Annotated in this window: 39 protein-coding genes (1 of these 39 running past the window's edge); 16 read left to right on the top strand and 23 right to left on the bottom strand. The window is 56.8% G+C overall.

The window, feature by feature from the left end:
* Both JWR17_RS11525 and JWR17_RS11520 read right to left on the bottom strand, forming a co-directional pair.
* A protein-coding gene (locus JWR17_RS11525) for an NAD-glutamate dehydrogenase (RefSeq protein ID WP_299831390.1) crosses the window boundary here: on the bottom strand, positions 1 to 2,115 show its beginning. It extends 2,748 nt beyond the left edge of the window; 2,115 of the gene's 4,863 nt are visible here — the first part of the coding sequence; it begins with the start codon at positions 2,113 to 2,115; its stop codon lies off the left edge, out of view.
* 417 nt (positions 2,116 to 2,532) lie between these two features.
* Positions 2,533 to 2,751, bottom strand: a complete 219-nt coding sequence (locus JWR17_RS11520; protein WP_299831387.1) for an alkylphosphonate utilization protein — start codon at positions 2,749 to 2,751, stop codon at positions 2,533 to 2,535.
* Between the two features lie 134 nt (positions 2,752 to 2,885).
* Here JWR17_RS11520 and JWR17_RS11515 point away from each other — a divergent pair, with 134 nt between their 5' ends.
* The gene (locus JWR17_RS11515) at positions 2,886 to 3,245 is read left to right on the top strand and encodes a hypothetical protein (RefSeq protein ID WP_299831385.1); all 360 of its coding nucleotides are present in this window, start codon (positions 2,886 to 2,888) and stop codon (positions 3,243 to 3,245) included.
* On the opposite strand, the gene JWR17_RS11510 is transcribed toward JWR17_RS11515, so the two are convergent.
* From JWR17_RS11510 to JWR17_RS11495, 4 genes are all read right to left on the bottom strand, one after another.
* Positions 3,242 to 7,813 (bottom strand): neuraminidase-like domain-containing protein, encoded by a 4,572-nt coding sequence (locus tag JWR17_RS11510; RefSeq protein WP_299831383.1) that lies wholly within the window; start codon positions 7,811 to 7,813, stop codon positions 3,242 to 3,244. The two genes, JWR17_RS11515 and JWR17_RS11510, sit on opposite strands and share 4 nt — an antisense overlap.
* A gap of 43 nt (positions 7,814 to 7,856) precedes the next feature.
* A complete protein-coding gene (locus JWR17_RS11505) occupies positions 7,857 to 12,068 on the bottom strand; it encodes a neuraminidase-like domain-containing protein (protein WP_299831380.1) in 4,212 nt (1,403 codons plus the stop codon).
* 63 nt (positions 12,069 to 12,131) lie between these two features.
* Entirely contained in the window at positions 12,132 to 12,884 is a 753-nt protein-coding gene (locus JWR17_RS11500; protein ID WP_299831377.1) for a hypothetical protein, read from the bottom strand.
* 252 nt (positions 12,885 to 13,136) lie between these two features.
* Complete coding sequence (locus JWR17_RS11495) at positions 13,137 to 18,038, bottom strand: Tc toxin subunit A (RefSeq protein WP_299831374.1); 4,902 nt, start codon at positions 18,036 to 18,038, stop codon at positions 13,137 to 13,139.
* Positions 18,039 to 18,337: 299 nt separating this feature from the next.
* Between JWR17_RS11495 and JWR17_RS11490 the strand changes: the two genes are divergently transcribed.
* The 13 genes from JWR17_RS11490 (at position 18,338) to JWR17_RS11430 (ending at position 36,948) form a co-directional block, all read left to right on the top strand.
* Positions 18,338 to 19,297 (top strand): MoxR family ATPase, encoded by a 960-nt coding sequence (locus JWR17_RS11490; protein WP_219061506.1) that lies wholly within the window; start codon positions 18,338 to 18,340, stop codon positions 19,295 to 19,297.
* Positions 19,278 to 20,243 (top strand): DUF58 domain-containing protein, encoded by a 966-nt coding sequence (locus tag JWR17_RS11485; protein ID WP_299831365.1) that lies wholly within the window; start codon positions 19,278 to 19,280, stop codon positions 20,241 to 20,243. The genes JWR17_RS11490 and JWR17_RS11485 overlap by 20 nt, the downstream gene beginning before the upstream one ends.
* Positions 20,240 to 20,734 (top strand): DUF4381 domain-containing protein, encoded by a 495-nt coding sequence (locus JWR17_RS11480; RefSeq protein ID WP_299831362.1) that lies wholly within the window; start codon positions 20,240 to 20,242, stop codon positions 20,732 to 20,734. The genes JWR17_RS11485 and JWR17_RS11480 overlap by 4 nt, the downstream gene beginning before the upstream one ends.
* Entirely contained in the window at positions 20,727 to 21,797 is a 1,071-nt protein-coding gene (locus JWR17_RS11475) for a VWA domain-containing protein (protein ID WP_299831360.1), read from the top strand. The genes JWR17_RS11480 and JWR17_RS11475 overlap by 8 nt, the downstream gene beginning before the upstream one ends.
* Positions 21,794 to 23,530 (top strand): VWA domain-containing protein, encoded by a 1,737-nt coding sequence (locus JWR17_RS11470; RefSeq protein ID WP_299831357.1) that lies wholly within the window; start codon positions 21,794 to 21,796, stop codon positions 23,528 to 23,530. Before JWR17_RS11475 ends, JWR17_RS11470 begins: the two co-directional genes overlap by 4 nt.
* A complete protein-coding gene (locus JWR17_RS11465) occupies positions 23,527 to 25,188 on the top strand; it encodes a BatD family protein (protein WP_299831354.1) in 1,662 nt (553 codons plus the stop codon). The genes JWR17_RS11470 and JWR17_RS11465 overlap by 4 nt, the downstream gene beginning before the upstream one ends.
* Positions 25,189 to 25,253: 65 nt before the next feature.
* Positions 25,254 to 26,498, top strand: a complete 1,245-nt coding sequence (locus JWR17_RS11460; RefSeq protein ID WP_299831351.1) for an exonuclease SbcCD subunit D C-terminal domain-containing protein — start codon at positions 25,254 to 25,256, stop codon at positions 26,496 to 26,498.
* Positions 26,495 to 30,139: an AAA family ATPase gene (locus tag JWR17_RS11455; protein WP_299831348.1), complete on the top strand. Its 3,645-nt coding sequence runs from the start codon at positions 26,495 to 26,497 to the stop codon at positions 30,137 to 30,139. Before JWR17_RS11460 ends, JWR17_RS11455 begins: the two co-directional genes overlap by 4 nt.
* Positions 30,140 to 30,269: 130 nt before the next feature.
* Positions 30,270 to 30,782 carry a peptidylprolyl isomerase gene (locus JWR17_RS11450; protein WP_299831346.1) on the top strand — a complete coding sequence of 171 codons (513 nt, stop codon included), beginning with the start codon at positions 30,270 to 30,272 and terminating at the stop codon, positions 30,780 to 30,782.
* Entirely contained in the window at positions 30,783 to 31,415 is a 633-nt protein-coding gene (locus JWR17_RS11445; RefSeq protein ID WP_299831343.1) for a glutathione S-transferase, read from the top strand.
* Between the two features lie 277 nt (positions 31,416 to 31,692).
* Positions 31,693 to 33,618 carry an IucA/IucC family protein gene (locus tag JWR17_RS11440; protein ID WP_299831340.1) on the top strand — a complete coding sequence of 642 codons (1,926 nt, stop codon included), beginning with the start codon at positions 31,693 to 31,695 and terminating at the stop codon, positions 33,616 to 33,618.
* Positions 33,608 to 34,837 (top strand): MFS transporter, encoded by a 1,230-nt coding sequence (locus JWR17_RS11435; RefSeq protein WP_299831337.1) that lies wholly within the window; start codon positions 33,608 to 33,610, stop codon positions 34,835 to 34,837. Before JWR17_RS11440 ends, JWR17_RS11435 begins: the two co-directional genes overlap by 11 nt.
* A complete protein-coding gene (locus JWR17_RS11430) occupies positions 34,834 to 36,948 on the top strand; it encodes a TonB-dependent receptor (RefSeq protein WP_299831334.1) in 2,115 nt (704 codons plus the stop codon). Before JWR17_RS11435 ends, JWR17_RS11430 begins: the two co-directional genes overlap by 4 nt.
* Positions 36,949 to 36,962: 14 nt before the next feature.
* Here JWR17_RS11430 and JWR17_RS11425 read toward each other — a convergent pair whose 3' ends face one another.
* From JWR17_RS11425 to JWR17_RS11385, 9 genes are all read right to left on the bottom strand, one after another.
* Entirely contained in the window at positions 36,963 to 37,190 is a 228-nt protein-coding gene (locus JWR17_RS11425) for a hypothetical protein (protein ID WP_299831331.1), read from the bottom strand.
* Positions 37,187 to 37,378 (bottom strand): hypothetical protein, encoded by a 192-nt coding sequence (locus tag JWR17_RS11420; RefSeq protein ID WP_299831328.1) that lies wholly within the window; start codon positions 37,376 to 37,378, stop codon positions 37,187 to 37,189. The genes JWR17_RS11425 and JWR17_RS11420 overlap by 4 nt, the downstream gene beginning before the upstream one ends.
* 272 nt (positions 37,379 to 37,650) lie before the next feature.
* Positions 37,651 to 37,833, bottom strand: a complete 183-nt coding sequence (locus JWR17_RS11415) for a hypothetical protein (protein ID WP_299831325.1) — start codon at positions 37,831 to 37,833, stop codon at positions 37,651 to 37,653.
* 170 nt (positions 37,834 to 38,003) lie between these two features.
* Positions 38,004 to 39,170 (bottom strand): lactonase family protein, encoded by a 1,167-nt coding sequence (locus JWR17_RS11410; RefSeq protein WP_299831321.1) that lies wholly within the window; start codon positions 39,168 to 39,170, stop codon positions 38,004 to 38,006.
* Between the two features lie 169 nt (positions 39,171 to 39,339).
* Positions 39,340 to 39,636: a DUF5629 family protein gene (locus JWR17_RS11405; protein WP_299831318.1), complete on the bottom strand. Its 297-nt coding sequence runs from the start codon at positions 39,634 to 39,636 to the stop codon at positions 39,340 to 39,342.
* 252 nt (positions 39,637 to 39,888) lie between these two features.
* On the bottom strand, positions 39,889 to 42,273 hold the full coding sequence (locus tag JWR17_RS11400) for an RND family transporter (RefSeq protein ID WP_299831315.1): 2,385 nt from the start codon (positions 42,271 to 42,273) through the stop codon (positions 39,889 to 39,891).
* Between the two features lie 25 nt (positions 42,274 to 42,298).
* Positions 42,299 to 43,327, bottom strand: a complete 1,029-nt coding sequence (locus tag JWR17_RS11395) for a YCF48-related protein (RefSeq protein WP_299831312.1) — start codon at positions 43,325 to 43,327, stop codon at positions 42,299 to 42,301.
* 273 nt (positions 43,328 to 43,600) lie between these two features.
* Positions 43,601 to 44,932: an ATP-binding protein gene (locus tag JWR17_RS11390; RefSeq protein WP_299831309.1), complete on the bottom strand. Its 1,332-nt coding sequence runs from the start codon at positions 44,930 to 44,932 to the stop codon at positions 43,601 to 43,603.
* The gene (locus JWR17_RS11385) at positions 44,929 to 45,639 is read right to left on the bottom strand and encodes a response regulator (protein ID WP_299831306.1); all 711 of its coding nucleotides are present in this window, start codon (positions 45,637 to 45,639) and stop codon (positions 44,929 to 44,931) included. Before JWR17_RS11385 ends, JWR17_RS11390 begins: the two co-directional genes overlap by 4 nt.
* 166 nt (positions 45,640 to 45,805) lie before the next feature.
* Here JWR17_RS11385 and JWR17_RS11380 point away from each other — a divergent pair, with 166 nt between their 5' ends.
* The gene (locus JWR17_RS11380) at positions 45,806 to 46,648 is read left to right on the top strand and encodes a VacJ family lipoprotein (protein WP_299831303.1); all 843 of its coding nucleotides are present in this window, start codon (positions 45,806 to 45,808) and stop codon (positions 46,646 to 46,648) included.
* Between the two features lie 125 nt (positions 46,649 to 46,773).
* On the opposite strand, the gene pepN is transcribed toward JWR17_RS11380, so the two are convergent.
* The 6 genes from pepN to JWR17_RS11350 are packed head-to-tail and all read right to left on the bottom strand — an operon-like array spanning position 46,774 to position 53,331.
* On the bottom strand, positions 46,774 to 49,431 hold the full coding sequence (gene pepN / locus JWR17_RS11375; protein WP_299831301.1) for an aminopeptidase N: 2,658 nt from the start codon (positions 49,429 to 49,431) through the stop codon (positions 46,774 to 46,776).
* A gap of 56 nt (positions 49,432 to 49,487) precedes the next feature.
* The gene (locus tag JWR17_RS11370; RefSeq protein WP_299831396.1) at positions 49,488 to 50,318 is read right to left on the bottom strand and encodes a DUF2797 domain-containing protein; all 831 of its coding nucleotides are present in this window, start codon (positions 50,316 to 50,318) and stop codon (positions 49,488 to 49,490) included.
* Entirely contained in the window at positions 50,315 to 50,575 is a 261-nt protein-coding gene (locus JWR17_RS11365; RefSeq protein WP_297844301.1) for a DUF1315 family protein, read from the bottom strand. Before JWR17_RS11365 ends, JWR17_RS11370 begins: the two co-directional genes overlap by 4 nt.
* Before the next feature lie 28 nt (positions 50,576 to 50,603).
* A complete protein-coding gene (locus JWR17_RS11360) occupies positions 50,604 to 51,473 on the bottom strand; it encodes a rhomboid family intramembrane serine protease (RefSeq protein ID WP_299831298.1) in 870 nt (289 codons plus the stop codon).
* A complete protein-coding gene (locus JWR17_RS11355; RefSeq protein WP_299831296.1) occupies positions 51,470 to 52,441 on the bottom strand; it encodes a metallophosphoesterase in 972 nt (323 codons plus the stop codon). Before JWR17_RS11355 ends, JWR17_RS11360 begins: the two co-directional genes overlap by 4 nt.
* Positions 52,441 to 53,331 carry an NAD(+) kinase gene (locus tag JWR17_RS11350; protein WP_299831293.1) on the bottom strand — a complete coding sequence of 297 codons (891 nt, stop codon included), beginning with the start codon at positions 53,329 to 53,331 and terminating at the stop codon, positions 52,441 to 52,443. The genes JWR17_RS11355 and JWR17_RS11350 overlap by 1 nt, the downstream gene beginning before the upstream one ends.
* Before the next feature lie 202 nt (positions 53,332 to 53,533).
* Between JWR17_RS11350 and JWR17_RS11345 the strand changes: the two genes are divergently transcribed.
* On the top strand, positions 53,534 to 54,514 hold the full coding sequence (locus tag JWR17_RS11345; RefSeq protein ID WP_299831290.1) for a DUF1853 family protein: 981 nt from the start codon (positions 53,534 to 53,536) through the stop codon (positions 54,512 to 54,514).
* 131 nt (positions 54,515 to 54,645) lie between these two features.
* On the opposite strand, the gene JWR17_RS11340 is transcribed toward JWR17_RS11345, so the two are convergent.
* A complete protein-coding gene (locus JWR17_RS11340; RefSeq protein ID WP_299831287.1) occupies positions 54,646 to 55,863 on the bottom strand; it encodes an MFS transporter in 1,218 nt (405 codons plus the stop codon).
* A 75-nt stretch (positions 55,864 to 55,938) separates the two neighbouring features.
* A complete protein-coding gene (locus JWR17_RS11335; protein ID WP_299831284.1) occupies positions 55,939 to 57,285 on the bottom strand; it encodes an MFS transporter in 1,347 nt (448 codons plus the stop codon).
* Between the last annotated feature and the right edge of the window lie 386 nt (positions 57,286 to 57,671).

The raw sequence follows: 57,671 nt of genomic DNA, 5'->3' as shown, positions 1-57,671 counted from the left end.
CAAACGGGTCAGCTCGCGGGCGATTTCCGTGTGGTTGTTCAAGGTGCTGGCGATGTAGCCCAGGTCGAAGCCCAGACGGATCTGCTTCATGTAACGCGCATAAGCACGCAACAACGCCACGTCACGCCACGGCAAACCAGCGGTCAGCACCAGACGGTTGAACGCATCGTTCTCGGCATCGCCGCTGACAATGTGTACAAACGCGTCTTGCAGGGTGTCGTTGAGCTGCTGGATGTCCAGGTTGATGCCTTCGCCAGCGGTAAAGGCAAAATCATGAATCCAGAATTCCCGGCCATTATTGCGGCGCAGGCGATACGGGAATTCACCCAGCACTCGCAGGCCGAGGTTTTCCAGGATAGGCAGCACGTCCGACAAGGCCAGCGGTGTATCAGCGTGATACAGCTTGCAGTGCAGTTGTTGTTTGCCCGCCTGTGCCAGCGGCTGATAAAAACTCATCACCAACGGGTTGGCTTCGGTCAGGCTCAGCAAATGCTGCATGTCTACGACGGCCGAGTGCGCGGCAAAGCGCTCGCGGTAGCCCGCCGGGAAACCTTTCGGAAAGTCCGCCAGCACGCTGGTGCCGTGGGCTTCGCCGAAGCTTTCAACCACCAGGCTCGAGTAGTCGTCCTGCCACGAACGGCAAGCCTGAATCACTTCGTTTTCCAGCTGCTGCGGATCGATGTCGAGACGGCTTTTCGGGTCCACCCGCAGGATCAACTGCACGCGGGCCAATACCGACTCGGAGAAAAAGGTCCAGAACTCGCAATCACTGGCGCCCAGGCGATCCATCAGCACTTGCTGGATCTTCTGGCGAACTTCAGTCGAGTAAACGTCACGCGGCACGTAGGCCAGGCAGTAGCAGAAGCGGCCGTACGGGTCTTTGCGCAGGAACACGCGAATCTTGTTGCGCTCCTGAATTTGCACGATGGACATTACGGTGCTGAACAGCTCATCCACCGGCGTCTGGAACAGGTCGTCACGTGGCAGCACTTCCACGACCTGGGCCAGCTCCTTACCCAGGTGCGCCTTGGCGTCGAAACCGGAGCGACGTTCTACTTCGGCGACCTTGCGGCGAATGTACGGAATTTGACGAACGCTTTCGCCGTACACCGACGACGTGTACAAGCCCATGAAACGGCACTCTTTGGTGACGTTGCCGGCAGCATCGATCTGACGAATCGACACGTAGTCCGGGTATGCCGGGCGATGCACACGGCTTGGGTGCGCGGCCTTGGCGAACGACAACAGCATCGGCTCATGCAGGTAATTCACTGCATAGTCTTCGATATGCAGGTCGGCTTTTGTCAGCCCGGCGCGCAGCAGCTTGGTCAGTCCAAGGAACGACGACTCGTCGTACACCAGATAGCCGCCGGTTTCGTCACGAACGACCTCAAATTCTTCGTAGCCGAGGAACGTGAAGTGGTTGTCCGTCAGCCATTGCAGGAACACCTTGACCTCGGATTTCTCGCCTTCTTCGACGACAAATTCCATGGCGTCGATGCCAGCCAGCAAGTCGCCGATCTTGGCTTTCATCGGCTCGAAATCAGCGACTGCGACCCGTACTTCGTCCAGTACCTGTTCCAACTCCCGCGCCAGCGCATTCATTTCAGCGGAGTTGGCGCAGCGATCGATTTCCAGGTACATCAGCGATTCGTGGTGAATGTCTTCGCCGGTCGTGCCTTTGGGCAGTAGCTCCAGCAGTTCACCGTCGGCGCCGCGGCGTGCGCTGAGTACGGTGGTCTGCAGGGTATGGATGCTGTAACCACGGCGGTTCAGTTCGGTGCGGACGGAGTCCACCAGAAACGGCAAATCATCGTGCAACACTTCGACGGCGGTATGCGTCGACTGCCAGCCATGGCGCTCGTAATCAGGGTTGTAGACCCGCACTTGCGGATGAATACTTTCAAAACGTTCAAGCAGACGCCAGGCAGACAAGGTGCAACCGGCCAGGTCGGATAGCCGCCGCTGGGTCAGTTCATCAAGGGAGATAATGCCGAAGAATTGCTCAGCGAACAGCGCCACTTGTGGCAGTGCCTGTTCACTGATGTGCTGCGCCAGTGCTGCTTGCAGTTGATGCTGAAAGTCAGACTTGCTGGCTGCGGTGAAGAACGCCATCTGTGGTACTCCGCTTGGGCTTTTATTGATGGAAACGTCGCATCCCGGTCTAGGGGATCGCCATCACGCGTGCTGGAAACAAAACAAAAGCAGCACAGCATGACAGGGTAGTGAAGCTATAGAACAAACGCTTGTCACAAACGGCTAGTCACATCTGTTTTTTTGGCTGAATCGTGGTGTGTAGATGCCCGTATCAAGAAAAACACCGCCCAGGCAGGCTGTGATTTTTACCGGTGTACATCTGCTGCGCAGCTTAACGACAGTGGGTCCGACTGTGCTTGCGGTGCGGCGACATATTCGGTCATCGGCACGTAAAAGGTGCATAGCGGCGTCATGGAGGGGGGGAGAAACGGGGATTGACGAAAAACGTCACAGGGTGCGACAAACGCACCCTTGAACAAACAACCAATAAATGAATCAGGCTTTCTTCAAAAACTCGACGCGCAACACCAGGCCTTTGACTTTCTCCACCTTGCACTCGACTTCTTCTTCGTTGTCCGTCAGGCGAATGCCTTTGACCATGGTCCCGCGCTTGAGGGTGACGGACGTGCCTTTGACTTTAAGGTCCTTGATCAGCGTCACGTTGTCGCCATCGGCCAGTTGGGTGCCGTTGCTGTCTCTAACAATCAGGGTCATATCGATTAAACGTTCTTGGGCATTACGAAAATGTAATGCGAGAGAGTATAGCGGCTGCGGCAGCCGATAAAAACTGAGCGGCCCACTGAGGTATGATCACGCCCTGTCCGCTTTTGATAGCCCCGGAGCCAACCATGCTGATCAACACCACAAGCATCATCGTCAACCCATGCGACGACGAATATGACGACATGGCCCTGCTGTGCTGCCACGGCGAAACCGGCGACCTGTTTTCGCTGACCCGTTTCCCTGACGAAAATCAGGTAGAGATCACGGTTGGCGATGACAAGACCTTTGAGCTTAAAAGCTTGAAAGCCACGTTAAGCGCCGAACGCCTGCTGATCGAAATCGATCCGGCGGATGCCCAGCAACTGGAAGGCCACAGCCAGTATGAAATCCGTCACGGCATGTCGGCAGCCGACCTTCGGGAGGTTGCAGAAACCTTGCAGCTAATTCTTGATGATGTGGGGACGTACGTCAGCGAAATAGATTAAGCATTGTCTGCCGGCGGCAACAGCAGCGGTCGCTGCTTGACTGACTCAGTCGACTCCAGCGCAGCGACCAGCGTCTCGACCTGGTCACTGAAGACCTTGCCGCCATCCACCGCCAGATAACGCACATGAAGAATGACGTCAGTGAGGGATCCCAGCATCGCCTGCTGCTCATCGGACTCATGGTTGGGGAAACTCAGGGTCCAGCTGGAAATAGCCCCGGTGCCTTCGAACGGAAAGTAACGCTCGTCATTGAAATCAAGGGTGAACAGGCCGTGATCATCGACACCCGTGGAGATACCTATCTGCTGATTGGTCCGCGGGTTGAAGACGATCTGGTCTTGGCGAATATCGTCGTCGTTACCCTCAGACAACTCACCGGCTTGTTGGTAAAGATGTTTCACATTGCCGATCTGCGGCTTCAACAGGTAACTGCTGGACTGCTGGCTCAATGTCGCATGGATGTCTTGGTACGGCTCAAGCACCACCGGTAGCGAGACCGATACCCTTGTCAATTGGCGCAAGTAATGTCCCGGATAGTCCCGGTCGAAAGCGGAGGATTTAAACGCGAACTGGATTTCGCCATTTGTGCGCAGCGTCTCGATCGCAGCTGCCCATCCGGTGGCCAGCGTACCGGCAACCTGTGCGCCATTGGGATCGTAGTCGGCGAGCAGGCCCTTGAGGGAAACCGTTTTGGTCAATTCCAGACGATGCTCATGACGCGCCAGAAATGCAGATTCCATCTGTAACAAACCCAACTTAAGGGTTTCGCCTGCGGTTAATCCGAAACGGTTATCCGCCCACGCAGTGGTAGAAATAAACCGCGTGTCTCGGTCACCGATTTCGTACTGCCAGCACGCCTCGACGCCCAGACACAGGGCAAGCACCGCATCGTAGGCCTGAAAGTACAAGGTCGACATCTGACTCAACAGCCATTGATACAGTCCGGCTCCGGTAGCACGGTTCTTGATGAACGCATACAGCGCTGCGGCCTGTTCGCGAGCCTTGATGGCTTGCTCCAGGCTGGTGGTGGCCGCACGCAATTCAACATTCTGTGCTTCGATCTGCCGGTCGACAATGTCCAGTTCAAGCTCCGCCTGCTTCGCCATGTGCTGCCATTCGGCGCGGCGACGGTTTTGCATGTCATGGGTCAATTGTTGTTGAGCCAGTTCGTTAAGCACTGCCGCACTGGCTTCAAGACCTTCTGCTGCTGCAAATAAAGCCCCACCCCAGTTCATCCCTCCGGATGTCAAGCCAAACTGATTAGGAACCATGGTCGCGATATGCCCTGCGGCCGTCAGCACCCGGGCGGTCCCCATGCTGGCCATTGCTGCCGTACGTTCGGTATGAGCGGTTTTTTCCTGCTGGCTGACGTCGCTGTGAATCAGTTCATCGTAATACTGCTTGCGCGCAGACACAGCCTGACGGTTGGCTTGCAGCACCTCACGCCCTTTACTCGCCTGGTCGATGGCATCCTGCTGGAGCTGCTCGGCAAACGTGACGAGATCATCCAGTACGTGGTTTTGCTGCAGTTCCTCCTGTTGCGCCCGGTCTCGCAGTTCCATGTGGCCCAGCACCTGTTGCGAGAAACGAATGAGGGTGTCCACGGCGTTCTGCGCCCGGGGCAACATGGCGCGAAAACGATAGGGCGGGATGATTGCCAACGAGCCCAGACGACGCTGGCTAAGGCTGCTGCCATTGAGTTGTGCACGCAACAGATCGAGCGGGTTGGCGGGGGGGTCATACAGCGCCAATTGCAGGGGCTTGCCGTCCAGCGTGAGGTTGTGGCGAAGGTTATGCAGGCGCAGGTCCAGACGGTCCCACAGGTCAAGCAACTGGCTGTTGACGGGCAAGCGGAAGACCGACGTATCCAGTAGGCGCAGCCAGGGCGCTTCGCCCATGGCTACAGGCGTCAACTCTTTCAACGCCTGGACATTTGACGACTCAACAGCTGCGAACCCCTGGCCACCCTCTTCACCAGCCTGTTCCAGAGTCACCGGTGTCCAGTGACTGATGCTGCGCCCTTTGGACAGCGGCCCAAGCAAGGATAAGGCACGGACGTAATGAAGCTTGGCTTCATTCAGCGTATCGCGGGTGACTTGGCGATACAGCATGTCGCCCCACGCGATCAGATTATTCAGGTACAGCATAAAGATGGCCTTGCGGTAGTGCGAAGGCGCACCCCTGGCAATGGCATCCGGGTTGGTCAAGCCCTCCAGTTCCAGCGCGAAATTGTCCGCCATACCCAACGGTCGGCAGGTCCAGTAGGGTCGCCAGTCAGTGTCACTGGGTGGTGGGTACAGCGGTGCAACGCGTACTTGTGGGTTGAACAAACGGTGGAGCCAGTTCTGCGCGCCTGAATAGTCAAACTCTTGCTGTAGACGCCAGGCCACCAGATGGGAGGCATGAAAGAACAGCTCCCAGAAGTACAGGCCGTTGGCACCGATAAAGTCGACATACACCGGCGCCGTTTGCCCAGGCAATGGCGGTTCTTCAGTGTGTTGAGTTTCCCAGGACAAGGCGCTCCCCAGAGACAGGCTCGCCTTATGTGTAAGCTCTTTGGCGAACAGGGTATTGAGGCGGATCGAGGCGCTGCTGGCTTCTATACCAATCTTGTCCAGAGCCAAATATTGCGCGCCGGATTCGGTGGTGGCTATATGTGGGGCCGGGTCGGTCATGGGCTCCCGGGTGACAATGAAGCCGTTCAGTCCAAAACCTTTGGGGTTCTCAACATATTCCCCCCATTGGAAGGTTCTCTGGTTGTCGTCTGTGGCTGGCCAACCGTGATAAATAACCGGAGTCTTCGCTGCTCCATTTAATAGAACAGTATTATATCTCGCGAGCCATTGGCGTTCATAGTGCGCAATACCCCATTCCATTTCCGCAGTTACATATCCGGGTTGGACGTAATTATTGGGCCCATCAAGAAAGATATTATCGCGAGAATTTATTTTCACGAAAAAACCACCGGCATATCCTTCGAGCCGAAAAAAATTTGGATCAAGATCAATATTAATTACAGCTACCCAATAGCTAAAGTACTTCTCATCCCGTACATGCACAAAACATTCAGGAGTGGCTTCTGCAACACTTCCGGTGTGAAACAGCGAATAGGTAAAAGGAATTAGATGATCCTCAGAGGGTGCACGCTTAAGAACTCTAAAAAACATAGAATTTTCCGTCGCGCTGACTGAAAACTCAATCCCTGAATTTACAGTGTAGTTGATGTCCTTGTGATAGTAAAAAGCTTTGCGGACAGGCAAGCCAACAGGCTTACTGCAAAACCCTTGCAAAGCCAATGTCCCGTTTTGCCATTCAGCGCGCAACTCGAGGCTGTCATTCACCGAAAGTTCGGAATTCGAAATGGTTGTGGCAGGACCTGTCAAATCGGGCACTACTGATTTTATTCTCCAACTAAGCCCCTCACCACCAAGCAACTGATCACTGCAAAACTGAACACGCCGATTGTCCGTCCCCAATAAATATTGCAGGGCGTTCTGCACGTTCTCGGCATCGCTAATTTGAAGCGGATTCAACAGGTCATCACGAACCACCAGATCATTGACTTCAGGTGGATGGCCAACCGACCTGAAGCCCACCAATAGCCGGGACTTCCCGCCGTGGCCATGATCCGTGGAAACCGCGAGCCTATAGCCCTTGCTGATAACTCCGTCCGCGCCCACTGTACTGGCCAATGCTTCGTCGTTGGTTTCACCTTCAAACAACAGGATGGGCACACTCCAGCTTTCATCCAAACGTCGAAAAGCCAGCTTCATGCGATATTCAAAGCGTCCCGTTTTAGCCCCGTTTGCATCAAGCACGGCCTTACTACTTTCTACCCATACCGCATACAGGCGACCGTCCATGACCACGGGGCGGCAGTATTTGATATGCGCGCCCGTGATCGATTCGATCGCTTTCCACTCGGTCCAACCGGCCATATATGCTTTATTGGCAGACGCGCCCTGGTACAGACGCGCCTTGCGCCAATAGAAGGCAAACGGCTCAATGCTCTGCCGACCAATGAAGTAATAATCGGCGTTGATGAAGTTGGAGCTGTTGATATAACAACCGGTGATCTGCAAGTTACTGATGGTTTCGAAGGCCTGCAAATAGTTACCCAAAGCCGATTGCACCGTGTCTGCCGACAGCCGTGCCTGGGCCAGCTCCGACTCGAACGTTTTGAACGGAATAGTTTTGTCCAACCTCAGGGTTGGGTCCAGGTAGTTTTCCGGATAATCCTCCAGCATCTGATAACCGGACCACAAACTGTATTGCGACATGCCCTCTCGCCACAGCGTGAGCGTTTCGTCACTCACACCTGTGTAGCCGGGCTCCATACCGTTGTAGATGGCGTGAATGTGCTGCTGCACACTGGCAATACCTTGGGCGACGCGGCTGGTATCAACCTGTGCCGTCACCTGGTTATCGATCAGCAGGTATTCGTACAGATCGTTTTCAGTGGCAATGCGGTGCGGCGTATTATCCAGCCCCACCAAATTCCCGAGGTAATAGGCAACCAGTGCGTCCCTGCGTTGCTGCTCCAGTGTGCCTATGATTGATTGGCTCATGGTGGTAGTTCCCTTCATCATCCATTGATGGGATTGAACAGCCTCAAACCCGCGGCAATAACTGCTCGCGCGCCAGTCGTCGAGACTGTCCGGTGCTGCCCTTGATGCCTTGTTGCTTCAACGCTTTCACTTGCTCGGCGAACGGTTTACCTCCGTCCATCGCGCGGTAGTTCACGTGCACGATGATGTCGTGCAGGTCATCGAACAATGCCTGCTGCCGGGCGCTGGCGTACCGAGGGAACCGTAATGTCCAGGTGGACACTGCACCGGTGCCCTCACAGGGCTGATAACGCTCATCATCCATCAGCGCCCTGTATACGCCGGATTCATCATTGGCAGCCGACACCGCAATCTGTTGGCTGGGACGCGGGTTGGCGATGACGAACCGCGGGTTGATATCGTCATGCTCACCCGGCAGCTCCTGTGCCTGCTGATACATGTACTTGCAGCCGCCGATATCAGGTTTGAGCAAATAGCTACTGGCCAGCTGACCGAGCAGCACACAGCTGTTTTCATAGGGACCCAGCACGCCCGGCAACGACAGCGACACCTGTACGAGCTGGCGCAGGTAGTGACCGGGGTAATCCTGATCAAACAAAGACGGCTTAAGCGTAAACTCAAGGGTGCCGGTGCCGCGCAGGCTGCCGATAACCGCTGCCCAGCCCGTCTCCGCGCTTTCGCCTTGATAATCGTGCAGCAACCGGCGCAGCGAGACAGTTTTTACAAGTTCCAAACGTCGTTCGTGCCGGGCGAGAAAAGCCGATTCCATCTGCAGAAGACCCAGGCTCAGACTTTCACCTGCGGTCAAACCATGGCGGTTATCGAACCACGCATTGACCGGAATGAAGCGCGTATCGCCATCGCCAATCTCGTATTGCCAGCAGGCTTCGGTGGCCAGGCAGATGGACAACACCGCGTCATACGACTGAAAATACAACGTGGACATCTGCCCCAGCAGCCACTGGTACAAGGCAGCGTTGGTGGCGCGGTTCTGGATGAAGGCATAAAACGCCTGCGCCTGTTCGACGGCTTTTTTGGAACGGGCCCGCTTCATTTCCGCCGAGCGGATCAACACCTCTTGCTGCTCCACCTGCAGCGTCACAGATTCAAGCTGTTTCTGCGCCTGATCCTTGAGAAATTCCCACTCCTTACGCCTGCGTTCTTGCGCATCCGCCCGCAAGCGCGCGTCGGCACTGTCCGCCATGTATACACCCACACTCTCCGCCGCCGAGGCGGCCGTCCAAAACGGCCCGGACCAATGCCAACCTCCGGGGATAACAAGGGGGGGCAATGGGATAACAGTGAGTGTGTTGGGCACTGTGGTCAGGCCATAACCCACGGCACGACTGGCAGATGCCACGATGCGGGCAGCACTGGCGCCGGAAAACATCTCTTCGGCGCGCTTTTCCGCATCACTCACATCCTGTGCCAGCCATTGATCAAAGGTTTCGACCTGCGCTTGCAACTGCTTACCGCTGGCGTGCAGCAGATCGAGGCTGAACTGTGCGTGCTCAATAGCCATACCATCCAGTCTTTCGACGAACCCGGACAGCTCCAGCACGTGCCCCTGCTGCAACCCCTCCTGCTCGAAGCGGTCTCGGGATTCCATATGGAGTCGCACCTGTTCACCAAAGCGGATCAGCGTGTCTACAGCATTCCTCGCCCGTGGCAACATGGCGGTAAAACGGTAAGGGGGGATGACCGACATCGATCCCAGTCGCCGGACCATGCTGTTGTTACCCGCCAGTTGCGCACGCAACAGGTCTACAGGATTGGCAGGCGCTTCGTACAACGCCAGTAACATCGGTTTGCCGTCCAGCGTCAGGTTATGTCGCAGGTTGTACAAGCGCAGATCAAGCTGATCCCACAGGTCCAGCAATCGAGTATTGACCGGCAGACGGAACCCGGGCGCATCGATCAACCGCAACCAGGGCTGACCGCCCAGCGTATGCGGCGTGTCGTGCTGCAGCCAGTCCTGGCCAGAGGACTCCACCGCAGCGAATGAGTCTGGCTGGTACCTGGCCGCATCTTCCAGCGACTGGGGCGTCCATTGGCTGATACTGCGACCCTTGGACAGTGGCCCCAGCAACGACAGCGCTCGGACGTAAAGCAGCTTGGCCTCGGTGAGAGAATCGCGGGTGACCTGGCGATAGAGCGTGTCGCCCCAGGCGATGAGGTTGTCCAGATAAAGCATGAAAATGGCTTTGCGGTAGTGCGAGGGCGCACCATAGGCAATCGCATCCGGATCACGCGGGGCCGCCGTGTCACGCAGCGGATCATCGGCAAATCCCAACGGGCGACTGGTCCAATACGGCTGCCAATTCACCTGATCTGGAGCCGGATACAACGGTGCCACCCGCACCTGCGGGTTGAACAGATAATGCAGCCATTGCTCTGCGCCTGCATAGTCAAATGCCTGATTCAGGCGCGACGCGGCCAGATGCGGCACATGGAAAAACAACTCCCAAAAGTAACGACCATTGGCGCCGTTGAAATCGATGGGGGTAGCCGCGTCGCTATCGGGTGCCGGTCCCTCAAGTGTGTGCTGCGCTTCCCAGCCTATAGCGCCGTCCAGTGAGCGTTCAGCCTTGCGAACCAGTTCTGCGGCGAAAGTGGTGTTTAAGCGTACATGGCGCAGGTTGGGCAATTCCAACGCATGCAAGTCGAGGAATTGACCGCCGTCGGCAGTCGTTATTTGGGTCGGTACGGCATCGGAACGGAGTTTGCGGGTGATGGTGAATTCGTTGAAGCCGAGGCCGGTGTCTTTGTTGGGCATTCCGAAGCGCATCGGATAGACAAGAGGAACCGTTTGCGTGCCCCACGGGTGAGTTTCTACCGAAGTTCGTGCGTAGCCATTGAGTACCAGCGCTGAAGAGGGACGAGGCGTACTTTTCCAAATGCCAAAGTCACCACGGAAGACAACTCCTGAATCGTCCGGCTCGTACCACGGCTTGGTGCAAAGACCAATAGCCTCCATTTTACATTCGCCGTTGATGGTTTTTATCCGTATGTCGAGCTCGAGATAACGGCTAAGCGATCCCCGGTGATTATCACCAAATTCATTCCACTTAACGCTGTCCAGGGTCCAGACTTTGCCGCTGGTGTCCGCGCCCTCCATGACGTACTGCGCTCGCCCTGGGTCCGTGCCCAATTGCGTCATCAATGCAGCCAGCAAGGAGTTCTGCGATGCACTATTCAATGTGACCGGTTGCCAGTATTTGTCTCTTACGCAAAGAAAAGCGGGGGCCACCAACTGCGTATTCATTCGCTCAATAAGACCTACCACTAGCCTCGGCTCAGCCGACACGCGGCTGTCCAAAGCGGCCACCAGAACGTACTGGTTCTGGTCCAGCGTAGTGACCGATGGCAGGGTGCATTGTTGCAAGCAGATGGCCGGACTCCATTGGCCATTATTCTGCAGATAGCTAATGTTCAGGTGGTACAGATAACTGTCTGCAACAGGCTTATCTTTGTCGTCCATGACCTCACGCATTTGCTCCAGCCACACTACGTGCAACCGCCCCTCCACCACCACCGTGCGCACATGGGTAACGGTATCGCCTAGCGACACATCGATCTTCTTCCATTCGGTCCATGCCGAAGGTGTTACATGGGTGCTTTTTTCATCCAGGTCGATGGCTGCCTTGCGCCAGTAATAGGCGAACGGCTCGATACGCTGCTTACCAATGAAGTAGTAATCGGCACGACGAAAATCGACGCCGTCGATGTAGCAACACACGATGCCAAGATTGCTCACTTCCTCGAACCGGACCAGATAATTGCCCAGTGAATTCTGCAAGTTGTCCCGCGTCAGCCTCGACTGTGCCAGCTCGCTTTCAAAGGTCTTGAAGGACTCGGTCTTGCCTAAGCGCAATGACGGATCGAGGTAGTTCTCAGGATAATCCACCAACATCTGATACCCCGACCAGATACTGTATTGGCTCATAGTGTCCTGCCACTGTTGAAACCCTTCGCTGTGCTGCGCAATGTCCGGCACCTGACCAAACCCCGGCTCCATGCCGTTATAGATGGCGTGGACATGTTGCTGGATGCTGGCGATGCCTTGGGCCACACGGCTGGTATCGACGGCGGCAGTAACCTGGTTGTCGATGAGCAGGTATTCGTAGAGGTCGTCGGGTGTGACGATGCTGTCGGGCGCGGCTGTTTGTTGGCTGGGGATTAACTGGCCGAGGTAATAGGCCACGAGGGCGTCGCGGCGTTGTTCTTCGAGCTGCGAATGATAGTTACCGTCCATGATAATCACGCCCTTTATGCTCTAACAGCTACAATCGACCCACTCATTTTGCCTACCAGAATATTAGCTGACAGGTAATCCGACCTTTACTGCACGAGGCAGAACACCCGTATATCCATTATCCGAAAAAGTCGGAAAAAATTCGACGACTACCTCTGTCAAACCTTCAAACTTTTTCAGGTCAACGAGGTGGTCACATTTAAACTCATAGCCGGATTCGTAAGTAAAGCGTGTCGAATCAATTTCTAGGCTAGTGATTTTCATCCTGCCTTTAGGAGCAAATGAATCCCAATGCCAAGAATCCCCTCCTCCCTCGCCCGCCCAGTAGGAAGAACTGCTAAATACCATTGAACTAGTCGATCTATCGACGAAAGCATGAGGGCTCCCCCAGTAAGCAAGCCGACCGACCATACACTTAATATCTTCAACAACACCCTCATCTGATGTGAGGCTTATAGTAAGTGCCTGATTCATATGGGCATGCTGCGATGCGTTGGTGGCCGTGAACGCGAAGATTTCAAAATTATTCCCAGTCTCCGTTGTCACCTGCTCATCGTCCTGCCCAGAGATGGTTATCATCCAATTGCTACCTTTGTTAGATCTCAAGAAATATTTGATGCCCGTCAGCGGGGTCCCATTCTTCGTGACAGCCTTGACATTAAGCTTGTAGCGAATATTTCGGCCCAGCAGCAATGGTTGCCCCTCAGGTTCGAGTTTTTCGCCCTCCAGACTCCACTCAAACGAAAACTCAGGACTTTCGGGAGCGTCATCCATTGTCATTTCATCTCGTTTTTGATTGTAATCAAGATTTTTCATGATAAACCTCACTTTATTTTTTGTGACTAGTACAACTTCACCAAAAGGAATGCAATATCGAACTTTGGCTGCGAACTCACTGTCGCTTCCATCTTCGCAACGCTCCAAGACGAATATCAAAGCAGGCTTTCGAAACCCTGCAACATCTCTCGCTACGGCTTCACCGCAACCATTTCCAAGCCAAGTGAGCCTCTCAGATCACTACTCGGACCACGCCAAACTACGACGTATTTAAATAGAGCTATCCCTTATCTAATCCAGAACCAGTTCCCCTGCTGGCATTATCAGGTACCCATCCAACGCCACCAGGCGAGTTACTTTTGTCAGATTTCCTTTTTTCAGGCTGGAAATGTCCACCGCTGGAGTGTTCTGATAAAGTGGGCGCCCAGCCAGTCGCACAGGTAGCGACACTTCTACCTGGTGTTCGGGCACGGAAAACGTTATGACACCAAGGTTTTCTATTATCGCTCCGTCATAAGGATCCAAATCGGCTATTTTGCATGTCCACCTCAAATCCAACTCCTCGCTGGTTGGCAGTCTTGCAGTGGAATATTGATAAATCCAACCTAGCCTATAAGTCTCCCGCCACTCTTCCAGCAGTGCCCCAGTGAGTTTCAAGGCAACGATACCGCGGTCTCCAGGTTCCGCTTTTATTTTGAATCTTAACCCTTCTGCAGTGGATATATGTTTTTGACTCAGACCTTCTATATTCAGTCCTATCAACGAGGGATGGTCACCTACAAAATCCAGCGAGAACTCAACACCTTCAATGGACTCTCCAGCCTCATCAGCCGTCTTCACTACAAGGTAATAGGTAGCAATACGGGACAATAGGTCAGGAGACTCATCATCGAATCTATCACCCTCCATGGTCACGCTAAATTCCACGGGCGGCATGGCGGTCACATTAAATATAACCAAATCATCGGTGCCACTTATCGTCGCAGTAACGCTCTGCTCTCCACGCTTGAACTTCGAATTGAACGTTGCGATACCCTTATGGTCAGAATAGCTTATGCTCGACCCGCCCTCTGACGTTGACCATTCTACAAGCGTACGGGGAGCTACTTCCCCATGCATTTCCAACCAGACCTTGAATACGATAGGGTCTGCACTGCCCACCAAAAACTCTTCGCTGCTCGCCTCTTGATGCACTATTGTTGCTAATGGATTAATGACAGTCTGCCCGGTACTTTTCGTCACGATAGGTGCTGCAGCGGCTGCGGCAACGATTACCATACCCACGTCTGCAGCCACGTAACGCACCGTCGCGACACCGTCGTCATCCGTAACACTCTCCTCATCCAGTAGCTCACCCACATCGGAACTCCAGCTTACCTTCTCTCCCACTCTAGGTGTTCCATCCAGTTCCACCAGACGACAGACTACCGATACTTCAACACCGACAACGACTGTGGTGAAGAATCTGACATATTGAAAATAAGGAATGCTGACAAACTCTACCGCTATAAACTCCCAGTCTCGACCATTTTTGTACTGCGCAATCGCTTCCGAAATGCCAGCGGAACGGCTACGCAATTGAGCATGGGAGATCCCCGACTGATCAGTTATGGTTTGGTAACGCTGAAACTCTCCAAGCGTCGCCCCCCACTCTATTGCCCGATCGACTGCTTTGTTTCCGTAATCATCCACCGCCATGACACTGAAGTTTATAGGTTCGAGTTTATTCGCCAGCGCTGTAGATGGCCCATATTCACCTTCTACAAAATGAATGGTCTGCTCGTCACAGTCGATGGTGACAAGCGGTGCTTTCAATGTTTCGCCGAGTCCGAAACTCGCGACTAAGCTTGCAAGCCCTACTGTCGTTCCACTGTGCAACGTTGTAGAACTGACCCCGCTCTCATCAGTGGTTGTTTCCACCTGATCCAGTTCCCCCAAATTAACGCTCCACCTGACAGTGACGCCATCAAATGGGTTATCCATGAAGTCGCACAATGTGATGGTATAAGTCGCACTGTCATGCGGACGATTGGCAACAAGGTAATCCGGTGCCACGGTTATGACGCTGGACAGGCTTTGTCCTATCTCTCCAGCGGAGCTGCCCGGCGGCGATTCGGTCAGGCAGCTCAATGCCAGTCCCGCGGCCTGACGGTAAAGCTCCGTGGAGCTGGTGGGTGTGAGCAGATGCAGCGCCAATAACGCGTTAGCATCCAGACCGGTATCGCGACTGAGCAACGCTATGCGGACCGTTGTGTCGCACTCGCACAGGGTAAAAATGACGCCGGTTTCGGGTTCTACATGGAACGCCGATGACAGCACTTCCCGCACACTCCAACGTAAAAATCCTGCCAGCTTGTTGGCAGCGCTGTCGCGTATAAGGCGTTTGTCTCCGTCGTTTGATTCCTGCCACAGGGTGTTGATCAGACGAAAATAGTCCAACAATGTGTCTTCATTTTGCTCGCTCAGGCGCAATATCATCGCGTATTGACTGAGGAAGAATACCTTCTGCAGGGACAGCTCAGCATCCTCCAGACCGAACCAGTCTGAGTGCTCCACAAGCTGAGTTATCAGCGCAGGGCTCAGGCTCAAATGCGAACTGACTGCCGCGCGTTTCGCCAACGCATCAAGCACCAACAATACTTCATCGCCAATAGCAACGGTGCCCAACAGGGACTCACCGTAAACCCTAACGACTTCAAGCAGCAGTTGATAACGGTTGCCCTCGGTCCAGGTCAGCAGGGCTTTCGCAAGACCGGCAGAGGTATTCAGATAATTGCCGAGGCCCTCCATGAGCAAGGCCTCCTGTGCTCCGCGAGCGCGCATGATCATGTTGGTCAGTTTCGAGTGCAGCTCCTCCTCCATAAGTCCGTAGGATTCCAACTTGAGTTTAACCTCAGTGCTTACCCCCTTTTCAAACGTCTCCTCGGTTTCGCCAGTCAGGTACTTCACCAGGCCCTTGGCCGCAGAGGCTTCCTGTCCGCTGTCTATGAATTGGGCCAGTTCCGCAAACCAGTCAATCGGCTCGCTGGCAGTGACTGACACATCGGGAGCTCCTACCTGAGCAAAACTGCTGTCGGTAATGAGTGCTGAGGTCAGCCGCGAATGCATTTCCTGAAGCAGATTACCCTCGGCGTCGGTAGCGATCGGCTGAGTCGCAGATGGCAACAGGAGCCGGCACAACTGCGCGACAGTCCATTTGCTTTCTTTGAGCCAACTGCTGAAGTCCACCAGCGCATGAAGCACGCTCAAGGTGTCCGTATCGGCCGATGCGTAGTGCGTGGCAATTTCAGTTACACCCGCCAGTTTCGACATTAGCTGACTGCCGCCTCCATCCAGCAACTCCAGCAATGCCAATGCCTCAACGGTGGTCAACCCAATATAACGCGGCAGTTTCACCAAACGGTAAAACGCAGAAATCACTTCCCTCGACCAAGTCAGCCTATCCCCCGCATACGTCTGCTCGATGACTTTCACAACGAAGCGGTACGTTTCATACGTCATGCCCAACGCCGCACACAAATGATCAATCTTCTGCCGTTCTGCATCGGTTTTCGGCGTAATGACAAACGGCGTGTCGTCCATTATCAATGGAATGGAAAACAACGCCTGGCTGTTGAAGATCTGATCAAACTGGCTCTCGCTTTTACCTCGCGCATACACACTCACGCCGTAGAGCAGCGCCGCGAAATCGGCTGCTTCAACTTGATAATTCTTGCGCAGGCTTTGGAACAACCCCAAAGCCCGCAACGTGTTCTGGGTGATCACATACGTCGATGCCACCTCAGCAGCCAAGGTGCGGCGGGTAACGGTAGCCGCGCGCTGTTCCCCCTGCATCGAAGCGACCAACAATTGATCCACCTCATCAAACGGCAGGTCCATCCAGCGGGCCAGGCGAATCATGCGGTTCATTCGGTCGAAACGGTCTGCACTGGCATTGGTGATGCGATGGCGCGGGCCCTCTACCAGTACGCCATCGGCGAGTGTGCCTGGAAGGGTTTCGATGGCCATCGCCGGGGGCTGGCCTCCATTGATGTAAACCGACCCGGCCAGACTGCCGTCCACCCCGCCCTGGGCGGTAGCTGCAACGTTGGCTGAGCGGCCGGGGGCAAATGCGCCCACTGAGAGCAGCGCTTCCAGCTCTTCGGTTTTCAGCCCGGTGCGCAGGCAGAAGGTCTGGGTATCTTCAAGATCAATAGGGCCACCGACGCCGAAGTTGTCCTGAAAAAACGGGGTCGCCTGCAACTCATCCCCGACCGCCTCCACCAGCAGGCGGGTGCGCGGGTCTACGCGCCATTTGTTGGCAATCAGCGAGCGCGTCTGCCCGTCAGCATCTGGGAAGTACGGCGCCTCCAGCAGCAGCGCCTGCTGTACCGGCCCAAAGCCCGTGTCTTGAATGAGCGCGGTGTCGGACAACGCCGAATGCACACCCGGCTCCTTGAAGTAGGGGTACGCCGGGTCAGCCAGGCGAATCACGTCGCCCAATGAATAGCCCTTGCGGCCCAGCACATAATTGATCTGGCTGGTATAGCGCTCAAAAGGCAAGGCGTTGGGATAGCGAGCCTCAAGCAAGGCGTCGTCGACGGTCTTGTCCTCCAGAGCGATACCGTCAAGATGGCTGCGAATAGAGGTTTCCAGAATTTCATTGACCAATACGATGGTGGGTTCCACCCGATTCAAGGCCGTGTGGTCCAGCATCAGGTCTTTCAGGTCCGGCCGGCGAGCATCGAGGGTGATGACCTCGCCTGGCTTGCCGGAGGCTTCGAGTTCTTTGGCGTAGCGATACAGGTCGGCCAGATAGGCCACCGGCGAGGTGGTCGCCTCGATGGCATCCGGCGGACAATGGTTGGCCCAGTCCGGATTGAACATGTCGGTGTAGGTAGGCCCTTCTACCAGTCCCTTGATACCCGTGGGCGGGCGATTGGCCTCCCGCACCGACGCGGTCAGTCGTTGTTCACGAAATTGCCGGGCAGTTACCACCGACATGGCTTGGGCGCGCTGCAGCAGTTCGCGGGCCTGGGTGATGTGTAGGCCGGGATTGTTGTTCAACAGCCCGGTTACGTCACTGCGCGCAACGCTCAGCACCGTAGGGTAATGCTCGGACAGGACAAGAGGGATGCTACGGGTTTGACCGTCTTTACCCAGCAGCACATCCATTGCCGATAAAGACGTGGTGACCTTCTTCTTGCTGACCATGGCGAAGTCTCATCCTGAGAAAAATTGCTCCTTGGGCCGATCCAGACCCGGCGTAACATAAGCTAAGCAGAGGCTGACCAAGTAGAAGACACCACGCGACGAATGGCGTGCAGGTGCCTTGGGCGCTACCGGCCGACCAAGACTCAGACACCGCTATGCGCTGATGAACAGCCCGACAGCATGTTTTGTTGAGAAATCACGCTGCGCCGTTAGTCGGCACCGCCCGGATGGATTAAAGTAACGCCCCCAGCTTCGGTGTCGTTTGGCGCCGCTGATCATCTGCCAGGACACGTCATACGATGGAACATCGTGAAGCGCTGATTGCGCTGCGAACTTTTCTTTCAACGCAGATTCTCGGCCAGGAAAAACTGATCGAACGGCTGTTGATTGCCCTGCTCGCCGACGGCCATATGTTGGTCGAGGGAGCACCGGGGTTGGCCAAGACCAAAGCCATCAAAGAACTGGCCGAAGGCGTCGAAGCACAGTTCCATCGAATCCAGTTCACCCCCGACCTATTGCCTGCCGACATCACCGGCACTGAGATCTATCGTCCGGAAACCGGCAGCTTCGTCTTCCAACAGGGGCCGATCTTCCACAATCTTGTACTGGCGGACGAAATCAATCGCGCACCAGCCAAGGTGCAATCGGCACTGCTGGAAGCCATGGCCGAGCGCCAGGTGAGCGTCGGTCGCAGCACCTACGAACTGTCGCCGTTGTTCCTGGTGATGGCGACCCAGAACCCCATCGAGCAGGAAGGTACGTACCCGCTGCCCGAAGCGCAGCTCGACCGCTTTCTGATGCACGTCAAAATCGGCTTCCCGGACGCTGCGGTGGAACGCAAGATTCTGCAACAGGCCCGTGGCGAAGCGCTGAATGGTGAAACCAAGCCCGAGCGCCGGGTCAGCCAGCAGGCGATTTTTGCTGCGCGCAAGGAAATCCTCGGCCTGTACATGGCCGACGCGGTGGAGGAATACCTGGTGCAATTGGTAATGGCCACCCGCACACCGGCCAAGTTCGACCCGGAAATGGCCGACTGGATTGCCTACGGCGCCAGCCCACGCGGCTCCATTGCCCTGGACCGTTGCGCCCGGGCCCATGCGTGGCTGGCCGGGCGTGACTTTGTCAGCCCGGAAGACATTCAGGCCGTGCTGTTCGACGTGCTGCGCCATCGCATCATTCTGTCGTTCGAAGCCGAAGCGGCCGGGATCGATCAAGACCGCGTGATCCAGCGCATCCTCGATGTCGTGGCTGTCGCCTGAGCCCATGCAATCGCCGATTGCCACCCCTGGAATACGCGTCAGTCTCGACGAATTGATCGAGATGCGTCATCGCGTGCGCGAAGTGCAGTTGTTTTCAACGCCCAGCCAGCGCAGCCCGTTGATTGGTTTACACCACTCGAAACTCCGTGGCCGTGGTGTGGACTTCGATCAAGTGCGGGTTTACCAGGCCGGCGATGACGTACGCACCATCGATTGGCGCGTCACCGCCCGCACTCAGGAACCGCACACCAAGCTGTTCCACGAAGAACGCGAGCGGCCGATCTTTATTCTGGTGGAGCAAAGCCGTCGGCTGTTTTTCGGTTCGGGGCTGATGTTCAAGTCGGTGCTGGCCGCTCAAGCCGCCGCGCTGATCGGCTGGGCAGCATTGGCCCACAACGACCGGGTCGGCGGACTGGTGTTTGGTGATAACGAACACTACGAAATCAAACCACGACGCAGCAAGCAGAGTCTGTTGCAGTTGCTAAACAGACTGGTGCGGGTCAACCAGTCGCTGAACACCGAGATCGCCGCCGACCGCGATGCGTTCGGCATTGCCTTGCGCCGGGCGCGGGAGGTGCTGCGTCCCGGCAGCTTTGTGTTTGTGATCTGCGACGAACGAACCATTTCTGACGCCGCCGAGCAGCAGTTAAGCCTGTTGTCCCGGCATTGCGACTTGCTACTGTTGCCCTTGTCCGACCCCTTGGACCATGCCTTGCCAGCGGCAGGTTTGTTACGATTTGCCGAACGCGGCGCGCAGCTTGAGCTGGACACCTTGAACCCGGACTTGCGTCAGGCCTACCGCGCCCAGGGCGAGGCGCGGGTGGCACGCTGGGAATTGCTCGCGCAAAAATTACGGGTGTTGTCGATTCCCCTGAGCACCCAAAGCGGCATGGTCGAACAACTGCGTGAATACCTGAGCGCCCAGCGTCCCGGAAAAAAACGATGAGCAGCCTGGAGCAACTGCAACCACTGATCATGCCACCGGCGATCGATACCTGGCCGCCAGCGCCGGGCTGGTGGGTGCTGCTGTGTCTGCTACCGCTCGCCGCGTGGGGCGTGTGGTGGCTACGAGGCTACTGGCCAGGCAAGCGCTTGATCATCAGGTCCGAGCAACCCTTAGACCCACTGCGACTGGCCGCCCTGGACGAACTCGCGCAGCTGCCCAAACCCTATGACGGCGCCCCCGCTGGCGCCTGGTTGCAGCAAATCAACGCGCTGCTCAAACGCTTGTGCCGCAATCACTATCCGTACAGCCAAAGCCACACGCTGAATGGCCGCAAGTGGTTGGCATTTCTGGATAACCGCTGCCCTGCCGCAGGCCTGACGCGCTGGATGATACTGGTCGAAGGCGCTTACAAACCGGAGTGCAAACTTGATGACAAGGCCATCTCCGGCCTGAATCAAGCGGTGGATACCTGGATCCGCAAACATGTTTGAACTCGCCTGGCCGTGGGTCTTTATCTTGCTGCCTTTGCCGTGGTTGATGCGCGTGCTGCTGCCTGCCGCCGACAGCGGCGAAGCAGCGCTCAAGGTGGGTTTCCTCAGTGAACTGGAAGAACTGGCCGGGCGCCGGGCGCGGACTAATTTGCCGGCGTGGCGTCAGCAAAGCCCGTTCATTTTGCTCTGGGTATTGCTACTGATGGCCGCGGCGCGCCCGCAATGGTTGGGCGAGCCCGTGCCTATTGCTGCCAGTGGTCGCGACCTGCTGGTGGCCGTGGACGTCTCCGGCTCCATGGATTACCCGGACATGCGCTGGCATGACGACGACGTCAGCCGACTGTCACTGGTCAAGCATCTGCTGGGAGACTTCCTGGCCAACCGCGAAGGTGATCGCGTCGGTCTGATTCTGTTCGGCAGCCGCGCTTACGTTCAAGCGCCCCTGACCTTTGATCGACGCACCGTGCGCGTTTGGCTGGATGATGCACGAATCGGCATCGCAGGCAAAAACACCGCCATTGGCGATGCCATCGGTTTGGCGATCAAGCGTCTGCGCCAGCGCCCGACGCAAAGCCGGGTGTTGATTCTGGTCACCGACGGCGCGAATAACGCCGGTCAGATCGACCCGATTACCGCCGCAAAGCTCGCCGCTGGCGAAGGGGTAAAAATCTATACCATCGGCATCGGTGCCGACCCAAACCAGGGTGGCTCGCTGGCGATGCTCGGCCTCAGCCCGAGTCTTGACCTGGACGAGCCGAGCCTCAAGGAAATCGCCGACATCACCGGAGGGAAGTATTTCCGCGCCCGTGACGGTCAGCAGTTACAGAACATCAAACAGGCCCTCGACAAGCTCGAACCGGTGGCACAACAACCCACTCAAGCACGCCCGGCGCAAGCGCTTTACCAGTGGCCATTGGCTACCGCGTTACTGATGAGTCTGTTGTTGGCGGTGCGCGAGCGCTGGCCGGACACCCTGCTGCAGCGGCTATTCAAACGAAAAATATTCTTGCCATCCAATGAACAATGGCGCCAGCGAATTAAGCGGTTGCGGAGGCGTCGATGATCGCGCTTTGGCCCCATTGGCTTCGTCCTGATTGGCTGCTGGCGTTCCCGCCGCTGGCCTGGCTGCTCTGGCAGTTATGGAACCGGCAACAGCGCGCCGGACGCTGGCAGATGATTCTGCCCGCCGCGTTCCATGGGGTGCTGCTCGGCGGCGGCAACGGCCGCGCCAGCAAAAAGCAGTGGGTTGTCCTCGGTTTGGGCTGGACACTGGCGTTATTGGCGTTGCTCGGACCCAGCTGGCAGCGCGTCGAACAAATCAGCCAAAAGCCCGCCGACCCGCTGGTGGTAATGCTCGAACTGACCCCGGAAATGCTTGCAACCGATACCCCGCCGACCCGTGTCGAACAAGCTCGGCGCAAATTGCTCGATTTGCTGCAAAGCCGCAGCGACTCACAGACCGCCATCGTCGTCTATGCCGGCAGCGCCCACACGCTGGTGCCGTTATCCGATGATCTGGGCACCAGCCGTAACCTGTTAGATGCGCTCAAACCATCGATCATGCCCGAGGCCGGGCACCGCGCCGATCTGGCTGTGAAGAAAGCCTTGGCCCTGCTCAAGCAAGGCGCCCAAGGCCAGGGCCGCCTGCTGTGGATCGGCTCGTCATTGAATGAGCAAGAGCGCGAAGGCATCCGCCAGGCCTTGGGCCGGGACGCGCCGCCGTTGTTGTTGCTGGGCATCGGGACGGCCGATGGGGTGCCGGTGGCTCAGGACAAGGGCGGCTTCCTCAAGGATGACCAGGGCGCAATTCTGCTGCCGCGCCTGGACGGCCCGAGCCTCAAAGCGTTTGCCAGCCAACTCGACGGTCTCTATCGCCAGGCACGCCTGGACGATTCGGATCTGCGCGGCCTGGGCCTGCTCGACAGCCCGCAACGACTGCGTAAAAACGGTCAAAGCCTGCACCTGGACAGCTGGGATGATCAAGGCCCCTGGCTGATCTTGCCATTATTGCTGTTGGCCGCCTGCGCCGGGCGCAAAGGCTGGTTATTCTGCCTGCCGCTGTTGTTCATGCTGCCGCAGCCGAGCTATGCCTTTGAGTTCAACGACCTCTGGTTGCGGCCCGATCAACAAGGCCAGCGTTTGCTTGAAGATAGTCGTCCGGCCGAAGCTGCCAGGCGTTTCGAAGACAGCCAGTGGCAAGGCGTCGCGCTCTACGAGGCAGGTGATTATGCCAATGCCGCGCAGCGGTTTGCCGAAGGCAATGGTGCCGCCGACCACTATAATCGCGGCAATGCCCTAGCCAAGTCCGGCGATCTGGAGGCGGCGCTGGATGCCTATGAACAGGCGCTGGAGCGCCAACCCGACCTGCAACCGGCACTCGCCAACAAGGCGCTGGTGGAACAGGTCCTGGAACAGCGAAAACAGCAACGCGACATCAACCCGGAAAAACCGGCTGAAACTAAAACCGAAACTACTGAGCAGGCTCCTCAGCCTGGTGCGACCAGCGCTCCGCAGAATCCACAACAACCGACGTCGCCCTCTGGCGATGACAGCGTCACCCGTAATAACGGCTTCAGTAATCCTACGGCGACGTCCAGCGGCAACGACGTTCCGGGCTCGCAATTGGGTAATGAAGATCACACGCGGCCGCCGATCAGACCGACCGACACCACCCTCGACGGTGAGCGGCGACAAGCGTTGGAGCAATGGTTACGGCAGATCCCGGACGATCCGGGCGAGCTGTTGCGACGTAAATTCTGGTATGAACAGCAACAACATCAGGAACCGGTTCGATGAGTCGCGCGCACATTTTTTTGATCAGTCTCATGCTGTGTTGCATAGCCCCGCAAACGCTAGCCGCATCGCTGGTGTCCAGCGTAGACCGGGAGCGGCTGAATGCTGGCGAGACCGTGGAGCTGACCCTGGAGTCCGACGACCCTACGCTGTTCGGCAAACCGGACTTGAGCGCGCTGGAGGGTAGCTTCAACGTTCAGGGAACACGTCAAGTCAACCACCTGACAACCCTGGACAGCGGCTCCCAGGCCACGACGCGCTGGATCATCACCCTGCTGCCAAAACAGAACGGTACCGTTGTCATTCCTTCGTTGCAGTTGGGCCAACTCAGCAGCCAACCGATTACACTGCAAGTGCTACAGGGTGAAGATCAGACCCAAGCCAGCCACCTGGCGCCGGTATTTATCGAGGCCAGCCTTGATCTGGACAGTGTCTACGTCCAAGCACAAACCGTGCTCACGCTACGCATCTACCACTCGGTTTCGCTGTTCGACGATAGCAATCTGACACCACTGGTGATTCCGGATGCTCGCATAGAAAAACTGGGCGAAACCCGCACCTATGAAAAACTGATCAATGGGATCCGCCATGGCGTGATCGAGATGCGTTACGCGATCTATCCCCAGCACAGCGGCGAACTACTGATCCCTGCGCAAGTATTCAGCGCAACCCTGGTTCAGGATGTGCCGAGTCAGCTTCAAGACCCAGGGCAAAACGCGCAACCCGCGGTGCCGAAGCCGGGCAAGTTAATGCACGTCAGCTCCGTGGAAATCCGCCTGTCGGTGAAAGCCAAACCGGTAGATTACCCCATGGACAGCCCATGGCTGCCGGCCCGCAGTGTGAGCTTGAGTGAGGACTGGAATCCTGAACCCGATCACAGTCTGGTGGGGGACTCTTTGACTCGCAGCCTGACAGTCAAGGTTGAAGGCCTGTCCAGCGCTCAACTGCCGCCATTGCCTGCTACCAACGTCGGTGGTCTGCGCCGTTATCCCGACCAGCCGCAACTGTCCAACCAGGCCAGTGACCGAGGTCTGATTGGCAGTCGCGTAGAACGCGAAGCGCTGGTGCCGACCCGCACCGGTACTATTGAATTACCGGCGTTGGACGTGGTGTGGTGGAACACCCGGGAAGACCATCTGGAACACAGCAGCCTGCCCGCCCGTACCTTACAAGTCGCAAGCAACCCTGGCTTGTCCGTCGACACGCCGGTGAACACTAACAATGGGTTGGGTTCAGGCGGACCGTCGCTCTGGCCATGGCAACTGAGCACTTTTTTTCTGGCTTGCTCAACCCTGCTCGGCTTCGGTCTGTGGTGGCGGGCACGCTGGCAGCCGGCCGAGGCGCGCGTGGTGCAATCCGGCCCGAACCCTCGGACCGTGCTCGATGAGCTGAAACGCGCCAGCCTGGCCAACGATCCACAGGCGACCCGTCAAGCGCTGGACGCCTGGGCACGCCAACAGCCGGAAACCCTCGCCGACATGGCCGCGCGTTTCGTGCCATTGTCCGACGCCCTGGACGGCCTGAATGGCGCGCTGTACAGCGAAACCGGCCACGAGTGGCAAGGCGAAGCATTATGGAGCGCGGTGCGTACACTACCCGCCAGCGAACGAACTCAAACCCTGGCAACCGACACCAGCCTGCCGCCGTTGTATCCGAAATAACCCGATTACAGCTGGCGCCTAAAGGGATATTTACCGTCCCATCCAACGCTACACAAGGACCTCCAATGCGTCTGTTTCATACCTCCGATTGGCACCTCGGACAGAACCTTCACGGACAAGAGCGTGACTTCGAGCACGGCTGTTTTCTGAGTTGGTTGCTCGGCCGTATCGCCGAGCGCGAACCTGACGTGCTATTGATCGCAGGGGATATCTTCGACACCGTCAACCCGCCGGTCAAAGCCCAGGAACGCCTCTACGAATTCATCGTCAGCGCCCACGAACAGCAACCACTGCTGACCATCGTAATGATCGCCGGTAACCACGACTCCGGCTCGCGCATCGAACTGCCCGCGCCGCTGATGCGCCGCTTACGCACCCATGCGCTGGGTCGCGTCATGTGGCTCGACGATGGTCAACTGGACGCCGAACGCCTGTTGTTGCCACTACCGGACAAAACCGGAGCAACCGCCGCCTGGTGCCTGGCCCTGCCCTTCCTGCGTCCCGCTGAAGTCACCGGCGCCACGTTGGGTGATGACTATCTACGCGGCATTGGTCGCGTGCATGAACTGTTGATCGACGCCGCCAACCTTAAGCGCACGCCAGGACAAGCGCTGATCGCCATCAGCCACGCGCACATGGCTGGCGGCTCGGTCTCCGAGGACTCCGAACGCAGCCTGATCATCGGTAACGCCGAAGCACTGCCCGCCAGCTTGTTCGGCCCAAGCATCACCTACGTCGCGCTGGGTCACTTGCACAAACCGCAGAAGGTCAACGGTGAGGATCGCATTCGCTACAGCGGCTCCCCGATCCCACTGTCATTTTCGGAAATCGGCTACCAACACCAAATTCTCGAAATCAACTGTGACGGCGAGCAACTGCTCAGTGTCGAACCAACGCTGATTCCACGGGCCGTCAATCTGCAACGTGTTGGCCCGGCACCGTTGGCTGAACTGCTGTTGCAACTGGCGTCCTTGCCCAATATCGATTTGCTGGCCGACACCGAGCGCCAGCCCTGGCTAGAGGTACGGGTGCGCCTGGATGAGCCGCAACCGGACCTGCGTCATCAGATCGAAACCGCTTTGCAAGGTAAAGCTGTGCGTCTGGTACGAATCGGCGCCGAATACGCGGGAAAGGGCAGCAGCGATGGCGATGACGGCAGCGCAGGCCTGGTGGATCTCGATCAACTCAGCCCACAAGAACTGTTCAGCCGTGCCTGGTTCGACAACTATGGCAGCGAGGTCGACGAGCAAACCCTCAAGGACTTCGCCACGCTGTTGCAAGACGTGCAGATGGAGAGCGAACAGCCATGAAGATTCTCGCTATTCGCCTGAAAAACCTCGCCTCGCTGGCCGGCCCGTTTGAACTGGATTTCACCGCCGAGCCCTTGGCCAGCGCGGGCTTGTTTGCCATCACCGGGCCAACGGGGGCCGGGAAAAGTACCCTGCTCGATGCGTTGTGCCTGGCGTTGTTCGGCGCCATTCCGCGGTTGAGCAACGTCGGTCAATCAAAAGTGCCGGAAATCGACGGCGACATCAGCACCAACGACCCTCGCACCTTGCTGCGCCGTGGCACCGGCAGCGGTTATGCCGAAGTGGATTTCGTCGGCATCGACAACCGCCGTTACCGAGCCCGTTGGGAAACCAACCGCGCCAGGGACAATGCCAGCAAAAAGCTGCAAGCCAGCCGCCAGACCTTGATCGATCTGGACAGTGAACAGGTGCTCAGCAGCCAGAATAAAACCGAATACAAAACCATGCTCGAAGCGCGTCTGGGCCTGAACTTCGAACAGTTCACCCGCGCTGTGATGCTGGCGCAAAGCGAGTTCAGCGCGTTCCTCAAGGCCGACGACAAAGAGCGCAGCGAACTGCTGGAAAAGCTTACGGATACTGCGATCTATAGCCAATTGGGCCGACGTGCTTATAGCAAGAGTAAAGAAGCCGAAAAACTCCACGACGACCTTAAAGCACTGGCCACCGGGGTCACGCCACTGGAGCCGGACGCCCGCGCAGACCTCGACCAGCGCTTTGATGACGCCCGGCAACAATTGAAAACCCAGCAAGCGCAACTCAAGCAGCTTGAGCTCCAGCAACAATGGCTGACGATGCTGGTGCAGTTGCAGAACGAGCAACAAAGCGCTGCCGAGCAGCTGCAACAAGCCCAGTTACGCTGGGAAAGCCAAAGCACCGAACGGCTGAATTTATCGCGACTGGAAAACCTCGCGCCGCAACGTCATCAGTTTGCCCGGCAGACGGAACTCAACGCGCAAATCGGTCCGTTGGCAGCGAGCATTCAGCAGCATCGGGCGCAACAGACCGCGCTGGAGGCTCAGCAGCAACAAGGTGAACAAGCCCGCCTTGACGCACAATCCGCCGCATTCAACGCGCAGCAGCAATTGACCGAGGCCAAACCACGCTTACAGCAGGCGTTCGACAGCCAAAGCACCGTAGCGCGGCTGATCCAGGAACTGGCCCAGGTCACCGAACTCAGGCAGCAGGCCGAGCAGCAAAGCGCTCAGGGCCAAAGCACGCTGCAAGGGCTGCTTGAGCAACAACGGCTGGTGGCCGAACGTCTGGAGAGAATCGCCGCGCAGCTTGAACTCAGTGCTGATTTGGCACCGCTCGGCGATGCGTGGAATGCCTACCGCGACCGGTTGAAACAGTTGCTACAAACCGGTAATCGGCTGAATCAAGGCCAGGCTGAATTGCCACAGCTTGAGCAACGCGCCGCCAGCGCCAGCCAGCAACTTACCGAGCAGCGCAGCGCCTTAGAGTTGCTGTACAGCGAAGCAGGCGCTGAAGCTCACGCCGTTGGCGAGCAGATCGAGATTCTCGGCAGCCTGCTGCAAGACAACCGCAAACAACAACGGGCGTTCGAAGACCTCTCACGACTTTGGGCCAGTCAGCAACAGCTGGACCAGCGCTCGCTGGAGCTGACGCAAAAACTGCAGGATGCTCAGCAGCAGCGCGAGCGATTGAACCGCGAAGGTCTGCAAGCAAAAAATGAACTCACCGTCGCCGAGCAAACCCTGTCAGTAACCCGGCAGTTGCTGGAGCGTCAGCGTATTGCCCGCAGCGCCAGCGTCGAAGAACTGCGCGGGCAGTTGCAAAACGATCAACCGTGCCCGGTTTGTGGCAGCAATGAACATCCGTATCACCAGCCTGACGCCCTGTTGCAAAGCCTGACGCAACATGACGAGAGCGAAGAAGCCAACGCGTTGAAGGCCGTCGACACGCTGAAAGAAAAGCTGGATGAAATGCGCGCCGCAGTTGCAGGTGTGATTGCCCGGCAAAAAGAATTCCTGCAACAACAAGAGCAACTGACGACCCAGCAACAGGCCTTGAGCTTCGACCTCGACGCCCACCCGCTCAGCCCTCGATTACTGGAACAGGATGCGGCCAAACGCGACACGTGGCTCACTCAGCACCTGAATCAGTTGGCGCAAAATATTACTCAGGACGAGCAGCGACAGAACGCCCTGCTCACCTTGCAAAAAGACGCCGCCCGTCTGCAACAACAGCTCCACGTTACCGCCGAGGCGAGCCAAGGGGCTGCTCAGCAATTGGCGGACCAGCACCGCCAATTGGCCAGCGACCGGGCGCGCCTGGAAGAAGAACTGACCGCCTTTGCCCCGTTGTTGCCGGCCGAAACCCTGGATGGCTTGCGCAACCAAGCCGCAACCACTGTCATGCAACTGGAACAGCAGGTCACCCAGCGTCTGGATCAACTGGAGCAACAGCGGGAAGAACAGCTGGAACAACGCGAGCGTCAGCAAAAAATCGAACTGGAACAATCGCAGCAAGCCACTCGCGTGCAGGCTCAGGAACAGTTGCAACAGCGTTGCCGGACCCTTGCCGAGCAACAACAGGCTAGCCAACACCAGCTCAGCGAATGGCTCGGCACACACCGCAGCGCTGAGCATTGGCAACAGCAGCTGGAGCAGACCGTTGAACACACCCGACACGCTGAAAACGCCGCGGGCCAAGCGCTGCAGGACGCACGCAATCTGCTGACCCAGCTCGGCGCTGAACTCAAGGCCGAACAAGAGCGCCTGAGCGGCATTGAGCTTGAACACCGTGAACTGAGCCTTAAAATTGCCGACTGGCGCAGCCGTCATCCAGAGTTGGACGACAACGGCTTGGCGCAGTTGCTGAGCGTGGACGATGAACAGGTCAACCAACTGCGGCAACAGTTGCACCACAGTGAAAAAGCCATTGAACAGGCCAAGGTCTTGTTGCTCGAACGCGAACAGCGCCTCCACGCCCATCAAGCGCAACACAACGAAATACTTGATGCCGAGCAACTCAACAGTGCGTTGGCCGAACTGCACGCACAATCGTCGGCCAGCGAGCAATCGTGCGCCGAGTTGCGCGCACAACAAGCAGAGGACCAACGCCGCCAGGACGCCAATCAAGCGCTGGCACAGCAGATCGCCGAGGCTTACGCGCAATATCAGCGCTGGGCCAGACTGGCCGCGTTGATCGGTTCGGCCGAAGGCGACAAATTCCGCAAGATCGCACAGGCGTATAATCTCGACCTGCTGGTGCATCATGCCAACGCGCAACTGCGGCAACTGGTGCGCCGCTACCGCTTGAAACGCGGCGGCAGCATGCTCGGCTTGCTGGTGATGGACACCGAAATGGGCGACGAACTGCGTTCCGTGCATTCGTTGTCCGGTGGCGAAACGTTTTTGGTGTCGCTGGCGCTGGCCCTGGGCTTGGCGTCGATGGCGTCCAGCACATTGAAAATCGAGTCACTGTTCATCGACGAAGGTTTCGGCAGCCTGGACCCTGAGTCGCTGCAACTGGCCATGGACGCCCTGGACGGCTTGCAAGCGCAAGGTCGCAAGGTCGGGGTAATTTCCCACGTGCAAGAAATGCACGAGCGGATTCCGGTGCAGATTCAAGTGCGGCGTCAAGGTAACGGCCTGAGCACGATCGAGGTCAGCAAGTAACAAAACCGGGGCAATGCCGAACCCGAATCAGATTTTTGAGTCGCACAAAACCGGTAAACGGACTTTTTGTGCGACCCTATACACCCACGGCGCGCCTGGTCGCGCCACGCTCAATGAAAAAGGTAATCCCATGACCAACCCAGTAGTTTTTTTCGACATCACCGCTAACGACGAACCGATGGGCCGCATCGTGATGGAACTGTTCGAAGACGTGGTTCCAAAAACCGCCGAAAACTTCCGCGCCCTGTGCACCGGCGAGAAAGGCGAAGGCCTGTCTTACAAAGGTTCTTCATTTCACCGCGTGATCACTGACTTCATGCTGCAAGGCGGCGATTTTACTAACCACAACGGCACCGGCGGCAAGTCGATCTACGGCGAAAAATTCAAGGATGAAAACTTCACCCTGAAGCACACCGCACCGGGCGACCTGTCCATGGCCAACGCAGGTCCGCACACCAACGGCAGCCAATTCTTCATCACCACCATCGTCACTAGCTGGCTGGACGGCAAACACGTCGTGTTCGGCAAAGTCACCGAAGGCCTGGACGTGGTTAAGGCCATCGAAGCATTGGGCTCGCAGTCCGGCAAAACCAGCAAGAAAGTGGTCATCGCAGACTGCGGTCAACTGACCGACGCGGCCTAAATGACAGCGTCGGTGGTTGCGCTGAATACGGCAACGCCGACCCTCTACTCTTTCCGCCGCTGCCCCTACGCCATGCGTGCTCGCATGGCCGTGTGGTACTCGGGGCGTGCGGTGGAGATAGTCGAAGTCAGTCTGAAAGACAAACCCGCACACATGCTCGCCTGTTCACCCAAGGGCACGGTGCCGGTGCTTGTTTGCGACACCGGCGTTATCGATGAAAGCCTGGAAATCATGGGTTGGGCGTTGGCCTATAACGACCCTGACGATTGGTTGCTGACCCACAATGCTTCGGCTCAGAAACAAAGCGCCGAACTGATCGAAGAAAACGACAACGTCTTCAAGAAACATCTGGATCGCTACAAATACGCTATTCGTTACCCCGATTATTCCCAGGAGCACTACCGCGACCTCGGCGCAGTGTTTTTGCTCGCCCTTGAAACACGATTATTGCGGCATGAGTTTTTAGTGGCCGAGCATTTAACCCTGGCCGACATCGCCCTTGCGCCATTCGTGCGGCAGTTCTGCTATGTCGACCCGCAATGGTTTTGGCAAAGTCCATATCCCCATGTGCGGAACTGGCTAGAGCGGTTTTTGGCTTCTGAATTGTTTATATCGGTGATGGCTAAGGTTTAAGCCAATATTAACCCTCTGTAGTAGCCATCATCTTGGCAGTTGGCACTACTCGTGTTTTTGACCACGCGCGCGTCGGCTCTACAGCGAATTTAGGTGAAAGCTCCGACAAGGTAGTAGGACCTCCCTTACAACCATCACGTCTTCGGCTGATTTTCATCAGGCCAAAATAGCGCTAACTTCCCGCTCCTGGAAACGCATAGCCAACCCCCTCATCGTTACTGCCAATGGCTTCGGCTATTGGCGGGTGCGTTATATCTCGTCCATAAGGAACTGGACAATGAAGCAGGCCCAAACAGTGAAGCAGCAACAGTTACTTATCCGCTGGAGTGAAGCGATTGCCACCCCCGCATTCCGCTCACGCCACCTGACCCTTGACGCCCTTTCCAAAGTGTTGCCGCACGCCCGACAACGGAGCCTGCAACGCTTGGTTCAATCGCTCATCCGAGAAGATCTTATTGAGGCTAAAACGTGCAGAAAAAACGATGGGGACAGCTATTGGTTGTCAGTCGCAGACAACACTCAGCTGCGATTCGATTATCTGTCGTCGGGACGAATGTGCAGTTGGGAGTTGAGCGGAAACCTAACCGCACATGAACTCGGCCAGGTTCCGCAACTGATCGAGTTTCCGTCCGACTTATTGAAGTTATTGAAACCAGTACTGAAATCAGCCGTATGCATTAAAGCTTTAGAACGTTTGGCGTTGGAGCTAGATGACAGTTTCATCAATGACACGCTGTGTCTTGCGTTTCATGATGCCTGGACGCTTCGACTGCAACATCAAATGCTTGATGACAATGCGCCTAACTTATTCGCATGGCTGTCCGATCAATCAGGCGCAATAAACCCTACATTACTACTGGAACAATGGGGAACACTAGGGCATCCCTGGCACCCAAATTACAAAACAAAACCGGGCTTAGCCACTCATCAGATAGTTAATTTTTCCCCCGAGTTCGAAGCAAGCTTCCCAGTGATTCTGTGCGCGCTCCACCGCCAATACGCTCACATAGAAGCCATCCCCGGCACACCCGAGCATTGGACTTGGTGGGACATCCATTTTCCCGAAGCAGCCACACAGCTTATCGCCGAGCTGCAGCTTCTGGGGCTGGACGCCACACAGTACATCCCGCTGCCCGTACACCCTTGGCAAGCAGATGAACAACTGAAGCAAGCATTTTCGAACGAAATTAGCGCCAGGCTATTGGTACTGAGCAATGTCGTTGCTTTCAACGGGCACCCGTCCATGTCCTTCAGAACCGTTGTTCCCGACGCCAGCAGCCGCGCACCCATGATTAAACTTCCGGTGGCGCTGCGCTTGACCAGCGTACAGCGGACCCTGTCGCCACGGTCCGTACGTATGGGGCCTCGCATCAGCCATTTGCTGCGGCAGATCCTCGATCAAGAACCGCACCTGCAGCGGTGGCTTTCGATCGTCCCTGAACGGATAGGGGTTCATTACCAGCCACAATCAGAGCACGACGATCGTGCACGACACTTATCGGCGCTTTACCGCGATAACCCCCTGAGCTTTGCTAGTCCAGGCGAGCTGGTTGTTCCGGTTGGCAGTCTGTTCGCCCACGACCTTAAAGGGCAGCCCCTGTTGCGACAATGGATACAGCGTGCATACGGCAGAGAAGACGCTGCCGCCATGCAGTCATTCTTCCGAAATTATCTGTCGATAGCCGTACCAGGGTTGCTGGGCATGTACTTGTTATACGGCATAGCATTTGAGGCCCACCAGCAGAATAGTTTCATGGTCATGGGCGCCGATGGGCACCCTGATCGCCTCTTGCTGCGCGACTTCGGTGATATCCGTATTGACCGCAGCACCTTTCAGACCAGGGGTCTGGACATCGAGTTACACGACCCAACGATGACCTTGTATGACAGCGCTGATCATGTCCGTGACAAGTTGCTACACAGCGCCTTTATGTGCCACTTGGGTGAATTGACGTTGCTGTGCGCTCGTCATTGGGAAGTATCGCCGGATTGGTTATGGCAAGAGTTGGCTGAACACGTCAGTCAATGCTTCGACGCGTTTCGCGGCCGCGTTGATCCATTGCGCTGGGAGACTGAACGCAAGGCTGTGTTGGAATCGGATTGGCCAGCCAAGTCTTTCATGAGAATGCGCCTGCTGGACAACCAAGCCGACATAGTGGGTCGCCTGAGCAATCCGTTACGGGTAGCCAACCATGCTGCCTAAAGCCGCGTTCCTACGCCTATTGGTCCTTATCCAACTTGTTTCCATGGGCGCCATGGAGATCAGCGGCCCATTCTGGCCATTGCAGATTCAGCGGCTGCTAGGCGCTGAGAAGGCGCACTACATCGGGTTTTTATCAACAATGGTTTATGTCGGACCGCTATTGGCTGCGGCGATACTGACACCCTTATGGGGGAAGCTCGGTGACCGGACTGGCCACAAGCCAATGATCGTCCGCGCCCTGGTGGCGCTCGCCCTGTGCCAAGGGTTTGCCGGATTGGCGACAGACCCGTGGGTGCTGGTTGCGGTTCGCGTGTTGCAGGGCGCGCTCGCAGGATTTATCGCGGCGGCACAAGCCTACGCCTTGACCAGCTTCAGCGACACAGGTCGCGGAAAAATCCTCGTACGCCTCCAGACGGCAACCGCCGTTGGCTCGTTGATGGGGCCGGTACTGGGCGGATGGCTAATCGATAGATGGGGGTTTGCCTCGCTCTGCTTTAGCGCAACCGCCATCTGCCTCTTGTGTGCAGTACTCAGCCTGTTTTTACCCGACGATGCCGCTCGGACGCGCCACGCTGAAAACCAAACGACGGCGGCATTGCCAAGAGGTTGGCTGAAAGGAATTTTACTGATCATCGTCTTGATCCAGGCGGCCAAAGTGATGCCGCAACCCTTCTACGCCTTATACGTTTCGGAAATTCTGCATGCTCCCGGCTGGCTTATCGGTGTCAGCTACGCGGCGAGCGCGGCCACGTTAGCCCTTTCAGCGCCCTATTGGGGTCGGCTGATTGACAGCTGGCAGCCGTCCCATACGTTGCAGGTCATCGAGAGAGTGGCGTGGCTGTGTGCACTGACGCTTGCCTGCACTGCGCTCGCCAACGAATGGGTTGGTTTTCTCGCAACCCGCTTGCTCTGGGGTGTATGGCAAGGCGCACTCCTGCCGGTGGCCTATACATTGATCGCCTGTTCCACCGCACCTGGCAAACAGGGTTTTAACCTCGGGATTGCAAACAGCGCCGCGAAAGCCGGCGCGTTATGCGGTCTCGCGTCAGGTGGCATCGGCGTGGCCGTGGTCGGGCTGGCCAACAGCTTCTGGCTCGTCGCGCTGACTTACACCCTTGCTGCGCTCGGCATCCGCTGGGTTCGTTCGTTATCGCAACCACCTCATACAGCCCCTGCTGCTTGCGCTTTTCTCAACCCTGATAAAAGGTTCCATATATGACCAAACGTCGGCTCTCGTTTGTTATTCCACTGCTCAGTACATTCAGCGAGCCCATCTGGGCGGAGCGTCCGGATCAGGCTGAGCAACCAGGCACAATGGCCTTGTCTGACACCGTGGTTTCAGCCACACGCAACGCAGCAAGCATTGCCTCTATTCCCGGCTCGGTCCAAGTCATTGATGCGCAGCAGATCCAGCAGCAAAGCGGTGCAGGACGTCGACTATCGGACATTCTCGGGCAACTGGTGGCCGGCCTCGCGCCAACGTCGGGAGGGATGAGCAACTTTGGCCAAACCTTACGCGGTCGCGCTATGTTAGTGCTGATTGACGGCGTATCGCAGAACGCAACACGAGACAACTATCGACAACTCAACAGCATTTCACCGGCCAGCATCGAACGCATCGAAGTGGTGTCGGGGGCTAGTAGCGTCTACGGCGCAGGGGCCTCCGGTGGAATGGTCAACATCATTACCAAACGCAATCAGGGCGAGAAAATCGCTTTGAGTAGCCGCTTGGGTCTGACCACCGGCGCTAACTTCGGCTCACATGGCAATGCCTATGACGCCTTCCAAAGCGTCTCTGCCAAACACGGCCCATTGGACGCTTATGTGTCGGGTCAGTGGGTGGTCCGCAACGACTTGTTGGACGGCAACGGTAACCGCATCCCGCAAGACACGTCCCAAGGCAGCAACATGGACACTGCCACGTACGATATTCAAAGTCGCTTCGGTTTTGAGTTAGATTCAGACAAGACAATCAAACTGTCGTTACAGAACTACAAGGACAAGCAGGACACGGATTACGCCAAGGCGTCGGTCGATAAAACTGCCGTGGCCATTAAAGGACTGATGCTCAATGAGCAACCGTATACCCACAACCAGGCCGTTAACCTCAACTACAGCGACAGGGATTTTCATGGCCAGGGCTTGATGCTCGAAAGCTATTGGCGGCGTGCTGACGCCTTGTTTTTTCCTGCCCTGAAACGCGGCAAGGCCGGCGTTTCGGATAACAACAGCGTGCAAAATGTGTTTGGTTTACGCGCGGCCGTTGACACCCCTCTGCCCGCTATCGGCATGGCAACCGGCAATCTGGTATGGGGCGCAGACTACGACAATGAACGTTCGCGCCAACGAGGAGATCGCTACGTTGTCGACGGGGTGAAATACACCAAGACAGCCACGACCTATGAAATGGGCCCGGATATTGAAACCAGGACCAAAGCGCTATTCGCCCAAATGTCGTGGGACATTTCTGACTGGACGTTACGCGGGGGAGCACGACGCGAATGGATCGAAACCGAAGTCGCCGACAGCATCGCTTACGGAGAAATCGTTCAGACAGGACACTGGGCGACATTGCGCGGAGGGTCCCTTAAGTACGACGACACCCTTTATAACCTCGGCGCGGTTTACCACCTGAGCGATACCCAAGACCTTTTCGCCAACTTCAGCCAAGGGTTTTCCCTGCCGGACATTCAGCGGTTTCTGCGCGATGCCGATAGCCGCTTTGATGTCCAGACACTCAACGCTCAGGCGATAAAAGTCAACAGTTACGAACTGGGCTGGCGCGGGCACTGGAATCGATGGCAAGCCGATGTGACGGCTTATGAAAATACATCCGGTGTCACTCAGTTTTATGACGCTACAGAGCGTGTTCTGCGTCTGATAAACCAGAAGGAACGCGTGCGTGGGATAGAAAACAGCCTGACGTTTTATCCAACAGAACAGTGGTCGGTCGGCGGTACCTATGCGTGGGCAAAAGGTGAGACACGTCGAACCGGGAAATGGATCGACTTACCAGCCACCCGTGTATCACCTGCAAAGACGACTTTGTTTGTCGGCTACACCGGTCAAACATATGACCTTCGCCTGCAGGGCATGCGCCTTGGAAACTACGACGCCGCTGCCAAGGACAGCAATGGAAGAGCGATTAATGGTTACACGTTGGTCGACCTGCTGGGTTCAGTTGAATTACCCTCAGGCAGGGTTGAAGCCGGGGTATTCAATCTTACCAACAGGACCTATCAAAACATGTTTGCCCAGGCCAATGCTCGTGCACCCTATGCAAACGCCGAAGGCCGGACGCTGGGGATAAGCTACTCGCTTAACTGGTAATATAAAAACCGCAATCAACACATAACCGTAAACGGCCCAGAATCAAACAACCGGTATTTACTCGGTGGGTTTCCAGCCTGCAACTTTTGCGAACTGGCCATTTCAATCGCGTGGGCGATTTCATGTTTGGCTTCAATACTCCTGGCGAGGCCGCCAGAAGAAGCCTGACCCAAACCAATCAGGGAGAAGCCGTTAGTAATGACTGTAAGAAAGGCGATTACCCATAATTGCGTACCTTTCATGTCGCACGCTCCTGCACATTTGCCGCAGGGCGCTGGGTGTCAACGACCGGCGTATTGAGCGCGGCGTTGATCGAGTGGATGGATGTCGCGTTCATGCTGGTAACGGTGACCACTGCGATGAATACAACATAAAGAGCAATAGCGACGTAAGCGCCTTGCTTGATTGAGTGAAGGATGGCAGTGGTCATCTGGTGTAGCTCCGCGGGCACGTTTCAGGCCGACAGAATCAACTAAATGAGGTACATCGAGAAGTGAAGTAATTCCATAGTAGACATCAGTGGCGTTAATTATTAAATAAGCCAATCAACGTAATAGAGACACAACACCTGGAGCGAAGTTGTCCGCGAAGCGAAGTCAGGGACAATGCTTGGCATGAAAGAAAACAAAAAAAAGCAGACGAATCCATTCCCCGTTATCGGTATTATCGTTAACGGGGAATGGATTCATTTAGTGAGCAGTTTCATTGTTGAATCTTATGGTCCAGTGCAGCGTAGAAGTTGGCGCTTTGTTGCAGGTATTTGGTGGTGTAGGTCTGGGTGATGCTGGATTTTTTCTGGCAGATCTCAACGCTGGCGCTGGCAGGCAGGGCGACAGTGGCTGAGATAGCGGATGCGGCAATGACGGAGAAGAGATTGAAGTTCATTTTAGGAAGCCTCGATGTTCGGTTTGGATAGCTGCCGTTTCAGGCCGTTGAACCAAACTTACGCCCGCGCCATCGATGTCAGAAATGCTTTGTACCACTAGACCTTATCAATTTAATTGATAATGGCTGCAGCCCACGTAAACCGGGGGCTGCAACTTATCAACAGGGTGCTATCTGGTAAGGAACCTGAAGTCTGAGGGGGAATCGAAATCCATTTTCTGCACGGTATCCCCCAGCAAACCGGTTTTTGGATCGACGCGAACGGTCACAATCTGGTTGCTCTTCTGGTTTGCAATCAGCAGGAAATGCCCGCTTGGGTCGATACTGAACTCACGTGGCTCAATGCCTTCGACAGACCGACGCTGTATTTCCTTAAGCTGACCACTGGATGAGTTGATGGCGAATACCACCAGCTCATTCACGTCGCCCCGGTCAACCACATAGAGAAATTTGCCGTCGGTTGAGCTGTGTAGCCCACCACCACCGACTTTCTGTTTGACGCTTTTGTCGGACAAATCCAACAGCTGCGTACGTTTGAAAACACCGTCATGGTAATCAAACGACGCCACCTGCCCGGCCATCTCCAAGGTCAGGTACGCGTGTTTACCGTTATTGCTGAATAACAAGTGCCGAGGGCCGCTGCCTGGGGGCAACTCAACCGACGGGGTTTTGGCCGGTTGCAGAGGCTGCGGACCTTTGCCGGTGTAATGGAAGACAAACAGCTTGTCGGCCCCCAAATCACTGGCAATCAAGTATTTACCGTCGGGCGACCCTACCGCCGAATGCACGTGGGAAGACGCCTGTCGTTCGGGATCAACCTTACTGGCCGGGTGAGTCAGGGTTTGCGACACGTCCGCGAGCTTGCCGGACTTATCCACCGGCACCACTGCCAGCACGCCACCTGGATCAGGATGAACAGCGTAGTTGGCCACAAACAGGAAATGGCCGTCCGCGCTTAAACTGGAGTGGGTGGGTTCGTCACCTTTGCTGTTTACCTGATTGATCGGTGTCACTTCATGGCTTTTGGCATCGATCGCAAAACTACTGACCTTGCCGACCGTGTCAGCCTGACCCGGACCGTTTTCATTGACTGCAAACAGCAAGCGCTGGTCTTTGGAAAGCGTTAGCCAGGACGGGTTTTCACTCTTGATGACTTGCCGCGGTGTCGAGTCGATCTGCCCGGTTTTACTGTCGAACCGGTAGCGATAAATACCTTCACTCTTGCCCTGGGTATAAGCACCCACCAGCAGATCATAATCAGTCATGTTTTGCGCCAAGACAGGGAAAGCAGCGAGGCCGCCGGCCATTGCCAGCCAAGGCAGAATTTTACGGTTCATGGGCATCTCTCTGGTTATTAAGCTTATGGGGCGCCGCACGCGGTCAACTTTGACCTCCGCTGTAAGACAGCGCCGCCCATCAACTAGTTTTATTGCGCGTCGCGCATTACCAGAAATTACCACCGAAACGTCGCATTATTAGCCGCTGTCGGCGTTTACCCATGGACAATCAGTCTCGTTCGGCAGTGTCTTCGTTATCGTCGTCGTTGTTGTTCGGAGTGAACGCATCAAGGCACACCAAACGGTGATCGGCATTGCCGTCGGTCAGCACCCAGCTTTGCAATTGAGCGTCGAACGTTGCGGCTTCGACCTGGGCAAGACTGAATTTCCATACCTTGCGCTCACGACCGTCAATGGCCTCGACGACCAGCTGACTGTCATTCAGCGAGTATTCAAAAGCGTGCAAACCATCGATTTCCAGCATGTTGGGGGCTTGCAGGATCGTCAGAAGCGTTGGAGTGGTCATATATATCGCCTGAGTAAAGGCGCGAATTGTAGGCGAAATCGTGGGGTAAGGTCACATTTGGATACCCAACAGGGTGTAAGTTCCCACGCCAACAGTCGCTTCTGGCACATTGATCGATTTGAATGGATGGCAACGGAATTTCGATGTTCAACCATCTCTGTAGAAGCCAACTCGTTGGCGAAGGTCATAGCGCGGTGTATCAGGTACACCGCTTCGCCGACACGTTGCTCCTACAGACATGTGCCTGACAATCTAGTGAGAAAACAACGAGTGCCCAACCTGTCCCGCCATCTTCTCTGGTTTGATCAGGAACCGTGCGATGGCCGGTAGCAGCCACAGCGCGCCGAACATGTTCCACAGCAGCATGAAAGTCAGCATCAGGCCCATATCGGCCTGGAACTTGATCGCCGAGAAGATCCAGGTGCATACCCCGATTGCCAGGCACAAACCGGTAAACAACACGGCCTTACCGGTGGATTTCAGCGTCTCGTAATACGCTTCTTGCAGCGGCAAACCGGCGCGAAGGAAGGTTTCCAGGCGGCTGTAGATGTAAATTCCGTAGTCGACACCAATCCCCACACCCAGCGCCACCACCGGCAGCGTGGCGACTTTGACGCCGATGCCCATGAACGCCATCAAGGCGTTACCCAGCACCGAGGTCAGCACCAAGGGCAAGATGATGCACAAGGTCGCCGCCCATGAGCGGAAGGTGATCATGCACATGGTGGCCACACAGACGTAGACCAAAATCAGAATTGTCAGCTCAGACTCTTTGATGACCTCGTTGGTGGCCGCTTCGATCCCGGCGTTGCCTGCCGCGAGCTGGAATTCCAGACCGTCACGGTCGTTGGCTTTGGCGAAGTCTTTTACGGCGGTCACTGCCCGGTCGAGGGTTTCGGCCTTGTGGTCGTTGAGGAAGATCAGCAGCGGTGCCAGAGAACAATCACTGTTATACAACCCGTCAGCCCGAGCGATGGAGTTGTTCAACACGTCCTTGTTACGCGACAGCGATTCCCATTTCAGGTTGCCCTCGTTCATGCCCTTGATCACCTGCTTGGACACAGTCACCAAAGAAATCGCTGATTGCACGCCGGGCGTGTTCTCCATCTTCCAGGTCAATTCATCAATCGCAGACATCGTCGGGTACGCCGAACAGCCTTCTGGCGGGGTCTTGACCATCACCACCAGTACGTCGGAGCTGGTGGAGTAATTGTTGATAATGAACCGGTTATCGTTGTTGTAACGGGAGTCTGGACGCAATTCCGGTGCGCCTTGATCAAGGTCACCGATTTTCAGATTCTGGCTGTACCAAAGCCCGCCGCCGAATGCCAGCAGCGCCAATACGACGGAGACCCGCGCGACTCTCGGATTGGCAAAGTTGGACAGCAGGCGCCAGAACTTATGCTCACGTACTGCATCCGTTTTACTGCGGCTGATGGCCCTCCTGCTGATGCCCGCGTAGGAAATCGCCACGGGTAGCAGAATCAAATTGGTGAACACGATGACCGCGACACCAATCGAAGCACCAATTGCCAGCTCGCGAATCACCCCGATGTTAATAATCAGTAGGGTGATAAAACCCACGGCGTCGGCAAGAATCGCAATCATGCCCGGCAGGAACAGTTGGCGGAAGGTTCTTCGCGCAGCCATCAGAGAGTTTTCGGCATCGCTGGATTGCAGCGCGATACCGTTGATTTTCTGCACGCCGTGGGAAATGCCGATGGCGAAAATCAGGAACGGCACCAGCATTGAATACGGGTCCAGACCGAAGCCGACAACATGCATCAAGCCCAACTGCCAGACCACCGCGATCAACGTGGTACTTAACACAGCCACAGTACTGCGCATACAGCGAGTGAACCAGACCAGCGCCACCAAGGTGATCATGAACGCGACACCGAAGAACATCACTACCATGATCAGCCCATCGATCAGGTCGCCAACCTTCTTCGCGAACCCAACGATGTGCACTTTCACGTTGGGGTTTTGCGCCTCGAACTTATCGCGAATTTTCTCTTCTAGCTGATGGGAGAACTGCCGGTAATCAAGGGCCAGCAATTTGGCTTGATCGCTGGGGTCCGGGTAGGCCTCCAGCAGTGGAAGCTCTACCACGCTGGACTTGAAATCGTTAGCCACCAAACGCCCGACCTGCCCGGATTTAAGGACATTGTTGCGCAGCAGATCGAGGCTGTCTTCAGAACCGTTATAGCTCTGCGGGATGACTTCACCGCCGGCAAAGCCTTCCTCAGTGACCTCAGTCCAGCGCACGTTGGGACTCCACAACGACTTCATTCCGGAGCGATCGACCCCTGGGATGTAAAACGCCTCGTCGTTGATTTGGCGCAAGGTCTCCATGTAGTCCTTGGTGAAGATATCGCCCTTCACCGCTTCCACGGAGATGCGCACGGTGTTGCCCATGTTGGACAGGTCATGGCGGTGTTCGAGCATCTTTTGAATGAACGGATGCTCAAGGGGAATCATTTTTTCGAAACTGGTGGAAGGCCGTACCAGGGTCGCTTGGTAGAACAGAAAAACACTGACCACCAGGCAAATGAAAATCACTGCTGGACGGTTGTTAAAGATCAAGTCTTCAAGCCATGTGGGCTTGGATTGCGGCAGAGGCTGGTGATTGGTCATAAGAAAATTCTCGCCTTAATAGGTCTTATTGTTGGACCAGCTCAGCGCCGGCGGGCGAGGTAACATGGACACCGCCCTGGCCTACCAGAATCAGATCGCCTTTGTCGTCGACGGTCACCCCGGCCAGGGAAATTCGATCAGAACGGTTACTCACAACGAACGTTTGGCCATCATCGCTACTGCGCATGATGCTGCCGCCGTTACCAACGATGACCAGGGAAGCGTCCGGCAACAACGCCGCGCCAGACAGGCCAAATTCCAGCGGGCCGCGTGCGCCTTTCAGCTTGATGGCGGTCCAGGTGTCACCAAAGTCAGTGGAGCGCAGCAAGTTGCCGCGCAGCCCATAAGCCAGGAGCGTCGAAGCTTTAGCAGTGCCAACCACTCCGAACAATGAACCCTGATACGGGCTTTGCACATGCTCCCAGGTTTGTCCGTCATCGGCGGAGCGGAACATGCTGCCCTGTTCGCCAACGATAAACAGGCCGGAGTCCTTCACGTAGGCAATGCCGTTGTAGTGGAACTGATCCTGGTTATCGATGCGGTCGCTGACGTCCGCCCAGTGCGCGCCGCCGTCAGTGGTGGCCAACAGCGCACCGTAAGCACCCACCGCAAACCCGGTGCTGGCGTCTTTGAACCAGAGGTCCAGCAGCGGCGCTTCGCGCTTGACGTCTTCGAATTGTTTGGCCCAGGTCGCGCCGCCATCGGTGCTGGCTAAAATCTGCGCATCATGACCGACCGCCCAGCCGTGTTTGTCGTCGACAAAAAACACCGCTGTTAGCAACTGTCGGCTCGGGACGCTGGCCTGGGTCCAAGTCTTGGCCTGGTCATCGGAATAGAGAATGTGCCCGCGGTCGCCCACGGTGACCAAGCGCGCGCCAGCATGGGTAATGCCCAGCAGCAGGCTGCGAGAGGAACGGGACGATGGGATAGACGCATCAGGGTTTTCGGCGCCGGCCTGGGCGGCATACACAGGCGTGCAAAACGCAAACGCCGAGAGCACGCCGAGTATCGTTAATGCGGTCGCCAGGGTGCGCCGGTTTACAGGCTCACTCATAGACTATTCCCCTTCTTATTGTTATTGGGTCGACCTTCAGGTTACGCCAGGCAACGGGTCGCAAGCGCTCTAGCAGCAGCCTTTCGGAAGCAGCCGTATCCTATCCAGCTTTGGAAACGTATGACAATCGACATGACGTTATCTTTTGTTAAGCCGACACGGATTGATGATGGGGTATTCGTTTGCATGATGGATAGCCAACATGATCTGTAGAAGCCAACCTGTTGGCGAAGCGGTCGTCTCGCCAATACGTTGGCCCCTACAGCCGGGCATTTACTGGTTGGGCAGCGACGCCCGTGCGAGGGTGCCGCCTTCGCGCCGTCGATGCAGGCGCAACTCTCCACCGTGTTCCAGGACAATCGCCCGTGCCGCCGAGAGGCCGAGCCCGACGCCGCCAGTATTGCGATTGCGTGAAGCCTCCAGACGAAAGAACGGCTCAAATATCTTCTCAAGCAGCGCTTCGGGAATGCCCGGCCCATTGTCGATCACCTCAATGATGATCGAGGTTTCTGACTGAGACAGATTGATCTGTGGCGACTCGGCGTATTTGATCGCGTTTTCCAACAGATTGGTGACGACGCGCTTTATCCCCAGAGGACGGCCGAAATACACCCGCTTGCCGGGGCCGGAAAATTCTACCGTTACACCCTGATCACGGTAGTCATCAATAATCGTCTGGATAAGTTCTGACAAATCGAAAGCGGTGGCCGGTTCAAGCCGTGCATCGTCGCGGAAAAACTCCAGGGCCGAGGTGATCATCGACTGCATTTCATCCACGTCGCGAAACAGTTTGCGCTGTTGCTCCTCATCCTCGATGAACTCACCTCGCAAACGCATGCGGGTCAGTGGCGCACGTAAATCATGGGAAATGGCCGCGAGCATTTGTGTGCGATCAGTCACGAAATGCCGAATCTGCGCCTGCATGGCATTGAACGCGATGATGGCCTGGCGTATTTCATAGGGACCTTCGGGGATGATCGCAGGGGCGTTAAGGTCGCCACCGAAACGTTTGGCCGCACGGGCAAAACGCCTCAACGGGCTGGCGAGTCGGCGGGTGGCGAACCAGGCGACGAACAACGCAGCGCTCAGGCCCAGCAAGGCGACAACAGCGTTACGGGCCGTTTGGGACATGCCCCATGAGCGATCGGGGGTCATAAATGACAACCAGGTCGCATCGGTTAACTGCACCACCAGCATGTAGCGGGCGCGAGGATCAGCGTACGGCCAATCATCAGGATCAAAGGCTTCTACTCGGCGATGCAGGGAATTGGTCAACTGCTGAACCACCGCCGCGTCTCGGAAATGCCCGCCGGTTTCAATGGGCGCGCCGACACTCTTGTGGTCTATGTACCACCCGACGGTAAACAGCTGACTGGTCGCCGCCCTGGCTAAGGTTGGACGTAATTCGGCTGGCGCCACGTCAATCACCCGGGTAATGGCCGCAGCCTGCTCAAGCAGGCCGATCTGCTCCAGCGATGGGCGCGACCAGACGCCAGCCGCTTCGATAAACAACGCATAAAGCGCCAGCGAAGTGACCATCGCAGCGGCAATGGTCAGCGCGATCCAGCGCACGATTGTGTCCTGAGAACCGTGGGACAGGTTCATTGCCGACCCACGCTGGCGGTAAAAATATAACCGCCGTTGCGCACGGTGCGGATGATGTCCGGGCGTTTGCTGTCGGGTTCGATCTTGCGGCGCAGGCGGCTGACTTGCACGTCGATGCTGCGATCAAAGGCGTCATGGCTATGCCCACGGGCCAAGTCAAGTAACTGCTCCCGGGTCAGAATCCGCTGTGGGTGGTCGACAAACACCCGCAGCAGGTCAAACTCGCCCCCGGATAACGGCACCATGACGCCCTGGGCTGAGCGTAATTCCCGGCGAGTCACGTCTAGTTGCCAATCGCCAAACACAATCACCGGTCGCGTTTCGTCCACCGAACGTAAGGGCTGTTCTGATGTGCGCCGCTGCACCGAGCGCAAACGCGCCAGCAATTCCCGCGGGTCGAAGGGTTTGGTCAGGTAGTCGTCAGCGCCCAGCTCAAGGCCGATGATTCGGTCGCTGACTTCGCTCATGGCAGTCAGCATCACCACCGGCAAGTTGGATTCTGCGCGAAGTTTCTGACACAGGCTTAAACCGCCCTCTCCTGGCAACATCACGTCCAGAATAATAATGTCCGGGCGTTGGTTTTTAATAGAAGCCCACATGGCCACGCCATCGCAAGCGACCTCCACCTCGTAGGCATGCCGAACGAAAAATCTTTTCAGCAGGTCGAGGATTTCGACGTCGTCGTCGACGATCAAGAGTTTGCTCACGAGGGTCCAGCCGGGGCTATTAGCGAGCCCTAATCTAAGTCAATTAAACGGCCCGGTCATATATTTCAATCCAGTAATAATCCTACCGCAGCAGCATAAACGAGACATATTCCAGCAAGGTCAGTTAGCCATCCTTGGGTGAACGCCATCCACGGAAAACCCCATCATGCAGTTATCAAACAGCCTTGCGGACACTCGGAAAAACCCTGTGAAAGCATGGCGAACGCCGTTTCAGGTCTTCGGGCTATTAATTGGTACAGGGATTCTCGGCGCGTGTGCGCAGGTATCTTCGCAAGTGCCCTGTGAACAACTGGGTTATCAAGTTAACGACCCTGGCGCGCCGGTTAACCGCAGCATTTTTGCCTTTAACAAGGGGCTTGATACCTACGCCCTGAAACCAGTGGCCCACGGCTATAAGCATTTGCCAGAGATGGTTCAACACGGGGTGCATAACTTCGCCTCTAACTTCGGCGAACCGAAGCGCTTCATCAATGACTTACTGCAAGGCAACGTGCGGCGCTCTGCTAATACGCTGCAGCGGTTTGTGTTGAACAGCACGGTGGGCGTGCTGGGTCTGATGGACGTTGCTACCGGTTGGGGTCGTCCTTATCACGACGCAGACTTCGGCCAGACCTTTGGCGTGTGGGGACTGGCCAGCGGGCCGACGGTGGAGTTACCGCTGTTTGGTTCATCGGACGTGAGGGACAGCGTCGGCAAAGTCGCCAGTTTTGTGCTGGACCCGTTCGGCAACGTCGACAGCGATACCTATGACACGCTGAGTACCCTCAGCACCGTGGGTGGCATCGTCGACGGCCGTGCAGAGGCATTGCCGTTGACCGACAAGCTGGAGCGTTCGCCTGATTATTACAGCGCGCTAAGGGATAAAAAGGGCCAGCATCGTAATGTATTGATACTGGAAGGCAAGCAAGGTTCGGTCGCCGATTCAACCATCGCCCAGCGCTGCATGATTACCCCGCAAGATGCCGATGCGGTGAAGGGTGCGTTGTAGCTCAACTTTCGCGTGAAACCAGTTCTGTAAGAGCCAACGTGTTGACGAGAGCCCCAACGTGGTGTGTCAGGTTTATCGTCTCGCCAACGTTGGCTCTTACAGATACATGGGCTACTTAAGACCCATCACGCCAGGCTTTTGCTCACCACTTCAAACACGTCACTGGACAGGTTGCCGGAAGCGCGGATGCGTTCCAGTTCGCCTTTCATGAGCGCCTGACGTTTGCTGTCGTATTTGCGCCAGCGGGTCAATGGTGCCAATTGGCGCGAGGCGATTTGCGGGTTGAACGCGTTCAGTTCAATCACCAAATCCGCGAGGAAGCGATAACCCGTACCGTCTGCCGCGTGGAAGTTGATCAGGTTCTGACCGGCGAATGCGCCCACCACAGAGCGTACTTTGTTGGGGTTTTTCATGTTGAACGCGGGGTGCTTCATCAGCGCCTTGACCCGCTCCAATCCACCCGGCAAGGTGCTGCCCGCCTGGACGCTGAACCATTGGTCCATGACCAGCGGGTTGTCTTTGAAGTTTTCGGCGAAAGTCGCCAGCGCCTTGGCTTTTTCTTCAGCGAACGGCGAATTGACCAACACCGCCAAGGCCGTCAGGCGCTCGGTCATGTTGTCGCTGGTATCGAACTGCTCAAGGCACGCCGCCAATACTTCCGGCTTGCCGCTGAGCATCAGGTACGACAGCGCGATGTTTTGCAGGCCGCGACGGGCAAAATGCTCGGCTTCGGCCACGTAAGGCGTAGCCTTGGAGAGTGCACGATTCGCTTGATACCGCTTCCACAGGCCATCGAACAGCGCGCTAGCCAATTGCCTACGTGCGAATTCCCGGGCGGCGTGGATTGCGTCCACGTCAGCGATTTCGCTGATTTCAGTAAGATAAGCCTCACCGGGCAACGACAGCATTTCCGCCACCATGGCCTGATCCAGCTGATCATTGGCCAACAAGCTGCTCAGCGCCGTGACCAACCGTTGATCAAGCACAAGGTCATGACCTTTCTGGTACTGGCCGATCAGTTCTTGCAGTACTTGCACCGACAGCTGCTGACCCGCATCCCAACGATTGAAGCCATCGCTGTCGTGCTGCATGAGGAACATCAGTTGATCGCGGCTGTAAGGAAAGCTGAGTTTTACCGGCGCCGAGAAGCCACGCAGCAACGATGGCAATGGCTGTTCAGCGATGTCGACGAAGGTAAAGGTCTGCTCGGCTTCAGTGATTGAAATCACCCGAGTAGTGCTGCCAGCTGCCGCTTCGCCCGACAAGCGCAATGGCAATTCATGACCGGTAGCGTTCAACAAACCGAGTTCCACCGGGATCACGAACGGCAATTTTTCCTGCTTGTCCGGGGTTTGCGGGCAGCTTTGGCGGAAGGTCAGGCTGTAGGTTTTCGCCGCGCTGTCGTAAGACTCGCTGACTGCCAAGCGTGGGGTACCGGCTTGGCTGTACCACCGTTTGAATTGGGTCAGGTCAACACCGTTGGCGTCTTCCATGGCCGCAATAAAGTCATCGCAGGTCACGGCTTGACCGTCATGGCGCTCGAAATACAGATCGCTGCCTTTGCGGAAGCCTTCGGCGCCGACCAGGGTCTTGATCATGCCGACCACTTCCGAACCTTTTTCGTACACGGTCAGGGTGTAGAAGTTGGAAATCTCGATGAAGCCGTCAGGACGCACGGCATGAGCCATGGGGCCGGCATCTTCGGCGAACTGGTGGGTGCGCAGGTAAGCCACGTCCTCAATACGCTTGACCGTGGACGAGTTCATGTCGGCGGAGAAGCCGGAGTCGCGGAACACGGTGAAGCCTTCCTTGAGCGACAGCTGGAACCAGTCACGGCAAGTGACGCGGTTGCCCGACCAGTTGTGGAAGTATTCATGGGCAACGATGGCCTCGACCCGCTGGTGCGCGGCGTCGGTGGCGGTTTCGGCACGGGCCAGCACGGCGCTGGAGTTGAAGATATTGAGGCCCTTGTTCTCCATGGCGCCCATGTTGAAGTCATTGACCGCAACGATCATGAAGATGTCCAGGTCGTATTCGCGACCGTAGGTCTCTTCGTCCCAGCGCATGGATTTTTTCAGGCTGGTCATGGCGTGTTGGCATTTGTCGATGTTTTCTGGCTCGACGTAAATGCGCAGGGTCACTTCACGCTGGCTCATGGTGGTAAACGTATCTTCGACGCACCACAAATCACCGGCCACCAGCGCAAACAGATACGCCGGTTTCATGAACGGGTCTTCCCAGGTCGCCCAGTGCCGGTCGCCCTCTTCCGGGCCGCTGGCAATCGGGTTGCCGTTGGACAGCAACACTGGGAAATGATGTTTTTCGGCGCTGAGCGTGGTGGTGAACTTGCTCATCACGTCTGGGCGGTCGAGGTAATAGGTGATCTTGCGGAAGCCTTCGGCCTCGCATTGGGTGCAAAACATACCGCTGGATTTGTACAGGCCTTCCAGGGCGGTGTTGGTTTCCGGGTGAATACGCACCGAGGTGTCGAGGGTGAACTGGGCCGCTTTCGGCTGCACCGTTAGGTGATCCGGTGTCAGCAGATAATCGGTGGCGCTCAGTTCGGTGTCGTCGAGCTTCAGAGCCAGCAACTCAAGCAATTGCCCGTCCAGCACCAGCGGTGGCAAGCCGGCACCCCGCGCCGGATTGCGACGCATGACCAACTGCGCATGGACCAGCGTCTGGTCGTCGAACAACTCAAAGGTCAGGTGCGTCTCGTCAATGAGGTACTCAGGCGCCTGATAGTCCTTGAGGTAAATCATTTTCGGTTGTTCTGTGCGCATGCTGGAATCCCCTTACTGGTGCGCGTCCTTATGGGACGGGCCTAGTGATTCAAAGTCTAGTGATGCACGGCCAATTGGTAAGCCGTGTATTTACGAATGTTGATAACCCCGGTGTCGAAGATCAGGTATTGGCCCTTGATCCCCAGCAGCGTGCCTTCGACAATCGGGTTTTTATCCAGATTGAAGCTGACGATTTTCGCGGGGTACGCCTCGACCGGGTAACGAATGTCTGTGGGTTCGACGTCATGCAAGAGTTGGATAGCCTGTAGGCCGAATCGTTCTTGCAAGCCCAGCAAGCCTTCGCGGCAGGAGTCGAACAGTTGCTGACGAACCGCCTTCAAGTCAACCGCTGGCGCATCGCCCTTGAGCAATGCGCGCCAGTTGGTGCGGTCAGCCACTTGGCTGCGAAACAGGTCTTCGACGAACCCGGACTGTTGGCGGGTAGTGACCCGGGCGATGGGTAAACCCTGAATTGCGCCCTGGTCGAGCCAGCGGGTCGGCAATTGAGTGGCGCGGGTGATACCGACTTTGACCCCAGAGGAGTTGGCCAGGTACACCACGTGGTCGGTCATGCAGAATTGCTCGCCCCAGGCCGGATCGCGGCAGGTGCCGTGTTCGTGGTGGCATTTTTCCGGGCTCATGATGCACACATCGCACTGCGCCAGTTTGGTCATGCACGGGTAGCAATACCCCTGACTGAAACTGGTTTTGGTCTTGCGTCCGCAATGGCTGCAATGGATCGCACCCAAGTACTCCAGCCGGACCGTTTTGCCGATCATGGGATTGACTGGAATGTCCGCATCGCCCAAGCGAAAACCGTATTGCACCGTCGGCGTGTCCAGACGCACCGACATTTTGTTGACTGCACCGCGACCAATTTCAATCAATGTAAAGAATCCGACTTGAACAAGATATTCGGCACCGGCGCCGACTTCGACGCGCACTCTTGCGGCCCCATGTAACCGGTGCGTTGTTCTTCCGGCAAGTTCTGCACTTCCCAGGCGATCAACGCCTGTAAGGACAACTCTCGCTGTTCTTGCGACAACTTGCGGCCGTCGGACCATTTGCCGATTTCTACCGCCAACTTCAGGCTTTCGTAGATGTCCGGGGTAATGTTTTCAATCATTTCGACGAAAGAGGACATATCACTCTCCAAAAGTAGTTGCGCGATTTTAGCGATTACGACGGGCTAACGCACCGCCCAAAAGACCGGTAATACAACCAATGATCAGGCCGCCCACATGCGCGCCGTTGGCGATGGCGCCAAAGCCCAGCATGCTGACCAGGCCTGAAATACACAACAACAGCCACACCAGCATCATCACCAGCACGCCACGTGGCAGTCGATAAATCGGGTTCGGCGCCAGCATCTGGTAGATCCAGCAATGGCCGAGCAATGCGTAAAGAACGCCCGACAGGCCGCCAAACAACGTCGGCCCGCTGTACCAATATTGTGCGTAGTTGGACGCTGCACTGAACACCAAGGTCAGGCCGAGCAAGTGCCAACTGCCCTGACGCAATTCAATCCGTCGCCCAAGCTCCCAAAACCACATACCGTTCATGGCCAAGTGCAGCACGCCGAAGTGCACCAGCATCGGGGTAATGATGCGCCACCACTGGCCCGCTGCCAGGCTGTCCGCCAGCGGGGTGAACTGGAGGTAGTCGCCGTGCACGCTGAAATTGAGAAAGGTCAGCCAGCTCAGACTTTCAAGGTTGTCACCGAACAGGGTGACGCCAGCAACGATCAAACTCAGCAGCAACACCAAGGCCGTCACCGGGCTGTTGCGCAGTTGCTGGACGAAGCCGGGCCGGACGTAGGCTGTGCCCTGCTCCGGGTTCGGTAATTCGTAGGAGGGATCGCCCTCAGGAAAACGCTGATACAACGCGCGGATGTCCTCGGCCAATTGCGCATTCGGCACCCACAGCACCTGCTCGCCACCGTCTTCGCTGACGCGATGGGGCACGCGCAAGCGCTGCAACAGGCTGACGAAACCACTCAAATCGGTGGTCAACGGCAGACGAAATACAGAAACAGAACTCATTGCGCAGCCTCAGGACGTTCAACGTCGACCCAGACAAATTTATGCGGGTCGATCTGGGTTTCCTGGTCCAGCCGATAGGCGACCAGTTTGCCGTATAGCACGGCGCTGTAATCCAGGCAGGCCAGGTTTGGCCGAATAGGCGCGGGATGGCCGCTGCGCCAGTAATGCCCGACGAACAGCATCGGCTCGCTGCTGCCATAGCGCAGCAAGGCGCTTTTCTCGGTAGAACTCAATGGCGTTTTCGCCACCAGGTCGGGCAGCGCATCTGGCTGAAACACTACATCGCCGTAGGTTTGCGGGTCATCTTCCCAGAACTTGGTACGAAAGAACGCGCGCGTCAGGCCATCGCCGCCAGTGAGCGTCAGGCCGTGGGGCAAGCGCATGTCGGTGCCGCGCAACAAGCGGTCAAATACATTGGCGGCAAAACTGCCGGCCACCGCAGACGCCTGGACGAAGGCCTCGTCTATGCAACCGTCGCTGTGAACGGCACGCAACTGCCCGATCAAATCCGCATCCCAACAGGCGTGGACCATGCGGAAACGTCCGGCGTCGATGAATAACGGAAGTTCGTAGAACCAGGTGAGGAAATCCTTCCAGTCCGCCGGATGCTGCTCGAACTGGTTCAAGGTTTCGCCCAACAAACGTCCATGACGCGGCGTGTGTTCGCGTACGAATGCTTTGCCACTGCCTGGCAGTGCTGGCGTGCTCCAGCCCAGTGCATTGAATTCATGATTACCCATGATGCAGCGCGCCTGGCCGGCTTCGACCATGCCGTGAACGATATGCAGCGCTTCGCGAATCCGTGGACCACGATCGATGATGTCGCCCAGAAACAGCGCCATGCGTTCTGGATGGCGCCAGATGCCGCCCTGAAAACGGTAACCGAGGGTGTCGAGCAGGTGCTCAAGCGTATGGGCACATCCGTGCACGTCACCGATCAGATCATAGCCACGCGCGGGATCGAGCATCAGTCGCCTCCACCACCGAGCCGGCTACCCCAGCCAAGCTTGGTGCGACAGACTTCGTAATAGTTGTGATCAAGGGGGTGGATCAGGCGCAATTTCTGCGGTTTTTTGCTTACGGTGATGGTGTCGCCGGGGGCACAGGTGAAGTGATTCTGCCCGTCGCAGGAGACCTGTGGATAAATCTGCATGTCTTTGGACACGACGATTTTCAGCTCGCTATTACCGTCCACCACAATTGGCCGACCCGACAAGGTGTGCGGGTACATCGGCACGATGACTATAGCGTCGAGTTTAGGGTGCATGATCGGGCCGCCCGCCGACAGCGCGTAAGCGGTCGAACCGGTGGGCGTGGCGACGATCAAGCCGTCGGCCTTTTGGCTGCAGACGAATTGGCCGTCGATGTACAGCTCGAATTCGATCATGCGCGTCGATTTACCGGGGTGCAGAACCACGTCGTTCAACGCATCACCCTGGCCGATGGCTTCGCCGTGACGACGCACTTCGGCCTGCAACAGGAAGCGATTTTCCACCAGGTAATGGCCGTCGAGTACTTCGGCAACTTTCACTTCCAGTTCGTCTGGGCGAATGTCGGTGAGAAAGCCAAGGCTGCCGCGGTTGATTCCCAGCACCGGCACATTGTGCCGCGCCAAGGCTCGGGCCGCGCCCAACAGACTGCCGTCACCGCCGACGACAATCACCATGTCGCAGACTTCACCGAGCATTTTGCGGGTCGAGGTTTGCAGGCCATGGCCCGGCAAGACTTCGGCGATGGTGTCTTCGAGGATCACGTGCATGTGCCGCTCGAGCAGAAATGCTTTCAGACGGCGCACGGTATCCAGCACCTGCGAACTGCCGAGGCGACCAATGATGCCGATATTGCGAAATTGCTCCATGGGGCTCCTGCGGGATTCGATGCGACTCAAAGAAGACGATTATGGGTGAAAGGCCGGGGTAGCGGCAAACCAACACCTATTATTTCATGAAGCCCCTCTGCAGGAACCAACTTGTTGGCGAGGCGATTGATGGCGCACACTTTTATGGGCCCTCGCCAACAAGTTGGCTCCTGCAGCATTCAACACCAGCTATTCTCGCAGCATGACTTTGTTCCCGAGCTTACTCGACCTTCCCCGCCAGTTGCGCCATCCCGAGGTGCGGGATCTGGCGTGGGTGATCCTGGCGCCACCGATGCTCAGCGAGACACCTTGGCCACAACGCCACCCGCTGACCGGCAGTGACTGGGTGCAATCTCCGCAACGGCTGGCTGACTGGTTGATACGCCTGGATCAAGACAGCAGCGCCCTCAATCATTGGCTGGCATTGGGTGCGACTCGGCGGTTGGGTCTGTATTACGAGCGGCTGTGGCAATTTGCCGTGCATCAAGCACCCGGCGTGGCGATGATCGCCGCCAACCTGCCGATCCGTGTCGGTGGGCATACGTTGGGTGAGCTGGACATGCTGCTGCGCGACGGCGACGGCGTGCATCACGTGGAGCTGGCGATCAAACTCTATCTGGGGCCGCAAGACGGTAATGGCAAGGACCCGGCCCAATGGCTGGGTCCAGGCTGTCACGACCGGCTGGACCGCAAACTTGCACATTTGGCCCAGCATCAGTTGCCGATATCCGCACGACCGGAAAGCCGTGAAGTGTTGAATGCACTGGATATCTCTCATTTCAGCGCCGAGCTGTGGCTGGGTGGCTATTTGCTCTATCCGTGGCCGGGTCACGCAGAGTCGCCGCTTGGTGTGCACCGTCAGCATTTGAACGGGCGTTGGCTGCACCAGCGAGATTGGCCGGCATTCAGCGCACAAAGTCCCCCTGGCCGTTGGCAACCGCTACCACGCCATGCCTGGCTGGCCCCCGCGCATTACCGCGAGGCGCACACTTGGCAGCACGATCAACTGCACGAGTGGCTGGATCAACTCGACCCCCTGGCCCCCGCGCAACTGTTGGTGCGCTTGAGCGAAAACCAGGCGGGTGAGTGGGAAGAAGCTGAACGGCTGTTTCTGGTCTCGGACCAATGGCCAAACCTGGGGAACACCACCAACGCCGTCAGCGCAGCGGCGTTGGTCCGTTGATAATTGACCACCCCGCAAACACCCTCGTCTCTAGGAGCCAACTTGTTGGCGAGTTGTTGGCGAGGCTTCTCACGCTGTGTGTCTGAAACACCGCCTCGCCAACTAGCTGGCTCCTTCAAGGGACGTGAGATTTAAACGTGCTTGGTATTCGGCAACAACACGGTAAATATCCCCAGCAGCGGCAGGAACGAGCACAGCGTGTACACGTAGATAATGCCGTGGGCGTCTGCCAGGTAACCCAGCAACGCTGCGCCGATCCCGCCGAAGCCGAACATCAAGCCGAAGAACACACCCGCAATCATGCCGACATTGCCTGGCACCAGTTCTTGAGCGAACACCACGATGGCGGAGAATGCCGAGGCCAGGATGAAGCCGATGATCACGCTCAGCACCGTGGTCCAAAACAGGTCCGCGTACGGCAGCATCAAGGTAAACGGTGCCACGCCGAGGATCGAAAACCAGATCACGGTCTTGCGCCCCACCTTGTCGCCAATCGGCCCACCGAAGAACGTACCCGCCGCCACGGCCCCGAGGAACAGGAACAAGTGCAGCTGTGAACTGGCCACCGACAGGCTGAATTTCTCGATCAAGTAGAAGGTGAAGTAGCTGGTGAAGCTGGCCATATAGAAATACTTGGAGAACACCAGAAATCCGAGCACCACCAAGGCCGCAATCACTCGATTTTTCGACAATCCATGGTTGGCTTTCTGTCCGGCCTTGAGCTTGAACAGGCTCAAGTGCGCCTTGTACCAACGACTAATGGCGTACAGCAGGCCGATGGCAAACACCGCAATTAACCCGAACCAGGCGATATGCCCCTGACCGAACGGAATGATGATCGCCGCGGCCAGCAACGGCCCGAACGCTGACCCGGTATTGCCGCCCACCTGGAAGGTCGATTGCGCCAGACCGAAGCGTCCGCCGGAAGCCAGCCGCGCGATGCGCGATGCCTCAGGGTGAAAGGTCGACGAACCGATACCAATCAACGCCGAGGCCAACAAGATCAGCGGAAAGCTGCCGACCATCGACAGCATCAAAATACCCAGCAGCGTGCAGATAGAACCGGCGGGCAACAGCAACGGATTTGGATGACGATCAGTGTAGTAACCCACCCACGGCTGCAACAGCGAGGCAGTGACCTGGAACGTCAGGGTAATCAAGCCGACTTGAGTAAAGCTCAGGCCATAGTTAGCTTTGAGCATCGGGTAGATCGACGGCAGTACCGACTGAATCAAGTCGTTGATCAAGTGCGCCAATGCCACCGCACCAATGATGCGCATCACCAGTGGACTGCTCTGGGTCGAGGCCACCGGAGGTATCGCGCTCGTCTGAGCGTTTGTAAGAGCCATGAAGTTCATCCGTTTAAATGGACACGCGCTTTGCAAAGGAGTCATCAGCGCCCGAGGGCGCCAATGTGCCACTTTTTAGCGCGTCAGTGCCATTTTTTGTTGCAAACGGTGACCGTTTTCACTGTCCGCGCCGTGCAGGGATATTTTCGAGGTCTCTGGCAGCATCATGCCGCCGAGCAATGCCAGCACGCTAACCGCCATCAGGTAAAACGCTGGTGAAAGGTTGCTACCGGTGGCGGTGATCAACCACGTCGCCATCAACGGCGCGGTCCCACCGAATATCGTGTAGGCCATGTTGTAAGTAATCGCCGACGCGGTGTAACGGGTACGCGTAGGAAAAGTCTCGGACAGCAAAGCGGCAGTGACCACCCCACACAACACCGCGCCGATGGCCAACAGCATCACGCCGACAATCGATGCGATAAACGACCCGGAACTGGCCATCAGAAAGGCGGGATACACCGCAACCAGCAGCAGCACACAAGCGCTGGCCATGGTTGTACGGCGCCCTACCCGATCGGAAAATGCCCCGGCCAACGGACAGATTGCAGCCGCAAAGATTAATGCGATCACTGACACCAGCAGCGCCGACGCACGGCTCAGCCCGCCCGCGACTTGCAGGTAAGTGGCGAAATAGGTGGTGAACATGTAGAACGACAACGCCGTCAGCGAGACGAACGCGCCCAGGCAACAGATGGCGGCGCCGTGGGTTGTCAGGGTTTCGCGCAACGGTGAGTGCGCTACCGCGCGTTCTTCAGCCACCGCTTTGAACGCCGGGGTTTCGTCCAGTTTCCAGCGCAGGTACACGCCCACCAGCCCCAACGGCGCCGCTACCAGAAACGGCAAACGCCAGCCCCAACTGCTCATGGCGTCGAGGGACAGCGAAGACTCAAGCGCATAGGCCACTACGGCGGCGCAGGCGAACGCGGAAAAGGTTGAGACCGGCACGAAGCTGCCGTACCAGGCGCGCTGGTTGCGCGGCGCATGTTCCATCAAATAGGCGCAGGCCCCCGCGTATTCGCCACCTGCGGAAAATCCCTGAGCACAACGAATCACGGTCAAAAGCACCGGCGCCATGACGCCAATGGCTGCGTAACTGGGCAGGATGCCAATCAAGGTTGTCGCACCGGCCATCAACAAAATGGTCAGGGCCAAGGTCTTTTTGCGCCCTACCCGGTCTCCGAGCATGCCAAAAAAAATGCCGCCCAACGGCCGAAAGGCGAACGCCACGGCGAATACCGCGAAGGTTTTCAGCAGCGCTGCACTGGAATCGCCGCTGGGGAAAAACTGCTGAGCGATAGTGGTCGCCAAAAAGCCATACACGGCGAAATCGAACCATTCGACGAAGTTGCCGATGGCCGCCGCGCAGATGACGCGTCTCAAGGTGGCAGGGTCTACCTGCTCCGTTGCTTGGGTTGTCATGCTGGCCTCGGCGTGTTCGTTAGGAAGGTCTCTATTATCGGGACGGCGCTTTCGTATGCTGAACCATAAGAGCCGCTCGCATACTCACCAACAACTCGATAACGATGAGCGGTCGCAGGATTCATGCCAGAGGTAGCACACAGGAAAGTGCAGACAGCACTTGTAGGCCTTTTCCCAAACGTCATTCAGTGCATTGAGCCAGCAGCGCCTTTGCCTCAGGCTGCAAATTTTGCACAGCAAGGAACGCGTAATGACTGACTTCATGACCCCGCGCGGCCACATGGCCAATCTGGTTGCCATGTCCAAAAGCGCTACTCCCTTCGGCCAAATTGGCGTGTGTCCGTTGACGCTTGAAACTGTCCAGTTACTGCCCGTGCGCTACGGCC

It is taken from the genome of Pseudomonas sp. (genome assembly GCF_028293835.1).
Taxonomy (GTDB): Bacteria; Pseudomonadota; Gammaproteobacteria; order Pseudomonadales; family Pseudomonadaceae; genus Aquipseudomonas.
Note: the sequence above shows the minus strand (reverse complement) of the source record. Positions and strands in the feature narration are given on the sequence as shown.

Coding starts and splice junctions, on each gene's coding strand:
- JWR17_RS11520 (WP_299831387.1), bottom strand. CDS start 2,751: ATGACCCTGATTGTTAGAGACAGCAACGGCACCCAACTGGCCGATGGC.
- JWR17_RS11515 (WP_299831385.1), top strand. CDS start 2,886: ATGCTGATCAACACCACAAGCATCATCGTCAACCCATGCGACGACGAA.
- JWR17_RS11510 (WP_299831383.1), bottom strand. CDS start 7,813: ATGAGCCAATCAATCATAGGCACACTGGAGCAGCAACGCAGGGACGCA.
- JWR17_RS11505 (WP_299831380.1), bottom strand. CDS start 12,068: ATGGACGGTAACTATCATTCGCAGCTCGAAGAACAACGCCGCGACGCC.
- JWR17_RS11500 (WP_299831377.1), bottom strand. CDS start 12,884: ATGAAAAATCTTGATTACAATCAAAAACGAGATGAAATGACAATGGAT.
- JWR17_RS11495 (WP_299831374.1), bottom strand. CDS start 18,038: ATGGTCAGCAAGAAGAAGGTCACCACGTCTTTATCGGCAATGGATGTG.
- JWR17_RS11490 (WP_219061506.1), top strand. CDS start 18,338: ATGGAACATCGTGAAGCGCTGATTGCGCTGCGAACTTTTCTTTCAACG.
- JWR17_RS11485 (WP_299831365.1), top strand. CDS start 19,278: ATGTCGTGGCTGTCGCCTGAGCCCATGCAATCGCCGATTGCCACCCCT.
- JWR17_RS11480 (WP_299831362.1), top strand. CDS start 20,240: ATGAGCAGCCTGGAGCAACTGCAACCACTGATCATGCCACCGGCGATC.
- JWR17_RS11475 (WP_299831360.1), top strand. CDS start 20,727: ATGTTTGAACTCGCCTGGCCGTGGGTCTTTATCTTGCTGCCTTTGCCG.
- JWR17_RS11470 (WP_299831357.1), top strand. CDS start 21,794: ATGATCGCGCTTTGGCCCCATTGGCTTCGTCCTGATTGGCTGCTGGCG.
- JWR17_RS11465 (WP_299831354.1), top strand. CDS start 23,527: ATGAGTCGCGCGCACATTTTTTTGATCAGTCTCATGCTGTGTTGCATA.
- JWR17_RS11460 (WP_299831351.1), top strand. CDS start 25,254: ATGCGTCTGTTTCATACCTCCGATTGGCACCTCGGACAGAACCTTCAC.
- JWR17_RS11455 (WP_299831348.1), top strand. CDS start 26,495: ATGAAGATTCTCGCTATTCGCCTGAAAAACCTCGCCTCGCTGGCCGGC.
- JWR17_RS11450 (WP_299831346.1), top strand. CDS start 30,270: ATGACCAACCCAGTAGTTTTTTTCGACATCACCGCTAACGACGAACCG.
- JWR17_RS11445 (WP_299831343.1), top strand. CDS start 30,783: ATGACAGCGTCGGTGGTTGCGCTGAATACGGCAACGCCGACCCTCTAC.
- JWR17_RS11440 (WP_299831340.1), top strand. CDS start 31,693: ATGAAGCAGGCCCAAACAGTGAAGCAGCAACAGTTACTTATCCGCTGG.
- JWR17_RS11435 (WP_299831337.1), top strand. CDS start 33,608: ATGCTGCCTAAAGCCGCGTTCCTACGCCTATTGGTCCTTATCCAACTT.
- JWR17_RS11430 (WP_299831334.1), top strand. CDS start 34,834: ATGACCAAACGTCGGCTCTCGTTTGTTATTCCACTGCTCAGTACATTC.
- JWR17_RS11425 (WP_299831331.1), bottom strand. CDS start 37,190: ATGAAAGGTACGCAATTATGGGTAATCGCCTTTCTTACAGTCATTACT.
- JWR17_RS11420 (WP_299831328.1), bottom strand. CDS start 37,378: ATGACCACTGCCATCCTTCACTCAATCAAGCAAGGCGCTTACGTCGCT.
- JWR17_RS11415 (WP_299831325.1), bottom strand. CDS start 37,833: ATGAACTTCAATCTCTTCTCCGTCATTGCCGCATCCGCTATCTCAGCC.
- JWR17_RS11410 (WP_299831321.1), bottom strand. CDS start 39,170: ATGAACCGTAAAATTCTGCCTTGGCTGGCAATGGCCGGCGGCCTCGCT.
- JWR17_RS11405 (WP_299831318.1), bottom strand. CDS start 39,636: ATGACCACTCCAACGCTTCTGACGATCCTGCAAGCCCCCAACATGCTG.
- JWR17_RS11400 (WP_299831315.1), bottom strand. CDS start 42,273: ATGACCAATCACCAGCCTCTGCCGCAATCCAAGCCCACATGGCTTGAA.
- JWR17_RS11395 (WP_299831312.1), bottom strand. CDS start 43,327: ATGAGTGAGCCTGTAAACCGGCGCACCCTGGCGACCGCATTAACGATA.
- JWR17_RS11390 (WP_299831309.1), bottom strand. CDS start 44,932: ATGAACCTGTCCCACGGTTCTCAGGACACAATCGTGCGCTGGATCGCG.
- JWR17_RS11380 (WP_299831303.1), top strand. CDS start 45,806: ATGCAGTTATCAAACAGCCTTGCGGACACTCGGAAAAACCCTGTGAAA.
- pepN (WP_299831301.1), bottom strand. CDS start 49,431: ATGCGCACAGAACAACCGAAAATGATTTACCTCAAGGACTATCAGGCG.
- JWR17_RS11365 (WP_297844301.1), bottom strand. CDS start 50,575: ATGTCCTCTTTCGTCGAAATGATTGAAAACATTACCCCGGACATCTAC.
- JWR17_RS11360 (WP_299831298.1), bottom strand. CDS start 51,473: ATGAGTTCTGTTTCTGTATTTCGTCTGCCGTTGACCACCGATTTGAGT.
- JWR17_RS11355 (WP_299831296.1), bottom strand. CDS start 52,441: ATGCTCGATCCCGCGCGTGGCTATGATCTGATCGGTGACGTGCACGGA.
- JWR17_RS11350 (WP_299831293.1), bottom strand. CDS start 53,331: ATGGAGCAATTTCGCAATATCGGCATCATTGGTCGCCTCGGCAGTTCG.
- JWR17_RS11345 (WP_299831290.1), top strand. CDS start 53,534: ATGACTTTGTTCCCGAGCTTACTCGACCTTCCCCGCCAGTTGCGCCAT.
- JWR17_RS11340 (WP_299831287.1), bottom strand. CDS start 55,863: ATGGCTCTTACAAACGCTCAGACGAGCGCGATACCTCCGGTGGCCTCG.
- JWR17_RS11335 (WP_299831284.1), bottom strand. CDS start 57,285: ATGACAACCCAAGCAACGGAGCAGGTAGACCCTGCCACCTTGAGACGC.